This is a genomic window from Pseudaestuariivita atlantica (genome assembly GCF_001205715.1).
Lineage (GTDB): Bacteria > Pseudomonadota > Alphaproteobacteria > Rhodobacterales > Rhodobacteraceae > Pseudaestuariivita > Pseudaestuariivita atlantica.
In genome coordinates, this window is record NZ_AQQZ01000003.1 from 223,840 (window position 1) to 280,688 (window position 56,849).

The 56,849-nt window shown below is 65.7% G+C and carries 53 protein-coding genes, 2 tRNA genes and 1 pseudogene (2 of these 56 only partly in view); 32 read left to right on the forward strand and 24 right to left on the reverse strand.

The window, feature by feature from the left end:
• Positions 1-679, reverse strand: partial view of a D-alanyl-D-alanine carboxypeptidase family protein gene (locus ATO11_RS07685; RefSeq protein ID WP_082176210.1) — the beginning only. Its footprint begins 836 nt before the window's first position; the window shows 679 of its 1,515 coding nt (coding positions 1-679); its start codon is at positions 677-679; the stop codon falls past the left edge of the window.
• A gap of 190 nt (positions 680-869) precedes the next feature.
• The gene (locus tag ATO11_RS07690; protein ID WP_050530261.1) at positions 870-1,571 is read right to left on the reverse strand and encodes an HAD family hydrolase; all 702 of its coding nucleotides are present in this window, start codon (positions 1,569-1,571) and stop codon (positions 870-872) included.
• A gap of 99 nt (positions 1,572-1,670) precedes the next feature.
• On the opposite strand from ATO11_RS07690, the gene clpS reads away from it, so the two are divergent.
• From clpS to hemF, 4 genes are all read left to right on the forward strand, one after another.
• Complete coding sequence (clpS, locus tag ATO11_RS07695; RefSeq protein ID WP_050530262.1) at positions 1,671-2,006, forward strand: ATP-dependent Clp protease adapter ClpS; 336 nt, start codon at positions 1,671-1,673, stop codon at positions 2,004-2,006.
• Positions 2,007-2,015: 9 nt separating this feature from the next.
• Positions 2,016-2,993 carry a class I SAM-dependent methyltransferase gene (locus tag ATO11_RS07700; RefSeq protein WP_050530263.1) on the forward strand — a complete coding sequence of 326 codons (978 nt, stop codon included), beginning with the start codon at positions 2,016-2,018 and terminating at the stop codon, positions 2,991-2,993.
• A 29-nt stretch (positions 2,994-3,022) separates the two neighbouring features.
• Entirely contained in the window at positions 3,023-3,826 is an 804-nt protein-coding gene (locus ATO11_RS07705) for an SDR family NAD(P)-dependent oxidoreductase (protein WP_050530264.1), read from the forward strand.
• Positions 3,827-3,892: 66 nt separating this feature from the next.
• The gene (hemF, locus tag ATO11_RS07710; protein ID WP_050530265.1) at positions 3,893-4,774 is read left to right on the forward strand and encodes an oxygen-dependent coproporphyrinogen oxidase; all 882 of its coding nucleotides are present in this window, start codon (positions 3,893-3,895) and stop codon (positions 4,772-4,774) included.
• 92 nt (positions 4,775-4,866) lie between these two features.
• On the opposite strand, the gene ATO11_RS07715 is transcribed toward hemF, so the two are convergent.
• Positions 4,867-5,325, reverse strand: coding sequence for a nucleoside deaminase (locus ATO11_RS07715; RefSeq protein ID WP_050530266.1), 459 nt, complete (start codon positions 5,323-5,325; stop codon positions 4,867-4,869).
• 23 nt (positions 5,326-5,348) lie between these two features.
• Between ATO11_RS07715 and ATO11_RS07720 the strand changes: the two genes are divergently transcribed.
• From ATO11_RS07720 to dtd, 12 genes are all read left to right on the forward strand, one after another.
• Complete coding sequence (locus ATO11_RS07720) at positions 5,349-6,137, forward strand: pseudouridine synthase (protein WP_050530267.1); 789 nt, start codon at positions 5,349-5,351, stop codon at positions 6,135-6,137.
• Positions 6,138-6,207: 70 nt separating this feature from the next.
• Positions 6,208-7,026, forward strand: coding sequence for a TerC family protein (locus ATO11_RS07725; protein WP_050530268.1), 819 nt, complete (start codon positions 6,208-6,210; stop codon positions 7,024-7,026).
• Positions 7,023-7,661, forward strand: coding sequence for a M23 family metallopeptidase (locus ATO11_RS07730; RefSeq protein WP_134643088.1), 639 nt, complete (start codon positions 7,023-7,025; stop codon positions 7,659-7,661). The genes ATO11_RS07725 and ATO11_RS07730 overlap by 4 nt, the downstream gene beginning before the upstream one ends.
• 154 nt (positions 7,662-7,815) lie before the next feature.
• Positions 7,816-8,706 carry a 5-bromo-4-chloroindolyl phosphate hydrolysis family protein gene (locus ATO11_RS07735; protein ID WP_050530270.1) on the forward strand — a complete coding sequence of 297 codons (891 nt, stop codon included), beginning with the start codon at positions 7,816-7,818 and terminating at the stop codon, positions 8,704-8,706.
• A gap of 23 nt (positions 8,707-8,729) precedes the next feature.
• Positions 8,730-9,929, forward strand: coding sequence for a toxic anion resistance protein (locus ATO11_RS07740; protein WP_050530271.1), 1,200 nt, complete (start codon positions 8,730-8,732; stop codon positions 9,927-9,929).
• Between the two features lie 70 nt (positions 9,930-9,999).
• Positions 10,000-10,923, forward strand: a complete 924-nt coding sequence (locus ATO11_RS07745) for a DUF2927 domain-containing protein (protein WP_050530272.1) — start codon at positions 10,000-10,002, stop codon at positions 10,921-10,923.
• A 102-nt stretch (positions 10,924-11,025) separates the two neighbouring features.
• Positions 11,026-12,132 (forward strand): SPFH domain-containing protein, encoded by a 1,107-nt coding sequence (locus ATO11_RS07750; RefSeq protein ID WP_050530273.1) that lies wholly within the window; start codon positions 11,026-11,028, stop codon positions 12,130-12,132.
• 47 nt (positions 12,133-12,179) lie between these two features.
• A complete protein-coding gene (locus ATO11_RS07755) occupies positions 12,180-13,388 on the forward strand; it encodes a geranylgeranyl reductase family protein (RefSeq protein ID WP_242601382.1) in 1,209 nt (402 codons plus the stop codon).
• Positions 13,389-13,423: 35 nt separating this feature from the next.
• A complete protein-coding gene (locus ATO11_RS07760) occupies positions 13,424-14,026 on the forward strand; it encodes a cytochrome b/b6 domain-containing protein (protein ID WP_082176211.1) in 603 nt (200 codons plus the stop codon).
• Positions 14,027-14,097: 71 nt separating this feature from the next.
• Positions 14,098-15,210 carry a TFIIB-type zinc ribbon-containing protein gene (locus ATO11_RS07765; RefSeq protein ID WP_050530274.1) on the forward strand — a complete coding sequence of 371 codons (1,113 nt, stop codon included), beginning with the start codon at positions 14,098-14,100 and terminating at the stop codon, positions 15,208-15,210.
• Positions 15,207-15,872 carry a nitroreductase gene (locus ATO11_RS07770; RefSeq protein WP_050530275.1) on the forward strand — a complete coding sequence of 222 codons (666 nt, stop codon included), beginning with the start codon at positions 15,207-15,209 and terminating at the stop codon, positions 15,870-15,872. Before ATO11_RS07765 ends, ATO11_RS07770 begins: the two co-directional genes overlap by 4 nt.
• Positions 15,869-16,312 carry a D-aminoacyl-tRNA deacylase gene (gene dtd / locus ATO11_RS07775; RefSeq protein ID WP_050530276.1) on the forward strand — a complete coding sequence of 148 codons (444 nt, stop codon included), beginning with the start codon at positions 15,869-15,871 and terminating at the stop codon, positions 16,310-16,312. Before ATO11_RS07770 ends, dtd begins: the two co-directional genes overlap by 4 nt.
• Positions 16,313-16,525: 213 nt before the next feature.
• Here the strand turns inward: dtd and ATO11_RS07780 are convergent, their stop codons facing one another.
• The 6 genes from ATO11_RS07780 to ATO11_RS07805 all read right to left on the reverse strand — a co-directional run bounded on the left by ATO11_RS07780 (position 16,526) and on the right by ATO11_RS07805 (position 28,047).
• On the reverse strand, positions 16,526-17,713 hold the full coding sequence (locus ATO11_RS07780) for a beta-barrel domain-containing protein (RefSeq protein WP_207382947.1): 1,188 nt from the start codon (positions 17,711-17,713) through the stop codon (positions 16,526-16,528).
• Positions 17,713-20,190 carry an ATP-binding cassette domain-containing protein gene (locus tag ATO11_RS07785; protein ID WP_242601383.1) on the reverse strand — a complete coding sequence of 826 codons (2,478 nt, stop codon included), beginning with the start codon at positions 20,188-20,190 and terminating at the stop codon, positions 17,713-17,715. Before ATO11_RS07785 ends, ATO11_RS07780 begins: the two co-directional genes overlap by 1 nt.
• Positions 20,187-21,509 (reverse strand): TolC family protein, encoded by a 1,323-nt coding sequence (locus ATO11_RS07790; RefSeq protein WP_050530278.1) that lies wholly within the window; start codon positions 21,507-21,509, stop codon positions 20,187-20,189. Before ATO11_RS07790 ends, ATO11_RS07785 begins: the two co-directional genes overlap by 4 nt.
• Positions 21,510-21,641: 132 nt before the next feature.
• Positions 21,642-25,982 (reverse strand): Ig-like domain-containing protein, encoded by a 4,341-nt coding sequence (locus tag ATO11_RS07795; protein WP_110553607.1) that lies wholly within the window; start codon positions 25,980-25,982, stop codon positions 21,642-21,644.
• 261 nt (positions 25,983-26,243) lie between these two features.
• On the reverse strand, positions 26,244-27,338 hold the full coding sequence (locus ATO11_RS07800; protein WP_050530280.1) for a Gfo/Idh/MocA family protein: 1,095 nt from the start codon (positions 27,336-27,338) through the stop codon (positions 26,244-26,246).
• 7 nt (positions 27,339-27,345) lie between these two features.
• The gene (locus ATO11_RS07805) at positions 27,346-28,047 is read right to left on the reverse strand and encodes a GntR family transcriptional regulator (RefSeq protein ID WP_050530598.1); all 702 of its coding nucleotides are present in this window, start codon (positions 28,045-28,047) and stop codon (positions 27,346-27,348) included.
• Between the two features lie 89 nt (positions 28,048-28,136).
• On the opposite strand from ATO11_RS07805, the gene ATO11_RS07810 reads away from it, so the two are divergent.
• The 6 genes from ATO11_RS07810 to ATO11_RS07835 all read left to right on the forward strand — a co-directional run bounded on the left by ATO11_RS07810 (position 28,137) and on the right by ATO11_RS07835 (position 34,039).
• A complete protein-coding gene (locus tag ATO11_RS07810; RefSeq protein ID WP_050530281.1) occupies positions 28,137-29,291 on the forward strand; it encodes an LLM class flavin-dependent oxidoreductase in 1,155 nt (384 codons plus the stop codon).
• Positions 29,291-30,178 carry an aldo/keto reductase gene (locus tag ATO11_RS07815; protein ID WP_050530282.1) on the forward strand — a complete coding sequence of 296 codons (888 nt, stop codon included), beginning with the start codon at positions 29,291-29,293 and terminating at the stop codon, positions 30,176-30,178. The genes ATO11_RS07810 and ATO11_RS07815 overlap by 1 nt, the downstream gene beginning before the upstream one ends.
• On the forward strand, positions 30,178-30,699 hold the full coding sequence (locus ATO11_RS07820) for a flavin reductase family protein (protein ID WP_050530283.1): 522 nt from the start codon (positions 30,178-30,180) through the stop codon (positions 30,697-30,699). Before ATO11_RS07815 ends, ATO11_RS07820 begins: the two co-directional genes overlap by 1 nt.
• 60 nt (positions 30,700-30,759) lie before the next feature.
• Positions 30,760-31,422 (forward strand): TRAP transporter small permease, encoded by a 663-nt coding sequence (locus ATO11_RS07825; protein WP_050530284.1) that lies wholly within the window; start codon positions 30,760-30,762, stop codon positions 31,420-31,422.
• Positions 31,423-31,425: 3 nt separating this feature from the next.
• Positions 31,426-32,901, forward strand: a complete 1,476-nt coding sequence (locus tag ATO11_RS07830; RefSeq protein ID WP_050530285.1) for a TRAP transporter large permease — start codon at positions 31,426-31,428, stop codon at positions 32,899-32,901.
• Positions 32,902-32,968: 67 nt separating this feature from the next.
• Positions 32,969-34,039, forward strand: coding sequence for a TRAP transporter substrate-binding protein (locus ATO11_RS07835; protein ID WP_050530286.1), 1,071 nt, complete (start codon positions 32,969-32,971; stop codon positions 34,037-34,039).
• Positions 34,040-34,103: 64 nt separating this feature from the next.
• Here the strand turns inward: ATO11_RS07835 and ATO11_RS07840 are convergent, their stop codons facing one another.
• Together ATO11_RS07840 and ATO11_RS07845 are read right to left on the reverse strand one after the other, a co-directional pair.
• Positions 34,104-35,057: an HlyD family secretion protein gene (locus tag ATO11_RS07840; RefSeq protein ID WP_110553609.1), complete on the reverse strand. Its 954-nt coding sequence runs from the start codon at positions 35,055-35,057 to the stop codon at positions 34,104-34,106.
• 168 nt (positions 35,058-35,225) lie between these two features.
• Entirely contained in the window at positions 35,226-35,696 is a 471-nt protein-coding gene (locus ATO11_RS07845; protein WP_050530288.1) for a tetratricopeptide repeat protein, read from the reverse strand.
• Positions 35,697-35,708: 12 nt separating this feature from the next.
• On the opposite strand from ATO11_RS07845, the gene ATO11_RS07850 reads away from it, so the two are divergent.
• On the forward strand, positions 35,709-36,989 hold the full coding sequence (locus ATO11_RS07850) for a cytochrome-c peroxidase (protein ID WP_050530289.1): 1,281 nt from the start codon (positions 35,709-35,711) through the stop codon (positions 36,987-36,989).
• Positions 36,990-37,001: 12 nt separating this feature from the next.
• On the opposite strand, the gene ATO11_RS07855 is transcribed toward ATO11_RS07850, so the two are convergent.
• Entirely contained in the window at positions 37,002-37,820 is an 819-nt protein-coding gene (locus tag ATO11_RS07855; RefSeq protein ID WP_423212704.1) for a phytanoyl-CoA dioxygenase family protein, read from the reverse strand.
• A 120-nt stretch (positions 37,821-37,940) separates the two neighbouring features.
• Here ATO11_RS07855 and ATO11_RS07860 point away from each other — a divergent pair.
• Positions 37,941-38,017 (forward strand) — tRNA-Arg (locus ATO11_RS07860).
• A 1-nt stretch (position 38,018) separates the two neighbouring features.
• Here the strand turns inward: ATO11_RS07860 and ATO11_RS07865 are convergent.
• Positions 38,019-39,353, reverse strand: a complete 1,335-nt coding sequence (locus ATO11_RS07865) for an aspartate aminotransferase family protein (protein WP_050530290.1) — start codon at positions 39,351-39,353, stop codon at positions 38,019-38,021.
• A 198-nt stretch (positions 39,354-39,551) separates the two neighbouring features.
• Between ATO11_RS07865 and ATO11_RS07870 the strand changes: the two genes are divergently transcribed.
• The 4 genes and pseudogenes from ATO11_RS07870 (at position 39,552) to ATO11_RS07885 (ending at position 44,611) form a co-directional block, all read left to right on the forward strand.
• On the forward strand, positions 39,552-40,454 hold the full coding sequence (locus ATO11_RS07870; protein ID WP_050530291.1) for a MurR/RpiR family transcriptional regulator: 903 nt from the start codon (positions 39,552-39,554) through the stop codon (positions 40,452-40,454).
• Between the two features lie 24 nt (positions 40,455-40,478).
• Positions 40,479-41,447 (forward strand): annotated as a pseudogene (locus tag ATO11_RS07875) (TAXI family TRAP transporter solute-binding subunit).
• Positions 41,448-41,550: 103 nt separating this feature from the next.
• Positions 41,551-44,175 carry a TRAP transporter permease gene (locus tag ATO11_RS07880; RefSeq protein ID WP_050530292.1) on the forward strand — a complete coding sequence of 875 codons (2,625 nt, stop codon included), beginning with the start codon at positions 41,551-41,553 and terminating at the stop codon, positions 44,173-44,175.
• 10 nt (positions 44,176-44,185) lie between these two features.
• Positions 44,186-44,611 (forward strand): universal stress protein, encoded by a 426-nt coding sequence (locus ATO11_RS07885; protein ID WP_050530293.1) that lies wholly within the window; start codon positions 44,186-44,188, stop codon positions 44,609-44,611.
• 21 nt (positions 44,612-44,632) lie between these two features.
• Here the strand turns inward: ATO11_RS07885 and ATO11_RS07890 are convergent, their stop codons facing one another.
• The 4 genes from ATO11_RS07890 to ATO11_RS07905 form a co-directional block, all read right to left on the reverse strand.
• On the reverse strand, positions 44,633-45,622 hold the full coding sequence (locus tag ATO11_RS07890; protein ID WP_050530600.1) for an aminoglycoside phosphotransferase family protein: 990 nt from the start codon (positions 45,620-45,622) through the stop codon (positions 44,633-44,635).
• A 41-nt stretch (positions 45,623-45,663) separates the two neighbouring features.
• Positions 45,664-45,749 (reverse strand) — tRNA-Leu (locus tag ATO11_RS07895).
• 62 nt (positions 45,750-45,811) lie between these two features.
• Positions 45,812-46,327, reverse strand: a complete 516-nt coding sequence (locus ATO11_RS07900; protein WP_242601384.1) for a tetratricopeptide repeat protein — start codon at positions 46,325-46,327, stop codon at positions 45,812-45,814.
• A gap of 78 nt (positions 46,328-46,405) precedes the next feature.
• On the reverse strand, positions 46,406-46,864 hold the full coding sequence (locus ATO11_RS07905) for an Lrp/AsnC family transcriptional regulator (RefSeq protein WP_050530295.1): 459 nt from the start codon (positions 46,862-46,864) through the stop codon (positions 46,406-46,408).
• A gap of 105 nt (positions 46,865-46,969) precedes the next feature.
• On the opposite strand from ATO11_RS07905, the gene putA reads away from it, so the two are divergent.
• From putA to ATO11_RS07920, 3 genes are read left to right on the forward strand one after another with little or no spacing between them, the layout of a single operon-like run.
• Positions 46,970-50,389 (forward strand): bifunctional proline dehydrogenase/L-glutamate gamma-semialdehyde dehydrogenase PutA, encoded by a 3,420-nt coding sequence (putA, locus tag ATO11_RS07910; protein WP_242601385.1) that lies wholly within the window; start codon positions 46,970-46,972, stop codon positions 50,387-50,389.
• A gap of 31 nt (positions 50,390-50,420) precedes the next feature.
• Complete coding sequence (locus ATO11_RS07915; RefSeq protein WP_050530297.1) at positions 50,421-51,164, forward strand: rhomboid family intramembrane serine protease; 744 nt, start codon at positions 50,421-50,423, stop codon at positions 51,162-51,164.
• Positions 51,161-51,529, forward strand: a complete 369-nt coding sequence (locus ATO11_RS07920; RefSeq protein ID WP_050530298.1) for a GFA family protein — start codon at positions 51,161-51,163, stop codon at positions 51,527-51,529. Before ATO11_RS07915 ends, ATO11_RS07920 begins: the two co-directional genes overlap by 4 nt.
• 34 nt (positions 51,530-51,563) lie before the next feature.
• Here ATO11_RS07920 and ATO11_RS07925 read toward each other — a convergent pair whose 3' ends face one another.
• From ATO11_RS07925 to thyX, 7 genes are all read right to left on the reverse strand, one after another.
• Entirely contained in the window at positions 51,564-52,352 is a 789-nt protein-coding gene (locus ATO11_RS07925; RefSeq protein ID WP_050530299.1) for an inositol monophosphatase family protein, read from the reverse strand.
• A 62-nt stretch (positions 52,353-52,414) separates the two neighbouring features.
• The gene (locus ATO11_RS07930) at positions 52,415-52,714 is read right to left on the reverse strand and encodes a hypothetical protein (RefSeq protein ID WP_050530300.1); all 300 of its coding nucleotides are present in this window, start codon (positions 52,712-52,714) and stop codon (positions 52,415-52,417) included.
• An 81-nt stretch (positions 52,715-52,795) separates the two neighbouring features.
• The gene (locus ATO11_RS22490) at positions 52,796-52,930 is read right to left on the reverse strand and encodes a hypothetical protein (RefSeq protein ID WP_278044287.1); all 135 of its coding nucleotides are present in this window, start codon (positions 52,928-52,930) and stop codon (positions 52,796-52,798) included.
• 52 nt (positions 52,931-52,982) lie between these two features.
• Positions 52,983-53,372 (reverse strand): hypothetical protein, encoded by a 390-nt coding sequence (locus tag ATO11_RS07935; RefSeq protein WP_050530301.1) that lies wholly within the window; start codon positions 53,370-53,372, stop codon positions 52,983-52,985.
• A 36-nt stretch (positions 53,373-53,408) separates the two neighbouring features.
• A complete protein-coding gene (locus ATO11_RS07940; RefSeq protein WP_050530302.1) occupies positions 53,409-53,714 on the reverse strand; it encodes a hypothetical protein in 306 nt (101 codons plus the stop codon).
• 492 nt (positions 53,715-54,206) lie between these two features.
• Positions 54,207-55,055 carry a TIR domain-containing protein gene (locus ATO11_RS21190; RefSeq protein WP_082176215.1) on the reverse strand — a complete coding sequence of 283 codons (849 nt, stop codon included), beginning with the start codon at positions 55,053-55,055 and terminating at the stop codon, positions 54,207-54,209.
• Positions 55,052-55,957 (reverse strand): FAD-dependent thymidylate synthase, encoded by a 906-nt coding sequence (gene thyX, locus ATO11_RS07950; protein WP_050530304.1) that lies wholly within the window; start codon positions 55,955-55,957, stop codon positions 55,052-55,054. Before thyX ends, ATO11_RS21190 begins: the two co-directional genes overlap by 4 nt.
• A 197-nt stretch (positions 55,958-56,154) precedes the next feature.
• Here thyX and ATO11_RS07955 point away from each other — a divergent pair, with 197 nt between their 5' ends.
• Positions 56,155-56,849 carry the 5' portion of a hypothetical protein gene (locus tag ATO11_RS07955; protein ID WP_050530305.1) on the forward strand. Its footprint extends 466 nt past the window's final position, so 695 of the gene's 1,161 nt are visible here — the first part of the coding sequence; the start codon lies at positions 56,155-56,157; its stop codon lies beyond the right edge, outside the window.

Sequence of the window (56,849 nt, forward strand, 5' to 3'; positions counted from 1 at the left end):
CGCCCTTGTAGCTCGACAACAGGCGGTGATTGGTATGGCTGACGGTACGGACGCCGGCATCCGCCGTCTTGCGGCTGAACAGGTTGTAATACTGCGGGTAATCATAGATCACGTGCCGCCCGAGGATCGTCATGTCCCGCGCGGTGGACAGGTGGCCCGCTTCGGTCAACCCGTGGGCGTTCTTGAATGTCGTCTTGGTCATGCCCAGCGCCCTGGCGGTGCGGTTCATGCGGCGGGCAAAGGCGGCTTCGGAGCCGGCGAGCCCCTCGGCAATCGCAGTGGAGGCATCGTTGGCCGATTTCACCGCCGCCGCGCGCACAAGGTAGCGCAGCTTGATCTTCTGACCGGCGCGCAGGCCCAGTTTCGACGGAGGCTCGCTCGCCGCCTTTTTCGACACGCGGATCAGCGTGTCCATCGACACTTCACCGTTCTCGACCGCCTGGAACACGACGTAGAGCGTCATCATCTTGGTGAGCGAGGCCGGGTGCAGGCGGCTGTCGGCGTTGCGGGAGTGCAGCACCTCGCCGGTGCGCGCATCCATCACCATCGCAGCATAAGGCGCTGCCATGACCGACAGCGGCACGACGATGAAAAACCACAATAGTGTAAAGAGGAACAGCCCCGCACGGGCCGACACACGTTGCCGCGTCGTCACGATGTCCTGCCTTATCTGCCTCATGCCCCCGATTTTTCGGTGAGCTTTATGAATTATTGCCGAAAAGGTACCACGGCGTCGGCGCCAAATAAAGTTTTCATTCTAAACAAGTTTGCGGCCAATTCGCCGGAACCGGCCCAACATGTTGGGGGCGTGGGCGGCCCGGCGCCCAATCACGTCGAAAGCGGCAAGAATAAGGCAGCTGCGACCTGTGTCATCCAAGCCGCAGCACGAGGTCCGGCAGCGTCGATAGGTCGTCAAGTTCGGCGTACCGCGCCCGGTCGGCGGGCGGGTCGGCATGTTCGAAATCCCACGCCAGTTCCTGCGGGACAAACACGCCCCAGCCCCCTGCCACGATCATCGGCAGGACGTCGGATTTCATCGAATTGCCGACCATCAGGCCACGGTCGGCCCCGTCGCCCTGCGACGCGAAGATACCGGTATACTGGTCCGGCGTCTTGTCCGACACGATGGCGACCCCGTCGAAAAGATCGCCCAGCCCGGATTGCGCCAGCTTGCGTTCCTGGTCCAGCAGATCACCCTTGGTGATCAACAGGATGCGGTGCGTGTCGGCCATCCTCTCGACCGCCGCCTGCGCCTCGGGCAAAAGCTCGATCGGGTGTTCGAGCATGTCGTGCCCCGCCTCGATCAGCGACCGGATCACGGCGGGCGGCACGCGGTCGCCTGTCACGTCGAGCGCGGTTTCGATCATCGACAGGACAAAGCCCTTGATACCGAATCCATACCGCGCGAGGTTGCGTGTTTCCGCCGCAACGAGCCGGGCTTCAAGGTCGCCGGGTTCGGCGTGATCGGCCAGAAGTTCGGCAAATCGCGCCTGCGTCAGCTGAAAGAATTTCTCGTTGTGCCACAGGGTATCATCGGCATCGAACCCCACGGTGGTGACATTTTTGGTCATTTCGCCTGCATCCCGCGCATGCTCGCCTCTTTCCTGTGGCCGCAAGCGCGTTATATAGAGCGTCCTGAGTTCCGCCAAATGCAGCCCTGCCTCCGACCCATGCTTCACCCGCTTTCCATGATGGCCGACGATCCCGACGGGACCGATACGTCGATCCTGACGGCGACGAAGCCCAAGACCAAGCGCCCGCCGCTCTACAAGGTGCTGCTGCTGAACGACGACTACACGCCGATGGAGTTCGTGGTGCACGTCCTGGAACGATTCTTTGGCCTCAACCACGCGCAGGCGTTCGAGATCATGCTGACCGTGCACAAAAAGGGCGTGGCGGTGGTCGGTGTCTTCAGCCACGAGATCGCCGAAACCAAGGTGGCGCAGGTCATGGATTTCGCGCGGAAGCATCAGCATCCGCTGCAATGCACCATGGAAAAGGAATAGGCGGCGGTCATGTCGCCCCGCCTGACGCTTGCTGTCTCCTCGGGCGAGGTGGAGCCGGACGGGCGCATTTGCGTGGTGGGTGCCGGGCGTGACGCCGACCTGGGCGCTCTGCCGAAGAACCGCACCACGATTGTCCAGCCCCTGCGCCCCGATCACGACGCGCTGGCCGCCGCCGGGTTCGACGTGGCAGTCGACTGGCCCGGCACCGCCGACATGGTGATCGTGGTCCTGCCCCGCGCCAAGGCGCTGGCCTTCGACTGGATCGCGCGTGCCGCGCAGGTTGCGACACGGCAGATCGTGATCGACGGGCAGAAGACCGACGGGGTCGAGTCGGTCCTCAAGGCCGTCAAGGCGCGCGTTGCCATCGACGGCAGCCTGTCGAAGGCGCATGGCAAGCTGGCGTGGTTCGCGCCGGATGCGGCGCTTGCCGATCTTGCACCGCCTCCCCTGCCCCCGGTCGACGGGTTCACCGTCGTCCCCGGTGTCTTTTCCGCCGACGCTATCGACCCCGGCTCCCGCGCGCTGGCCGAAGCCTTGCCGGACAGGCTGGGCCGCGAGGTCGCGGATTTCGGGGCGGGCTGGGGCTACCTGTCGGCGCGGGTGCTGAAGGACGACGGCGTCACGCGCCTGCACCTGGTGGAGGCGGATCACATCGCGCTGGACTGCGCGCGGCGCAACATCGACGATCCGCGCGCGGTCTTTCACTGGGCGGACGCGACAACGTGGCGGTCTGACGCCCCGCTTGACGCGGTGGTGATGAACCCGCCCTTCCACACCGGACGGCGGGCGACGCCGGACCTGGGACACGCGTTCATCCGCAACGCGGCGCGGGGTCTGTCACGTCACGGTCGGCTATGGCTGGTGGCAAACCGTCATTTGCCCTATGAACAGGTGCTGGAAAGCTGCTTTGGCAAGGTGACGGAACATCCGTCGGCGCAAGGCGGTTACAAGATCATCGAGGCCGCGCAGCCGCGCGCCCCCCGCTGAGCATCGCGACGAAAGGCTGACGGACCCGCATGTCGTTTTCCATCGAAGGCAAGACCGCCATCATCACCGGCGCGGCGAACGGCGTCGGCCTCGCCATCGCGCGGCACATGGCGCAGGCGGGCGCCAACGTGATGCTCGCCGACATGGACGAGGCACGTCTGAAGGACGAACTGGGCGCCGCAACGCCCGAAGAGGGCCAGATGCGGTACTTCGCGGGGGACCTGCGCAAGCGGCTGACCATCGCGAACCTGTTGTCGGCCACGATCGAGGCGTTCGACCAGGTCGATATCCTCGTCAATGCCAGCCGGCAGGTGATGCCCACCGATCCGCTCGACCCCGAGGACACGTCGGTCGAGACGATGATCGAGCAGAATTTCCTGACCTCCTTCAAGCTGACGCAGACGGTGGCGCGGCGGATGATCAAGCAGGCCGAGGGGCGCGAGGACGGACAGGCGGGGGCGATCGTCAACATTTCGTCCATCGCGGCGCGGCGGGTGCATCCCGAACTGATGGGATATTCGGTGGCGACGGCGGCGCTGGACCAGATGACACGGTCGATGGCAGTGGCGCTGGCGCCGCACCGGATCCGCGTGAACGCGGTCGCCATCGGCAGCGTGATGAGCGCCAGCCTGCGTGGCACGCTGAAGAACGACGACACCGCGCGCGAGCAGATCGAGGAGCACACACCAATGGGCCGGATCGCCGGGCCGGGCGAGTTGTCGGAAGCGGTGCAGTTCCTTGCCTCGGACGGGGCGGGGTTCGTGACGGGGCAGATCATGACGGTGGATGGCGGGCGCACGCTGCTGGACCCGGTGAGCGCGGCCGCGCATTGATCTGCATCATTGGACAGCGCGGCGCGGCGTGATAGCTGTCAGGGAAAGCTGACAGATGAGTGCGCCATGACCCTTCAGTTCGATGCCGAGAAAATCCGCGCCAGCGGCTGGTTCCGCGAATTGCGCGACCGGATCGTCGATGCCTTCGAGGGACTGGAGGACGGCCATTCCGGCGCGGCAGGCGAACCGGGACGGTTCGAGGTGACGGAAACCCGGCGCACGGCCGAGGACGGAAGCGACGCCGGTGGCGGGCTGATGAGCGTGATGCGCGGCGGCCGGGTGTTCGAGAAGGTGGGCGTGAACGTGTCGACGGTTTACGGCACGCTTGGCGCGCGGGCGCAGAAGGCCATGGCCGCGCGGGGCGTGCCGGGGATGGAGGAGGATCCGCGCTTCTGGGCCTCGGGCATCTCGCTGGTGGCGCACATGCAGAACCCGCATTGCCCGGCGGTGCACATGAACACGCGCATGTTCTGGACGCCGCATGCGTGGTGGTTCGGCGGCGGGTCGGACCTGAACCCGTGTATCGAGTACGACGAGGACACCGCGCATTTCCACGCAACGCAAAAGGCGCATCTCGACCCGCACGGGGAGGAGCTTTACCCGCGCCTCAAGGCCTGGGCGGACGAGTATTTCTTCGTCCCGCACCGGGGCCGCGCGCGCGGCGTGGGCGGGATTTTCATGGATGACCGCAATACCGGCAACTGGGAGGCCGATTTCGCCCTGACACGGGATATCGGCCGCGCCTTCCTGCCGGCCTACCTGCCGCTGGTCGAGAAGCGGCTGGGCACGTCGTGGGGCGAGGAAGAGCGCGACATCCAGTTGCGGCACCGGGGTCTGTATGCCGAATACAACCTCGTCTACGACCGCGGCACCAAGTTCGGGCTGGAAACAGGGCATGACGCGAACGCGGTCCTGATGTCCTTGCCGCCCTTGGCGAAGTGGCATTGACCCGGCGGAGCGCCTTGCGGCGCGCTTGAGATCGTGGGGGTTCAACCCCCACACCCCCGTGCCGGGGCGCTGCCCCGGACCCCGACATATTTTCAAAGAGAAGAAGACCTGAGCGCGGCGAAGAAGCGTTTGAGTTGCGCTTCTGCCGCTTGGGTCTGGATGCCGTCGATCACGTCTGGGACGTGGTGGCATTGCGGGTGGGTGAAGATGCGGGGGCCGTGGGCGACGCCGCCGGATTTCGGATCGGAGGCGGCGTAGATCAGGCGGGCGAGGCGGGCGTTGGAGATCGCGGCGGCGCACATCGGGCAGGGTTCGAGCGTGACCGTGAGCGTGAGGCCGGTGAGGCGTTCGGTTTTCAGCGTCGCGCAGGCGGCGCGGATGGCGGCGATTTCGGCATGGGCGGTCGGGTCGTGGTGCTCACGCATCCGGTTGCGGGCGGTGGCGACGACCCGAGGGCCGTCGGAGATGACGGCGCCCACGGGCACCTCTCCGGCGGCGGCGGCCTCTGCCGCGAGTGACAGGGCGAGGTCCATATGGCTGGCGAAGCTCATGGGGCGGTTGTATAGGCCAGCCCATGGCAAAGTCACAACATGCAGGCGACCGGATCGCCAAGGTGCTGGCGCGGGCGGGCGTGGCCTCGCGCCGGGAGGCGGAGCGGATGATCGCGGCGGGGCGCGTGGCGGTGAACGGCAAGGTGATCGAAAGCCCGGCGCTGAACGTGACCGGATCCGACCGGATCGCGGTGGACGGCAAGCCCTTGGGCGCGGCGGAGCCGGAGCGTTTGTGGCTTTATCACAAGCCTGCCGGGCTGGTGACGACCCACAGGGACCCCGAGGGGCGGGCAACGATTTTCGACGATCTGCCGCCAGACCTGCCGCGGGTGATGAGCGTGGGGCGGCTGGACCTCAACTCCGAGGGGCTTTTGCTGCTGACCAATGATGGCGGGGTGAAGCGGAAGCTGGAATTGCCGTCGACCGGGTGGCTGCGGAAGTACCGCGTGCGGGTGCATGGCGCGCCCAAGGACGAGACATTCGAGTCGTTGCGCAAGGGTGTGACCACGGATGGCGAGCGGTTCCAGCCGATGCAGGTGACGCTGGATCGCCAGCAGGGCGCTAATGCCTGGGTGACCGTGGGGCTGCGCGAGGGCAAGAACCGCGAGATTCGCCGCGCGATGGAAGCGGTGGGGCTGAAGGTGAACCGGCTGATCCGGGTGTCCTATGGGCCGTTCCAGCTGGGACAGTTGAAACCGGGCGCGGTCGAGGAGGTGCGCCGCCGGGTCGTGCGCGACCAGCTGGGGCTGGATGACGGGGCGGAAAAGCGCCCAAAGGTGCAACGGAGACCTCGGCGCAGAAACTCCCCCTAAATGCCACTCCCCTTTTGGGAATTTCGCAAGTATTGAGGGATGGACCAAAGACCAGCCACCGGGGGTTAGCATGGCCGATCTTTTGACACTGGAAAACCTGGGCAACCTGCTGATGCTGTGCTTTCTGCAGGCGGTGCTGGGGTTTGACAACCTTCTCTACATCTCGATCGAGAGCCAACGCGCGCCGGTGCCGCAACAGCGGGCGGTGCGGTACTGGGGCATCATCATCGCGGTGGTGCTGCGGGTGGTGCTGTTGTTCACCATGATCCAGCTGATCGATGCGCTGGCCGAGCCGTTCTACATCTTCCCGGAGGATTTCTGGATCACAGGCGGGGTGAACTTTGCCACCGTGATCTTCATCTTCGGCGGCATCTTCATCATGTACACGGCGGTCAAGGAAATCGGGCATATGCTGACGATCCATGACCTGGATACGGATGTGGAGGCGAAATCCGGCAAATCGGCCATTCAGGTCGTGATGCTGATCGTGCTGATGAACCTCATCTTCTCGTTCGATTCGGTCCTGTCGGCGCTGGCCATCACCGATGTCTTCCCGATCCTCGCCACGGCGATCATCCTGTCGGGGCTGGCGATGCTGGTGCTGGCGGATGGCGTGACGCGGTTCCTCGAAAAGAACCGGATGTACGAGGTGCTGGGCCTGTTCATCCTGTTGATCGTGGGTGTCGTCCTGCTGGGCGAGGCCGGTGTCGCGGCGAGCCATGCGATGCACGATGACAGCCTTGCGCTGCACATCTTCGGCTACCCGATTGTGCCGATGTCCAAAACGACGTTCTATTTCAGCGTTGTCGTGCTGGTGGCGGTGGAGGTCATCCAGTCCGGCTATACGCGCAAGTTGAACCACGAACGCCGGACAGGGGCACGGCATTGAAGACGCTGACGTATCTCTTCGGAGCTATTGCTGGCCTTGCCACGATCATCGCGGTCTCCGCCGCGAGCGCGCAGAGCATACGGGTGGACTATCCGGACGGCGCGCCGCGGATCGCGTCGGAATTCAACTCGAAACAGGGCGTGAACGGCGGGAAACGGCGTGCGCGCCACCAGGGCATCGACATCAAGGGCAAGAACAGGATGCCGATCCTTGCCGCAGCCGATGGCAAGGTTCTGGAAGTGGATACCGGCACCTGCTGGGGCCCGACCGTCGTGATCGACCATGGCAAGGGGTATGACGGCAAGAAACTGGTCATCGCCTACGGCCATGTGGGCGACGTCAGCGTCAAGGCGGGCCAGCGCGTCAAGCGGGGCCAGCAGATCGCGCAGCTTGGGAACAACCACAAGAAATACAAGTGCATCGTGGGTGTGCGGCACCTTCACATGCAGATCGGTCGGCAGTGGCGGGGGCCGAAAAAGGGCTCTTACTGGGGGCACGTGCGGTACCTCAAGGATGGCAAACGCGGCGTGAACCCCCATCTTTACTGGGCCGGCGGCAAGGGCAAGGTGACGTGTTTCCGCAAGGGCGAGACCTATCCCGCCGGAACGCTGACGTATCCGGTGGCCTGCCGGTAGTGATTGAACCGTTGTCGGGGGCGTGTAATCTGACAACTTGCAAGTGTGGGAAAACGTGCTGATGTCAGGTTCGACGATCCAAAAGCTGGCCTATGTGGCGCTGCTTGTCGTGCTGTTCGGCGTGACGAGCGGCTGGCTGGGAGGGCTTTGAGGCATGGCACAACGCTATGGCGGCAAGTACAGCCCCGATGACAGCCCCGACAATGCGCCGGACGCGCCGCGTCTGAAGACCACGGCGCGGGTCGATCCCGCGGGCGCGCGGGCGTCGGTGATGTTCGTCCCGGCGGTTGTTCTGCTTTTCACCACGCTGACCGGCGGGGCGTTCTCGCTTGCCACCGGCCTGATCGGGGCGGCTTTGCTGACGCTGGCGGCGTGGCTCTTGCGTGACGGCTTGCGGGCCGAGGCAGAGTATCACGGCCGCAAGGTGGCCCGCCGCCCGGCCATCCCGCGCAAGATATTCTCGTCGATCCTGACGGGGTTGGGTGCCGCCACGGCGGTCGTGGCCCATGCCGGCGGGGTCGAGATCGTGGCCCCCGTCATCTTTGGCGTGGCCGCAGGCGTACTGCATGTTGCGGCCTTTGGCATCGATCCCATGACGTCGAAAGGCATGGAAGGCGTCGACACGTTCCAGCAGGACCGCGTGGCGCGCGCGGTCAAGGAAGCGGAAACGCACCTGAAAGGCATGGCGGATGCAGTCAAGCGCGCGGGCGACCGGCAGGTCGAGGCGCGTGTGGACCGGTTCATCGAACAGGCGCGCGAATTGCTGCGCACGGTCGAAGATGATCCGCGCGACCTGACGGCGGCCAAGAAATACATGGGCGTCTACCTGATGGGCGCGCGGGATGCGGCGGTGAAATTCTCGGACATCTACGCGCGCGGGCGCGATCCGCAGGCGCGCGCCGACTTCATGATGCTGCTCACCGACCTGGAAGAGAGCTTCAACGACAAGACCCAGAAGCTGCTTCTGGACGACAACACCGACCTCAATATCGAGATCGAGGTCCTGCGTGACCGGCTGGCCCGCGAGGGCGTCCGGTCGCGCTGAATTTTCCAGACAAAGAGGAAGCCATGTCTGAAAACGTACGCCAGAAGGCACAGGAAACGCTCGCATTGGTCGAGGAAGTCAACGCCGTCGTGCTGCCCGAACCGGCGGATGCGAATGCGATCGTGACGCTGGACGCCGCCGATGAACCGGTGGGCGCGGAAATTCGCCAGCGCATGGGTGAACTGGACATGGGCGATACCCAGTCCATCGTGTCCTTCGGATCGGCCGCACAGGCCGAGTTGCAGGAAATCAGCCAGGCGATGCTGCAGGACGTTCGCAACAAGGACGTCGGCCCCGCGGGCGACAGCCTGCGCAACATCGTGACCACCATTCGCGGATTCTCGGTCAGCGAACTGGACGTGCGGCGTGAACGGTCGTGGTGGGAAAAGCTGCTGGGTCGCGCCGCGCCCTTCGCCAAGTTCACCGCGCAGTTCGAAGACGTGCAGGGCCAGATCGACCGCATCACCGACGACCTGCTGGCGCATGAACACACGCTGTTGAAGGACATCAAGTCGCTCGACGTACTGTATGAAAAGACGCTCAACTTCTACGACGAACTGGCGCTTTACATCGCGGCGGGCGAGGAGAAGCTGAAAGAGCTCGACACCACCGACATCCCGGCGATGGAGGCGGCGGTGAACGCCGCGCCCGAGGATCAGCAGGTGATGAAGGCGCAGGAATTGCGCGACCTGCGCGCGGCGCGCGACGACCTCGAACGCCGGGTGCATGACCTGAAACTGACGCGGCAGGTGACGATGCAGTCCCTGCCCTCGATCCGGCTGGTGCAGGAAAACGACAAGTCGCTGGTGACCAAGATCAACTCGACCCTCGTGAACACCGTGCCCCTGTGGGAGACGCAGCTGGCGCAGGCGGTCACGATCCAGCGGTCGGCAGAGGCGGCAGCGGCGGTGCGTGACGCCAACGACCTGACGAACGAGTTGCTGACGGCGAACGCCAAGAACCTGCGCGACAGCAACAAGATGATCCGCGAAGAGATGGAGCGCGGCGTGTTCGACATCGAGGCCGTCAAGCAGGCCAATGCCGACCTCATCGGCACGATCGAGGAATCGCTGCAGATCGCGGACGAGGGCAAGGCACGCCGCGCGGCGGCGGAGGCCGAGTTGAAGAAGATGGAAGCCGAGTTGCGCGACACGCTGGCCTCGGCCAAGGCGCGCAAGACCGGGCTGGGCGATACGGCCGGCACCTCGGTCCCCGCCAACTGAGGTGGCTGGCGGGCGTTTCATTCGGGCCGCGGCGGCGGTGCTGGGGGTCGTGAGCCTTGCGGCTTGCGAAATGGTGGCCGATTGGCCGACCAAGCAGGCGCCCAGAACCTCGGCCCGGCCCGAGAACCGCCCGCCGCAACCCGCGCCCAAGGCGCCCGAAACCGAACCGTCCACGCCGGGCCCGTCGGCGGCAAGCAAGGCGCTGCGCGCGTATTATGCCCGCCTTCAAAACGACCTGCTGGTGCGCGGGCTGCTGCGCACCGATGGCGGTGGGCCCGATACGCCCTATTCCGACATCGACGTGATCCGCAATTTCGAACGGATCGCGTTTTACGACGAATACGCGCGCGGCGGCGGCCTGCGCCGGTCGGACGGGACGCCCGGACGGCTGAAACGCTGGGTCCAGCCGGTGCGCATCGGCGTGGAGTTCGGCGCCTCCGTCCCCGCCGAGCAGCGCCGCGAGGACAGTGCCGAAGTGGCGCGCTATGCCGCGCGTCTGGGCCGGATCACCGGGCACCCGATCAGCGCGGGCGCAAGCGACCCGAATTTCCACGTCTTCATCGTGTCCGAAGACGACCGCAAGACGCTGAAACCGCGGATCGAACAGATCGTGCCGGGCGTGAACCCCGCCGCGCTTGCCCTGTTCGACAACCTTCCGCGCGCGATCCACTGTTTTGTCATCGCGTTTTCCCGCACTCAAGGCGGGTATGAATACGCGCAGGCCATCGCCCTGATCCGGGCCGAGCACCCGTCGCTCCTGCGCCGGTCCTGCATCCATGAAGAGATCGCGCAGGGGCTGGGCCTTGCCAATGACAGCCCGCGCGCGCGGCCATCGATCTTCAACGACGACGACGAATTCGCGCTTCTGACCACGCATGACGAGGAATTGCTGCGCCTGCTGTACGACCCGCGCCTGCGGCCCGGCATGACGCTGGAAGAGGCGCGGCCCATATTCTCGGGTCTTGCGACCCGCCAGATCGGGCAGGCGCTGTGAGCCACCCGTCACCCGCCACGTCCCTGCCCGCCGCACCGGCGCCCCTTGCGGCGCGCGCGCGAACCGGGCAGCTTCCTACCACCGATTGAAAGGACCGATCCGATGGGCATTTTCGATTTCCTCTCAGGCGAATTCATCGACGTCATCCACTGGACGGACGACACCCGCGACACGATGGTCTGGCGGTTCGAACGCCACGGGCACGAAATCAAGTACGGCGCCAAGCTGACCGTGCGCGAAGGGCAAGCGGCGGTGTTCGTGCATGAAGGCCAGCTGGCGGACGTGTTCACGCCGGGCCTTTACATGCTCGAAACCAACAACATGCCGATCATGACGACGCTGCAGCACTGGGATCACGGGTTCAAATCGCCCTTCAAGTCCGAGATCTACTTCGTCTCGACCAACCGGTTCACCGACCTGAAATGGGGCACCAAGAACCCGATCATGCTGCGTGACCCGGAATTCGGCCCCGTGCGCATCCGCGCCTTCGGCACCTACACGATCAAGGTCGTGGACCCGGCGCGCTTCATGACCGAGATCGTCGGCACCGATGGCGAGTTCACCACCGACGAGATCAGCTTCCAGATCCGCAACATCCTTGTGCAGGAATTCTCCCGCACGCTGGCGGCGTCGGGCATCCCGGTGCTCGACATGGCGGCGAATACGCAGGAGGTCGGCCAACTGGTGGCCAAGGCGATAAGCGGCACGATGGAGCAATACGGCGTCAGCCTGCCCGAGCTTTATATCGAGAACATCTCGCTTCCGCCCGCGGTGGAAAAGGCGCTGGACGAACGCACCTCGCGCGGGATCGCGGGCAACCTCGACGAGCACATGAAGTGGAAAGCCGCCGAGGCGATGACCCAGCCGGGCAGCGCCGCCGGCCAGGCGATGGGCATGGGCATGGGTGCGGGCCTTGGCATGCAGATGATGCACCAGCAGGGCCCGTGGGGCGCCGCCCCGCAACCCGCTGCCGCTGCCCCCGCGCCGCCACCTCCGCCGGTCGAACATGTCTGGCACATCGCCGAGGGCGGCCAGACCAAGGGCCCGTATTCCAAGGCGCGACTGGCCGAGATGGCGGGCAATGGCGGCCTGACGCGGGAAACCTATGTCTGGACGCAGGGACAGGACGGCTGGAAGAAGGCCGAGGACGTGACCGAGCTGGCCCAGCTGTTCACCATCATGCCCCCGCCCCCGCCGCCCGGCGTGTAACCGCCGGTCGCGCTGGTGGCGCAGGCACGTTGCGCTAGGATGGCGGCATGTCCGGACCGGTGCAGACCTTCGACGTGATCGTGATCGGCGCGGGCCCGGCGGGCAGCGCCGCCGCCGCAACCGCGGCCCGCGCGGGTCTGCGCGTGGGTCTTGTCGACAAGCGCACGTTTCCGCGTGACAAGCTCTGCGGCGGGCTTCTGACCGGGCGCAGCACGCGCGCGGTCGAGGCGATCTTCGACATGGCCCTGCCACCGGACCAAGTTCTGGAAAAGCGCGACATCGACTTCCGGTTCAGGGGACGGCCCGCCGGAACGCTGGAAGACGCGCCGGCCATGTACCTCACGCAGCGCTGGGATTTCGACGCGGCGCTGGCGGCGCGCGCCGTTGAGCTGGGCGCGGCCGACCTGACCGGGCGGAAGGTGCAGGGGATCGAGCCCGAGGCGGGCATCTTGACGCTTGACGACGGGACGCGGCTGGCATGCGGCGTGCTGATCGGGGCGGATGGCGTGAACAGCCAGGTCGCGGCGCAGCTTTTCGGGCAGGCCTTTGACCGAGCCACCATCGGGTTCGGGCTGGAGATCGAGACGGGTGAGCCCCCTGACCCGCGAGCGCCCGTGCGCATCGATTTCGCGGCCTGCAACCGGGGCTATGGCTGGTCCTTTCCCAAACGGGACAGCACCACCATCGGCGTCGGCGGCACGTTGTCGCGGAACGACGCGATGAAGGACGACATGGCGGCCTACCTGCGCGCGCTGGACGTGGACGAAGGCTCCGTGAAGGTCAAAGGCCAGTTCCTGCCGTTCGGCGATTTCCGGCGGAACCCGGGCCGGGGCCGTGTCCTGCTGGCGGGGGACGCGGCCGGGCTGGTCGACCCGATCACCGGCGAAGGGATCGCGCATGCACTGCATTCGGGCCGGCTTGCGGCAGAGGCGGCGGGCAAGGCGCTGGCACAGGGCGCACCGGGTCGCGCCTTCGCACTCTACCGCGCGGGCCTGCGCCCGATCCATGCCGAGTTGCGCATGGCCAACCTCATCAAACCCCTGTTCTACAGCCCCTTTTTCGAACCCGCTTTTGAACGGGCGTTCCGCACGTCGCGCAGCCTGAAGCGCGATTACATGCGGCTTCTCGACGGGCAGGTCAGCTTTGGCCAGATCGCCCGACGGCTGGTGACGCGGTTTCCGCGCATGCTGTGGCTGGCCCTGACCGCGCGCAAAGGCGCGGCGCGCAGAAGGACCGGCCGCGCGACGGATACGTGAAACTTCCGCGCGGCGTGATACGTATGTGAAACAGGATGCCTTCGGACCTGACCCATATCCCGCCCCCCGCCTGGCGCCGCCTGACCGGCGCCGGGACGCTGCCGCGCCTGCCGCACAAGCGGACGGTGCTCAAGGTCATGCACTGGGCGATGCTGCCGTTTTTCGTGTGGTTCCTGTTCGCCGACCCGGACGCGTTGCGCCGGATGGGTCCGCGCGTCTTCCAGTTCCATTCGATGATGGGCCTCGGCTTCGTCGTGCTGGCGCTTGGCTGGACCGGGTTCTACCTGCGGCACGGGCTTCTCAGCCGTCCGGGGCCGAAACTGCCGGGATGGGCGCGGCCCGTGCATCGCGTGATGCATCACGCGCTGGTCTGGGGCGTGTTCCTCGTGGCGTTCGGGGGCTTCCTGCTGGGCCTGACCTCGTCCTTCCTGATGAAGGCCGGGGGCATCCTGCCCATCGCGCCGCCGCTGAACATGCCGCAGGCGAACCACCTGATCGGCCTCGTGCACACCTACCAGTTCTACGCGCTGGCGGCTCTGGTCGCGGGCCATGCGGGTTTCCATATCTGGCGGCATACCCGCCTGAAGGATCGCGCGCTGCGGATCATGGCGCCCAGGGCCCTGCATCGCTGGCTCTGACCGGCGCTGCCCTCTGGCCCCTGCCGCCATCCCTGCTATCTTGCGCGCAGCCCTAAGCCGGAGCGCCCTTGATGGACGAAACCTCTCCTACCGCCACGCTCGAGAACCACCGGTTTCCCTGCGACAATTGCGGGGCCGATCTGCGGTTCGATCCCGGTGCGGACCAGCTTGTCTGCGATTTCTGCGGCAACACGCAGCCGCTTGACGGGGCGGGGCCGTGGGGGCAGCAGGCGATCCGCGAGATGGATTTCCGCCGCGCACTGGCCGACGCGCTGCCGCTGGAGGACATCGAGGAAACCCGCGTCACCACCTGCCCCAACTGCGCCGCGCAGGTCGAGTTCGACCCCAACGTGCACGCCGCCGAATGCCCGTTCTGCGCGACGCCGGTGGTGGCCGATACAGGGGCGCACCGGCATATCAAGCCCAAGGGCCTTCTACCCTTTGCCTTCGACGAGGCGGTCGCGCGCAAGGCGATGACCGACTGGCTGGGCGCGCTGTGGTTCGCGCCGTCGGGCCTGCAGGAATACGCGCGCAAGGGACGCCGGATGCAGGGCATCTACGTGCCCTACTGGACCTTCGATGCCGACACCAAGTCCGCCTATTCCGGCGAGCGCGGCACCGTCTATTACGAGACCCGCACCGTCATGCGCGACGGCAAGCGCGTGCAGCAGCGCGTGGCCAAGGTGCGCTGGACGCCCAAGCGCGGCCGCGTCGCGCGGTTCTTCGACGACGTGCTGGTGCTGGCGTCGAAATCGCTGCCCAAGCGATTCACCGACGGGCTGGAGCCGTGGGACCTGTCCGCGCTGGAACCCTACCGGCCGGAATTCCTCGCCGGGTTCCGGGCCGAGGGGTATTCCATCGACATCGACGCGGGCTTTCACGAGGCGCGCGCGTACATGGACCAGATCATCGCGCGGGACGTGAAGTTCGACATCGGCGGCGACCGGCAGCGCATCCACTCCATCGAGACCGACGTGAAGGATGTCACGTTCAAGCATATCCTGCTGCCCGTCTGGCTCGCGGCCTACAAGTATCGCGGCAAATCCTACCGTTTCGTGGTGAACGGGCGCACGGGCCGGGTGCAGGGGGAGCGGCCATGGTCGGCGATCAAGATCACGATTGCCGTCGTGCTGGGCCTGATCGTGGCCGCCGGGATCGGCTATGTCATCGCGGTGAACCAGTGACCGGGGCAGAGGCGTTCTCGGCGCTGCTGCGCCGCCGCTGGTCCTGCCGCGCCTTCCGGCCCGACCCGGTCCCGCGCGAGGTGATCGCCGCGATGGTCGACGACGCGGCGCGGGTGCCGACATGGAACAACGTGCAGCCCTGGGGCGTGATCGTCACCCAGCCGGAAGAGACCGAGAGGTTTCGTCAGCACCTGCTGGCCGAGGTGCCGAAGGCGAGCCCTGCCCCGGACCTCGAATTCCCCAAACGGTACGAGGGCATCTACAAGCAGCGCCGCTTCGACTGCGCGATGCAGCTTTACGAGGCGGTGGGCTGTGTCGGGGACCGCGAGGCGTCGGCCCGGCAAAGCATGCGCAACTTCGCGCTTTTCGACGCGCCGCACGTGATGATCCTGCACAGCCCCGTGGCGCTTGGCCCCTATGGCGCGCTCGATTGCGGCGCCTTTGCCACGGCCTTCGCGCTGGCGGCAGAGGCGCGCGGGCTGGGGTCCATCGTGCAGGCGGCGCTGTCGACCTTCAGCCCGCTGGTGCGTGGCTTCTTCGACATTCCCGAGGATCGGATGATGGTCTGCGCGGTGTCCTTCGGGCACCCCGACCCCGACGATCCCGTCAACGCGTACCGCACCCCGCGGGCCCCGGCATCAGAGGTAATAGACTGGCGATGAGAGCGCTTTTGCAACGTGTGACCGAGGCGTCCGTGACCGTCGCCGGAGAGGTGATCGGGCGGACGGGTCCGGGCCTTTTGATCCTCGTCTGCGCCATGCCCGGCGATGACGAGGCGGTGGCCGACAAGCTGGCCGCCAAGATCGCCAAGCTGCGCATCTTCGCGGACGAGGCGGGCAAGATGAACCTGTCGCTGAAGGATGCGGGCGGCGGCGCTCTGGTCGTGTCGCAGTTCACGCTGGCCGCCGACACGTCACGCGGGACACGGCCCGGATTTTCCTATGCCGCGAAACCCGACGATGCGCGGCGGCTATACGAGCATTTCGCGGGGTCGCTGGCGGGGCTGGGTATTCCTGTCGAGACGGGCGAGTTCGGCGCGGACATGGCGGTCGCGCTGGTCAATGACGGGCCGGTGACGATCTGGATGGACAGCGACGGGTAGGCTACCCGGCGCTCTGAACAAACCTGGCAGACGGGCCGCGGCGCGTCGATCTTTGGCCGCCGCTGCGCGATTTATGTCTGCCAAGTCCGCACTCCGCCCCACTGATGCACCAAGACCAGCCGGATCGACGTGCCGTGGGGGCGGCCCGTCGATGCGCGGCGGGCTGACGCCCTTGATTCCGCGCGGTCGGTCAGTGGCCAGACCGGTCGCCCCTCAAGGCTCCCGTAAAGCCTCCCTCGACTTGTAGAGCGGTTTCATCAGGTACTGCATCACGGTCTTCGCGCCCGTGTGCAACTCGACCGAGGCCTGCATGCCCGGTCGCAGATCGATCCGCTGCTGGCGTTCGGTCAAAGCCGTCAGATCGACCTTCACCGTCACCTTGTAATGCGGATCGCCGTCCGGGTCGCGCGCGCGATCATCCTTGAACGTATCGGACGAGATGAAATCGACCCGGCCCTTCAGCGACCCGTAGATCGTGTAATCATAGGCCGACAGCTTGACCGTGGCCTCCTGCCCGCGCCGGATGTTTGCGATGTCCTCGGGGCGCACCCGCGCCTCGACCCGCAATTCGTCGCCAAGGGGCGTGATCTGCAGGATCTCTTCACCGGGCTTCACCACCCCGCCGATCGTCGTGACATGCAGCTTGTTCACCACGCCGTGCAACGGGGACGTCAGAACCGTGCGGTTCAACTGGTCCTCGCTGGCCTTGAGGTTCTGCTTGAGCGTCGCAAGCTCCTTGAGCACGTCGGAATAGTCCTGCGCGCGGTCAAGCTCGGTCTGGGTCAGCACCTCGTCGAACTTGATCTGCGCGTCGGCATGGGCCTTGCGGGCGCGGGTGACCTCGATCAGCGCCACGACCTTCTTCTCCAGAAGGTCCTCCATCAGCGCCCGTTCGGACGCCGCCTGATCCAGCACCCGTTGCGCGCCTTCGCGGCGGGAGACGAAATCGGATTGCCGCGCATTCAGCAGCGCACGTTCGGAGGCCACGATCTCGGGCGCGTGGGCCGCCCAGCCGGTGGGCACGGGGAAATCGAACATGCCGCCCAGTTCAGCCTCGAGCCGCAGGCGTTTGACTTCCAGCGCGACGATCTGGTCCTTCAGGTCGTCGACCGAAGACTGGAACGCGACGCCCTTCAGGCGCGCCAGCGTGTCACCGGCCAGCACCTCGTCGCCTTCCTTGACCAGCAATTCCGACAGGATGCCGCCTTCGAGGTTCTGGATGATCTGCGGGCGGGAGGCGGAGATGATCTCTCCATCGGCGCGGACGATCTCGTCCAGCCACGCCATCGACGCCCAGATCACGAACCCGAACACCGCCGCCGCGATCAGCCAGACCACCGCCGACGCGCCCGCGTCGCGCGCTTCAAGCTGTGCCGCGAGGTTCGTCTGTGCCACGGCCATCAGCCCGCCCTCCCCGTCTTGACGCCTGCCAGATGCGCCAGCACCTCTTCGCGCGGGCCATCGACCGCCATCCGCCCGTTCTGCAATACAAGCGTGCGGGAGGTCAGTTCGACAATCGGCATCCGGTGGGTCGCCACGATCGCCGTGCGCCCCTGCAACCAGCCCTCAAGCCGCGAGATGAGCGTTTTCTCAAGCGTCTGGTCGAGCGCCGCGGTGGGTTCGTCAAGAAGGCAGACCTTGGGGTCCTGCAACCACAACCGCGCCCAGCCGATCGACTGCCGCTGCCCGACGCTAAGGCCCTGCCCGCCATCGCCGATTTCAAGGTCGAGCCCCTTGGGATGCGCCTTCACGAAGGGTCCGAGACCCGCGAAATCGAGCGCCTGCAAAAGCCGCGCATCGTCGCGTTCCAGGAGCGTGAGGTTGAGGTTGTCGCGCAGCGTGCCGGCGAAAAGGCGCACGTCCTGCCCGAGGTATCCCACCAGCCGCCGCACATCGCGCGGCTCGATCTGGCCAAGGTCGGTCCCGTCCAGAAGGATGCGGCCCGAGGTTGGCGCGTAAAGGCCCGACAGCATCTTCAGCAGCGTGGACTTGCCCGACCCGTTGGTGCCCAGCACCGCCACCTTCTGACCTGCGGTGATCTGCACGCCCGGCACGTCGACGACCGTCGCGCCATCCTCGCCATAGGCAAAACGCACCTCGCGCAAATCGAACGCGCCCTGGATGGCGTCGCGGCGCAGGTAGGTCCGGCCCTCGTCCGCGTCCTGCGGCGCGTCCACAATCTGGTCGAGCGCAGTGAGCGCCGATTTGACATTGCCCCAGCGCGCCATGACGCCCGCCAGTTGGGTGAGCGGCGCCAGCGTGCGGGAGGTCAGGATACCAACCGCGATGATCGAGCCCACGGTGAATTCACCCGCGAAGACAAGGAAGGTGCCCGCGATCACCGCGCAGACATAGGTCGCCTGCTGCACGCCCTGGCTCCAGAACGACAGGGTGGAGGCGAGCTTGCGCTGGTCCGACGACTTGAGCGCCGACAGGGCCGTCAACTCGGTCCAGACGCGGCGGATGCGATCCTCGGCCCGCTGCGTCTTGACGGTGTCGAGGTCATAGATCGATTCCTGCAAGAGCCGCCCGGACTTGATCGACGCGCCCTGCATTTCTTCGGTCAGGCGGATCATGCGGCGCTGCATCAGGAAGGACGGCAGCACCATCAGAAGGCCGCCCGCGATCAGCACCCAGACCACCGGCCCGGCGATCGACGCGACAAGCAGCAGGAAGATGAAGATGAACGGGATGTCGGCGATGGTGCCGATGGTCGCGGCGGTGAAGAATTCGCGGATCGACGAGAATTCGCGCATCGTGCCGAACACCTGAGACGGCGCGCGGCCTGCCACGTCGGACCGCATGCCAAGGATACGCTCCATCAGCATCTGTTGCAGCGACAGGTCGATCTGGCGGCCCACGTTGTCCATCAGGCGCGCGCGCGCGATCTTGAGCCCCGCTTCGAGCAACAGCGCCAGCCCGGCCCCCGCCGCCAGCACCCAGAGCGTCGCCTGGCTTTGATGCGGGATCACGCGGTCATAGACCTGAAGGGAGAAAAGCGCGACGGCGACGGCCAGAAGGTTCGCCACGAAAGAGCCGATGGCGACCTCGCCGAAGTACCGCTTGAAGCGCGGGAACTCGGCCCAGAACCAGTGTGCCTTGCGCGGTGCGGGCGCGTGGGCGCGGGCGATGTCGTCAAGCGTCGCCTCGGCCCGGACGAGACGCCCGGCAAAGAAGGGTGCGAATTCGCTGACCGGAACGTCCACGCGGCTGTCGGGTGCACCGGCTTCGTAGATGGTGACGGACGTGTCGGTCTGGCCCAGAACCAGCACCACCTGTCCGCCCGTCATCTCGGCCAGTGCGGGCCACGCGGTTGCGTCGAGCGTCGGCGTCTCACGGATCTCGGCCACCAGCCCGGCGGCCCGCAATCCGGTGACCAGCGTCTCGACGCTGCCTTCGTCGGTCGCGGCGCGGGTCATGCCGTCGACCAGGTCGCGCGCGACGGCGTCGGTGCCCAGAAGACCCGCATAGACGCGCAACAGGTCGGCGCGGGCGGTCAGGCGCTTGGAATATTTCTGTTCGGCCCGTGGCGGGGTGGAGGAGTTGACCGGCGCGGGTGTCGGCGCGGCGCTGACCTTGACGGGTTTGGCCGCCGTCAGTTTCAGGTTCGCAGGCTTCGGTTGCGGCGCGGGTGTGGCCGCCTCGGGCGCCGGGATGCGGCGCGGCGGGATCGGTTCGGGCTTGCGCGCTTTCGGTTGCGCATCCGCCACCGGCGCGGCCTTGCGCACGGGTGCCGCCGTCAGCTTGGGCCCCTGCCCCGCCGGTTTGACCTTTTTCGTGGTCAGCTTGGCCGCGGCCGGTTTGCGCACGGCCTGAAGCGCCCCCGCCATCGCCTGCGCGACTGGAGACAGGCCCAGCGGCTTGCCCGTCCCGCTCATATGGCGCTGCCGTCGGCCAGACGGCCCAGTTCGCGCGCGATGTCGATTTCGACGCGGGCCGCTTCGAATTTGAGGGTGATGCGTTTTTGTTCGGCCTGCGCATAGGTCTCGTAGACGCCGACCACGTCCATGACCTTGCGCGTTCCCGCCTCGAACTGCGTCTGGAAGAGGTCGAGCGTAACCTTGGCCTGCCGCGCAAGTTCGTCTGCCTCCGCCGCCTGCCGTCGCTTGGCCGCAAGCGTGGCGTCGAGGTTGCGCATGGTGCGTTCGGCATCCTCGCGCGCTTCGGCCACCTGCCGCTTGGCGGCATCTTCGGCCAGCGCGATGGCCTTGAGCGTCGCGCCCGTGCCCGCCCCGATCAGGCTGTCACCGGCGATGCGCAGGGCCCCCGACGACCCGTCGCTGCCCACCTGCCCCGAGGCGGTGAGACCCGGAAGCTGGCCGGCGCGGTCGATGCGGGCCTGCGCGATCTTGCGCGCGGCCTCGGCCTCTGCCTGCAAAAGCGCGAGCGACTGGTTGCCGTCTGCCGGGACGCGCACGCGCGTGAGGCCCCGCACGCCTGACAGGGGCTTGGCGGACATCGCGTTCAACTCGGCCAGCGCGGCGGTTTTCATTTCCTGGCCGCGCGCGCCGTCGGCGCGGATCTGTGCAAGCTTGTGGCGCAGCACATTGAGGTCGGACAGGTCCGACACGCCGCCCGCGACGCGCTGTTCCATGACCCATTCGAAATGCGCCATTTCCTTCAGCGTCTGCGCCGACAAGGCTGCCGTTTCGCGCCCTTCCTCGGCGGTCACGTACAGGTCCAGCGCCTCCGCCACCCGGCCATTGGTGTCGTCGGACAGGACAACGGCCGCGACCTCGACATCGGCCTTGGCGAATTCGCGTTCCGCCTTCTTGCGCCCGTTGTCGAACAACACCTGCTCGACAATCAGCGAGGCGACGAAATCTCCAAGCGATGTCAAGGAGATGTTGGGACCGATCCGGGGAAGCCAGTTCTTGGACGCCGCCGTCGCGCGCAGTCGCGCCGCGCGCAATTCGGCCTCTGCCGCGCGAGAGCTTGCCGCCAGTACCGCGTCCGCCACCTGCCCGTAAGAGGATTTCGACGACAGCGCCGAAGAGCGCGCCTGAAGCGAGCGGATGATGACCGATGCCTCGGCCTCTTTCTGCCGGGCGACGGCTTCCCTGGCCGCCTGCCGTTCCGCCGCTTCGGGGGATTGGGTGCGGAACCGCGATACCTGATCGCCGTCCCCGCCCTGCATGCAGCCCGCCAGCCCGATCCCGGCCACAAGGCACACTGCTCCTGTCGTCCACCTGCCCATGTTCACACACCGCCTCAAGCCTGACCGATTGTTTGGTGCCCGGAGCGGGAGATCTTCTGCCTCCCTGACCCGGCGGTCAGTAAAATTCTTCTGGTGGCGCGGCCCGGATCGTTGGCCGGACCGCGCCGGGTATCAGATCACCACGTTGGTGATATCTTCCTCGATCCGGACGGTACCGTCGCCCAGGTCGTAGACATTGAAGGTCGTGCCGTTCTCGGTCACCTGTCCCACATGGGTGGCGCCGCTGATCGTGACCTGGTCGTCGGCCCCGCCATAGACGGTCAGCGAGTCGCTGTTCGACGACAGCGCCTGCAACTGTGCATCGGTGATCGTCAGTTCGGATTCGTCGGCGAACTGGAGGTCGATCGCCTCGACATTGTAGGCGCCGAGGTTGGGGTTCGTGACGTTGACCTGCTGGTTGCCCGTCTCGTCGAGGACAAGGTAGGTGCCCGAACTGTTGCCCGCGTCATCCTCTGTCGTGACGACGAGGTGAGAGCCGTCCGGCACCGCCGTGTCGAAGAACATCGAGGTGCGGCCAAGTGCGGCGATATCGACCTGCGTGTGATCCACGTCGGTGATGCTGCCGTCCGACTGGACGTGATGCACGTCCTGCGCGTCATCCGATGCCTCGACCGAGATGCCCAGCACGTTCCCGGCAAAGTCCTCGGTATAGGTGGTGATGCGGGACGCTTCGGGTGCCACCGTGTCGACCGCCACGGATTGCGTGATCTGCGCGGTGTTGCCCGCGGCATCGGTCGCCGCGATCAGGACGTCGGCGGTGTATGTGCCCGCGGGGATCGCGGTGGGCGGCACGGTGACCGACCAGTTGCCCGCGGCATCCACGGTCGCGACCAGCGTCGTGCCCTCGAACGTCACGTTGACGGAGGATCCGGCCTCCACCGTGCCCGACAGGACCACGCCCGCGGCGGCTTCGGCGGCGTTGATGACATCGTCCGATGCCACCGGTCCGTCCGCGTCCAGTTCATTGACGAAGGTGTCGACGTCGAGCGCTCGGGTGCGCGTGTCGACGTTGCCCGCCCGGTCCGTCGCGGTGACGGTGGCCATGGTGGCATATTCACCGGCCGCGATGTCGGTTGCCGCGAAATTCACGGTCCAGTTGCCTGCCGCGTCCACGGCCGCCGCGCGGGTCACGCCACCCAGTGCGACCGAAACGCTCGACCCGATTTCCACGGTACCGGTCAGGGTGACGCCATCGGCGGCCTCGACCGCGTTGATCACGTCGTCGCCTTCCACCGGCGCGGGCGCGATCACGAAGTTGTCCACCACGGTGTCGACCTGCACGCTGTCGGTGCGGGTGATGACGTTGCCCGCCGGGTCGGTGCGTATCGCCACGATCTCGGCCAGGTAGGTGCCTTGCGCGACCTCTCCGGCGGCGAAGTCCGCGCGCCAGTTGCCGCCGCCATCGGTCATGACCGTGCGGGTCACGCCCGCAAGGGTCACCTGCACCGACGCGCCCGCATCCGAGGTGCCGACGATGGTCACCCCGTCCGAGGCTTCTACGAAGTTCACCACGTCGTCGCCTTCGACCGGGGCCGGGCTGATTTCAAGCATCCCGGCAACCGTGTCGACCGAGACCTGCGAGGTCGCGGTGTCGACATTGCCTGCCGGGTCGGTTGCCGTGGCCGTAACCTCGGCGGTGTATTCGCCCGCCGGGATCGCGTTCGGCGGGAAGGTCGCCGTCCACCCTCCCGAGGCGTCGACGGTCGCGTTCATCACCGCGCCCGCGAAGCTGACCACAACGGTCGAGCCCGGTTCGGTCGTGCCCGACAGGGTCATGCCCGTCGCGGCCTCTTCGGCGTTAATCACGCCGTCGGCGCCGCCGGTGGTGGAAGTGATGGCGTGGTTGCGCACGTAGGTGTCGACGTCGATCTGGCCCGTCGCGGTGGAGCTGTTGCCCGCCGCGTCGGTGGCGACGGCGGTGACGTTCGCCACCGTCTCGCCCACGGGGAATTCACTGGCCGAGAAGTTCGCCGTCCAGTTGCCCGCCGCGTCCACGACAGCGGTATGCGTCGTCAGCCCCACGGTGACCTGAACGGTCGAACCCGGCTCGGTCGTGCCGGTGAGGACGACGCCATCGGCCTGTTCGACCTGGTTGACCACGCCGTCGCCTTCCACGTTGGCCGTGGCCACCGTGACAGAGGCCTCGGTATCGACGTCCAGCGTGCCCGACGCGGTGGCGCTGTTGCCTGCCGCATCGGTGGAGGTCACGCTGATCGGCGCGGTGTAGGTGCCTTGCGCGATGTTCGAGGACGGGACAACGATCATCCACGTGCCGTCCGCACCGGTCACGCCGGTATAGGTGGAGCCGCCGAACGTCATCTCGATCGTGTTGCCGGGCTGCGAGGTGCCGGTGACCGGCACGCCCATATGCGCCTCTGCGGCGTTCACGAGGTTGTCGCCCGCCAGCGTCACGTCGATGGCAACCGCCGTTTCGGTGTCGATGTGGAAGGTATGCGTGGCCGAGGCGCTGTTGCCTGCCGCATCGGTCGAGGTGACGGTGACCGGCGCGTCATATTCGCCCGGCGTCACGTCGGAGGATGCGTAGGTCACGCTCCACGTCCCGTCGGCGCCGACGGTCGTGGTTTGCGTCACGCCGCCCAGCACCACCTCGATCGAGGCGCCGGGATCGCCGGTGCCGGTCAGGACCAGCCCGTCCGCGACCTCTGCCGCGTTCGCGATGTTGTCGCCTTCGACATCGGTGTCGATGGAGACCGCGTTGACCGTGTCCACCCGGACCGAGCGCATGGCGGTCGCCGTGTTGCCCGCCGCGTCGGTCGAGATGACGGTGATCTGCGCGTCGTATTCGCCCGCGGGCACGTCCACGGCGCTGAAATCAACGCTCCACGTGCCATCATCCGCCACGGTGGCGGGCAGCGTGACGTCGCCCATCGTGACCATCACGGTGGAGCCGATGCTGGTGGTGCCGGTCACGGTGAAGCCCGCCGTCGCCTCGGCCGCGTTCACGACATCGTCGCCGGTGATCGCGTCGGCGCTGATCGTCACCGCGTTCACGGTGTCGATGCGGAAGGTTTCGGTGTGGGAGGACGAGTTGCCCGCCGCGTCGGTGGTCGTGGCGGTCACCGTCACGTCGTATTCGCCGCCGGGCAGTTCGTTCGCCGGGATATCGAGCGTCCAGACCCCGTCATCGCCGACCACCGCCGTGCCCGAATAGCCGCCCACCGTGATCGTCAGGGTCGCGCCGGGTGTCGAAGTGCCGCTGACCTGGAAGCCGGCCGAGTTTTCGTCCGCGTTTACAACGCCTTCGCCGCCGACATTCTGCCAGTCGATGGTGATGGGATGCGGGATCGTGTCGATCTCGATCTCGTCTTCGACGGTGGTCGAGTTGCCGAAGGCATCCGTGGTCACGATGGTCACCGGCAGGGTCAGTTCGCCTTCGGGCAGTTCACCCACGGCAAAGACGACGGCCCAGTTGCCGTCGGCATCGACGACCGTGGTGTGGGTGACGCCATTGGCGGTGACGGTGACGGTTGCGCCCGCCTCGCCCGTGCCGCCGACTTCGATGCCGTCGCTGTAATCCTCGGCATTGGTGATGTCGCCCACCGACACGACGCCGTCGTTCAGCGTGATGTCCGGCGGGGTGGTGTCGATGGTAACCGTCGGACCGGTCAGCGTATGGGTCGTGCCGCCGGGATCGGTGATGACCACCCGGATGTCGTGGTCGCCATCATCGGGGAAGGTGCCGTCGACGAAGGTCGCGGTCCACGTGCCGTCGTCCCCCACCACGGTGTCGACCGTCTGGTTGCCGATGGTGATGGTGACGGTGCTGCCGGTTTGCCCGGTGCCGCCAACCGTGATCGTCTGGTCGTCGTCGGAATCGTCACCGCCGATCACGACGGTGGTCGTGGGCGTGTCGAGCGTCGGCGTCACGGTGCCGCCGCCATTGCCGCCGCCCCCGCCATTGCCGCCGTCGCCCGCAAGCCCCGCCACGGCAAGACCCGCCGCCGCGCCGCCCGCCAGAAGGCGGCCGATCCCGCCGCCACCGAGCAGACCCGCAGCCAGCATCGACACGCTGTCACCCTCTGCCGCCAGTTCGGCGGACAGGATCTCGGGCCGGTCGAGGAAGATCAGGTCGTCGTCGGGGCTCCACTTGCCCCAGGCCTCGGTCGGGCCGTAATTGGCGAACAACACGCCGTCCGAGGACGCGTCGAACGTGACCTCGTTCAGGGCACCATCCGCCGACAGGAACAGCCGCGATTGCGGCGCGCCGTCATCGCCGAAATAGTCATCGATCACGAGGATACGGCCATCGGCCAGCGTGATGACCAGCTTGTCGCCGTCCCGGAAATACCCGCGCAGATCGCTTTGGGCGAGGTTCAGCGAGACTTCGCGACCTGCTCCGCCTTCGATCCGCGTCTGTTCGGCATCGACTGCCACAATGCCACGTTCAATGCTGCCCGCACCACTACGGACCACGAAATCAATCGCGCTCATGAAACCACCGCTCTTACCTCAGGGCCGCCTCTTTTCGGGCGTGCCGCGTTTTTGCTCTGCCATTTCGTTACCGCAATTCCGCCACATTCGCTAGCGTTTTATGAGGATTCCCGAATTGGCCGGATGGCACGAATGCAATTGCGGCAAAAATGGCACCATTCGCCCCAGTGGATTGCGTTTCCTCAACATGATGTGGCTGCCGCTAGGGCAATCCGCTGGCGTCGCGGGCAGATTTGGAACGGTGGAGGGGAAATTCGGCGGCTATTTCACCTCCACGGCGGCGCCCGTGCGGGCGGAAAGCTGCGCCGCCTGCCCCATTTCGACGGCGCGCGCGCCGTCGATCAACCCGACCTCGGGCGTTCCGCCCGAGCGCACCAGTTCAAGGAAACGCGCGTGCTGGTAGAAGGTCGACCCGTTGTGGTCGCCGGCGTCGAGGATGGTGGGATCAACCGGGATCTCGACCATCTGTGGGCCTTTCGGGTGGCGCGGCGAGACGATCACCTGCGGCACCGGCGGCACACCGAGGTGCGTGGGCCAGAACCGGCCCGGTCCGGGCACCAGCGCCTCGATCTTGCCCTTGGGGCCGACGGCGCTGATCTCTTCCTGGTAGCGCGCACCTTCGGCGTACATGCACAATTCCAGCATGGCGCGCGCGCCGCTGTCGAAATCGACGATGACATAGGCCGTGTCCCAGATGTCGGGCACTTCGCCGTCATAGGCTTCGGACAGGTGGTTCACCTCCTGCCCCGCGCTGGCCATGATCCGCACCGGTTCGGCCTTCAGGATCAGGCGCATCAGGTCGAAGAAGTGGCAGCATTTTTCCACCAGCGTCCCGCCCGTGTAGCGGTTGAACCTGTTCCAGTCGCCGACCTTGGGCAAAAAGGGAAACCGGTGTTCGCGGATCGTCAGCATCTTGACCCCGCCGGTCGCCGCCTCGACCTGTTCGATCAGCGCCTGCACGGGCGGCATGTAGCGGTATTCCATCGCCACCCAGATCGGCGCGGGATAGGACGCGCCCAGATCGCGGACGCGCCTGGCATCGTCGGGATCGGTAAAAAGCGGCTTTTCGATCAGCAGCGGCAACGGGTTGCGCGCGGCGATCTCTTCCAGCTGCGGCACGTGCAGGTAGTTGGGCGAGGCGACCAGCAGGCAATCCAAGTCGTCGCGGGACAGAAGCGCCCAGACGCTTTCCATCATCTCGGCGCTCGGCGCGATGGCCTTGGCCGCCGCGCCCATAATCTCGTCCGGCTCATAGATGGCCGCGACCCGCGCGCCGTTCAGAAGCGCGATGTTGCGCAGGTGCTCCTGCCCCATCATGCCACAGCCGATGATCCCGTAATTGATGACCTGCGTCATGCGTCCCTCACCTGATGCGCGCGACATATGTCGCCACGCGTGTGTCGATCCAGTTTCTCGAAGCCTCGACGGCCTGCCCCCGGTGATCCCAAGAGACCCGCGTGATGCAGACGCACGGCGCCCCGGTCGCAACCCCGAATGTCGGCGGCGCCCAGTCGGGCACCGGCGCCAGCCCCACGCGGTCCTCGGCCTGCGACACCCAGAAGCCCAGCTTTGTCCGGTAATGCAGGTACAGCGATTCCGACAGGTCCGCCGCGCTTAGCGTCCCGGTGCGGTCGCCGTCGAGCCAAATCTCTTCCAGCACCGCCACCTGCCCCGACAGCGAGCGAAGCCGCCGGATGCGGTGCCCTTCGGCGGACGGCCCGAAATGCGGCAGGTCGCGGGGTTTCGAACGGCGGTCGACGGACAGGACCTCTGCCGTGGGAAGGCCCCCGCCTTCGAGCAGTTCGACGCGGAACAGCGCATAGACGTTGTCGGGGTGATCGGGGATGCGCACGTAATTGCCCGACCCCTGCCGCCGTTCGAGGAACCCGCGCGCGGTCAATTCGGCCAGCGCCTTGCGCAGGGTGCCGACCGATGTGCCAAGCGACGCCGCCAAGTCCCGTTCGGGCGGCAACTTGTCACCCTCGATATACCGGCCCGCCGCGATCTCGCGGATCAGTAGCTCGCTCAGCTGAACGTAGATCGGCAGGGTGGCGTGGTCGGGCATCTTCGTGCGGTGCAACAATTGATACACTATTGATCTACATGAACGCCAATGCTACGCAAGGTAAAAGTGCTGCCAAACCAGAGTCGTGCATGACAATCGTACCCATTACCTCGCCCGATCTGGACGCTGTCGAAGTGTCGTGGTTTTCAGCGCTGTGTTCCGACGATTACCAGTTCCTCGGCGTGCCGGATGGCGCGTTGCGGTCGTCATGGGCGCATTGCCGCGACATTGTGCTTGAGGCCGAGGCGCAGGGGTTTCGCAACATCCTGTGCCCCTCGTCCTACCAGGTGGGGCAGGACACGCTGTCTTTCGTCGCGGGCTGCGCGCCGCTGACGTCGAAAATCAACATGCTGGCCGCCGTCCGGTGTGGCGAGATGCAGCCCATCATGCTGGCACGCACCATCGCGACGCTGGATCACATGATGGAAGGCCGCCTGACGGTGAACATCATCTCGTCCGACTTTCCGGGTGAGAAGGCCGACAGCGCCTATCGCTACCAGCGCTCGCGCGAGGTGGTCGAGATCCTCAAGCAGGCGTGGACGCAGGACGAGATCAACTACCAGGGCGAGGTCTACCAGTTCGAGGGCCTCACCACCGATCCCGCGCGCCCCTATCAAACCGGCGGACCGCTTCTTTATTTCGGGGGGTATTCGCCTCCGGCGCTCGACCTGTGCGGGCAGCATTGCGATGTCTACCTGATGTGGCCGGAAACCAAGGACATGCTGGAAGGCCGCATGAAGGCCGTGAACGCGGTGGCGGAAAAGTATGACCGCACGCTCGACTATGGCCTGCGCGTGCACATGATCGTGCGCGATACCGAGGCAGAGGCACGCGAATACGCCGAATACATCGTGTCCAAGCTTGATGACGAATACGGACAGCTGATCCGCAACCGCGCGCTCGACAGCACGTCGCTGGGCGTTTCGCACCAGGCGCGGGCGCGGGAGCTGGCGGACCAGTTCGGATATACCGAACCGAACCTCTGGACCGGCGTGGGCCGGGCGCGGTCGGGCTGCGGCGCGGCGCTGGTAGGGTCGACCGACCAGGTCCTGTCCAAGCTGGAAGAGTACCAGAAGATGGGCATCCGCGCCTTCATCCTGTCGGGCTATCCGCATATCGACGAGGCCCGCCATTTCGGCAGCCGCGTCCTGCCGCAGATGAAGACCTGTTCGCTGCCGCAGGCCTATGGCCGCGTGCCCGAAAGCGCCCCCGACACACCCCTAGCCGCCGGAGAGCGCCGCTGATGGACCGAGTTTCCCTGACAGATGATCTGAGCTTTTCGCGCCTTGTCTACGGCATGTGGCGGCTGGGTGACGATGCCGACACCTCGCCCGCCCATGTGCGCGCCAAGATCGACGCCTGCCTCGACCAGGGGATCACCACCTTCGACCAGGCCGACATCTATGGCGGCTACGAGGCCGAGGAAATCCTCGGCACCGCGATGACGCCCGACTTGCGCGGCAAGATGGAAATCGTGACCAAGTGCGACATCGTCGCGCCCGCGGGGCGGTATTCGGATGCGCGCGTCAAGTATTACGACACCTCGCGGGCGCATATCCTTGCCTCGGTCGATCACTCGCTGCGGTTGATGAAGATCGACCATATCGACACGCTGCTGATCCACCGCCCCGACCCGATGATGGACCATTTCGAGACCGGCGCCGCGCTGGACGAGGTCGTGGCCTCGGGCAAGGTGCGCACCGTGGGCGTGTCGAACTTCAAGCGCCACGACTGGACGCTGCTGCAATCGGCGATGAAGACGCCGCTGGTGACCAACCAGATCGAGATCAGCGTGCTGCACCACGTGCCCTTCACCAACGGTGACGTCGCCTACCTGCAAGAGGCCGGCGTGCCGATCATGGCGTGGTCGCCGCTGGCGGGCGGCGCGCTGTTCGAAGCGTCGAACGCCGGATTGCGCGATCTTCTGTCCAAAATCGGGGCGGATCACGGCGTGGATGACACGGCGGTTGCCGTGGCGTGGCTTCTCGCCCACCCTGCGCGGATCATTCCGGTGATGGGCACCAACAACCTCGACCGGATCGGGCGGATCGGCGATGCTGCGAAAGTCGGCCTCGACCGGCAGACGTGGTTTGAAATCTATACCGCGGCGCTAGGTCACGAGGTTCCCTGATGTCGATCGAGCTGCGCCACCCCATGACCCAGACGTTCCAGCCCTCTCCCGACACAGCGCGCGACCTGCGCGATGCCCTCGGGCGGTTCGGCACCGGTGTCACGGTGGTGACCTGCACCGATGACGAGGGGCCGCTGGGGATCACCGCCAACAGCTTTGCCAGCGTGTCGCTTGACCCGGCGCTGGTGCTCTGGTCGCCGGCGAAGGCATCGAAACGCTATGCGAGCTTTGCCGCGGCGAAATCGTTTGCCATCCACATCGTCGGCGCCGACCAGCACCACCTGTGCCACCGCTTCGCCCGTGACGGGCGCGCGTTTGACGGTGCCGAGTGGCGCACTGGCCGGGACGGCGCCCCCATTCTGGACGGCGCGCTGTCGGTGTTCGAATGCACGACGCACGCAATGCACGACGCGGGCGATCACACGATCATCGTCGGACGGGTGGACCACGTGACCACCGGTTCCGGCGCGCCGCTGCTGTTCTACGGCGGCAAATACGGAGGGTTCACCGAGCCCGACTAAATCGCGCGACCCGGTCAGACCAACCAGAAACCGGGCGCCACGAAGGGAGGAGAAACGGCCATGCCTGCGCTGCTTGCGCTTCTGGCGCCGTTCCAGTTTTTCAACGACCACGTGCTGCGCGTGGGGCGCTGGATCGCGGTTGTCTGCATCGCGCTGATGGTTGTCTTCATCCTGATCCAGGTGTTCTTCCGCTACGTGCTGAACAACGCCCTTCCCTGGCCGGACGAGGCCGCGCGGTTCATGATGCTGTGGATGACCGGGCTGATCGCGCCCTCGGCCTATCGCCGGGGCGGGTTCGTGGCGATCGACATGATCGAACGCGCGCTGCCGGTGTCGATCAACCGCCTGCTGACGCTTGCGCTGCTGGCCCTGTCGCTGATGGTGCTGCTGGTCGCGGTGCAGCACGGCAACAAGCACATCACCTCGGGGTGCCTCTTCAAGACGTCGACGCTGTGGCTGCCGTTCAAGTTCGAATTCAACGTGCCGCTCTGGCCCACGAACCTCGACCTGACGCTGTGCACCCGCCAGAACTGGACCTTCGGGTTCGAATGGGGCTGGCAGAAGATGCCGCGCGCGGTTGTCTTCGCCTCGCTCTACGTGGGTGTGATCCTGCTGATCGTGGTGAATATCGAGCTGATCCTGCGGCAGGTGATCGCCCTTCTGGGCGGGTCCGGGCGGCTGCGCTCCTTCGACGATCCAAACCTGCAGAATTCGGGGGGCTGACGCATGCTGATCTGGTTCCTGCCGCTTTTCCTCGTCTTCCTGATGATCGGCCTGCCGGTGTTCTTCGGGATGCTGGCAGCCCCCGGCATCCTATTGATCCTCAACGGGCAGGAGCGCGACGTCGCGCTGCTTTATCGCAATGTCTACAACGGGATGGACAGCTTTCCGCTGATGGCGATCCCGTTCTTCATGCTGGCGGGTGAGTTGATGAACCGCGGCGGCATCACCGAACGGCTTGTCGAGTTCAGCCAGGCGTTGATGGGCCACCTGCGCGGCGGGCTGGCGCAGGTGAACATCCTGTCCTCGATCCTCTTTGCCGGTCTGTCCGGCTCCGCCGTCGCCGATACCTCGGCGCTCGGGTCCATGCTGATCCCCGCGATGGAGAAAGAGGGCTATTCCCGCCGCTTCGCCGCCGCCGTGACCGCCGCGTCCTCGGTCATCGGGCCGATCATCCCGCCTTCGGGCATCATGATCATCTACGCCTACGTGATGGGTGAATCGGTCGCCGCGCTGTTCCTCGCGGGCATCGTGCCGGGCATCCTTGTGGGCGTGGGCCTGATGATCATGGTCCGCGTCACCGCCGACCGCTACAACCTGCCCGCCGCCAAGCGCGTGGTCCTGTCTGACGCCCCGCTCAAGAAACGGGAATCGGTGTTTTCATGGGTGCTGATCCGGCTGAACCTTGGCGGGCTTCTGTATCTTTTCGTCCCGCTGTCGTCCGAGGCGGACACGTTCCTGAAACTCGGCGCCTTCGCGATCTGCCTCGCCGCCGTCCACGCCTTCCTGATCTACCTGCGCCGCTCGGTCAGCCCCGCGTTCCGCCTGACCTGCAAACGCGCCGTGGTGCCGCTGCAGACGCCTATCCTGATCCTCGGCGGTATCCTCATCGGCATCTTCACCCCGACCGAGGCCGCCACCGTCGCCGTCGCCTATGCGCTGGTCGTTGGGTTCGTGATCCTTGGCACGATGCGCGCGAAGGACCTGCCGCAGATCCTGATGAACGCGGCCTCGACCTCGGCCGTGGTGCTCTTGCTGGTGGGATCGGCGATGGCGTTCAAGACCGTCGTGTCGCTGTCCTACGCGCCGCAGATCATGGCGGAGTTCATGCTGTCGCTGTCGGAAAACCCGCTGATCCTGCTGTTCCTCATCAACCTGCTCTTGTTCGTCGTCGGCATGTTCCTCGACGCCGGTCCGGCGATCATCATCCTCGGGCCGATCCTCGGGCCGATCTTCGTCGACCTCGGCGTGCATCCCGTCCACTTCGCCATCATCATGAGCGTGAACCTGACCGTGGGGCTGGCGACGCCACCCATGGGACTTGTGCTGTTCGTCGCCTCGTCGGTATCTGGCGAAAAGGTCGACAGCATCGCCCGCGCCATCCTGCCCTTCCTCGCCATCGAGGTCGTGGTGATCTTCCTGATCACCTACATCCCCGCCATTTCCATGACGATCCCGCGTCTCACCGGGTTCGTCCAATAACCTTGTGGGGTGCGCGTTTTTTGCGCACCCTGCCCTTACCAGAGCATCTGACAACAGGGAGACCCACATGCTCAAATATCTTACCAGCGCGGCGCTTGCCGCGACCATGGCCTTCGGGGCCGCGGCGACGGCATGGGCCGACGCGCACGCGATCACCCTTCGCGCCACGGCGAACTCGAACGAGAACGACGAGGATTACGACGGTCTCGTGGTCTTCAAGAACTACGTCGAGGCGGCCTCGAACGGGTCGATCAACGTGGAACTGTTCATCGGCACGCAGCTGTGCGGCAACGGCACCGAGTGTCTGCAGGGCATCGCCGACGGCACGATCGACATCTACATCTCCACCTCGGGCGGCGCGTCGGGCATCTTCCCGTTCGTGCAGGTCCTCGACCTGCCCTACCTGATGGCCGATGACCGCGTGGCCGAAGCCGTGCTGCAATCGGGCACCGGCTTCATGGACACCATGAAGAAGATGACGATGGAAAACTCCGGCGGCGCGATCCGCCTGATGACCGTCGGCAACACCGGCGGCTGGCGCAACTTCGCCAACACCAAGCGCCCGATCCAGAACCCCGAGGACATGGCCGGCCTCAAGATCCGGACCGTCGTCGCGGACCTGCCGCAGGAACTGGTCAAGGCCCTTGGCGCTTCGCCCACCCCGATCCCGTGGCCGGAGCTCTTCACCTCGTTCCAGACCGGCGTTGTGGAAGGCTCGAAGAACGGCATCACCGACATCATGAACATGAAGTTCCCCGAAGCGGGCCTGCAATACGTCACGCTTGACGGCCACGCCTACATGGGCGCGCTGTGGTTCATGAACAACGACCGCTTCATGTCGATGGACGAAGCCCAGCGCCGCGTGATCGTGGACGGCTTCTACCAGCTGCAGCAGGCAACCTTCGCCTCGCCCAAGCGCAAGTCGATCCAGGCGTATGAAGACTTCGTCGCCGGTGGCGGCAACCTCTATGTCCCGACGCCCGAGCAGAAAGCGGCGTTCAAGGCAGCGGCGGCCCCGGTTTACGACTGGTTCAAGGCGAACATCGACGGTGGCTCCGCCATCTTCGACGCGCTGACCGCCAGCGTGGCCGAGGTTGAAGCAGACCTGGAAGCGGTGCGCGCAGCCGACACCCAGTAAGCGCAAAGCCTGTACAATCGAAGGGCGGCCCCGGCGGGCCGCCCTTTTTCGTGCGCGGTTCCGATTACTGCGACACGGGCACCGTCGACACTTCGACCGCCTCGTTCAGGAACAGCGCGGGCGCGCAGGCGGGATCGACGTCGATCGTCGCCTCCACATACTGGGTTTCAAGATCGGCCTCGGTATCGAGATGGCTGATCGCGCCCTTGCAGACATCGCCATTGACCCGCGTGAACGTCACCTCTCGCCCGACGGCCACGCCGCCCGGCGCGGTCGCGGACAGGGTACCGATCAGGAAGTAGATCTCGATGCTTTTCTGGTCGGGCGCATAGATCTGGGCCGCGCGGGCGCCGTCCTGCACGCAATCGCCAACCGTCGCCTCGAACCCCACCAGCACACCGTCGAACGGTGCGGTCAGGGTCAGTTCGTCGAGGTTGATCTCGGCCGTCTGGACATCAAGCTGCCCGATCTCCAGCGCGATATCCGCCCGCACCTTGGCGGCCTGCGCGTTGGCGATGGCCTCTTCCGCGCGGTCCGCGGCAAAGCGCGCGTCGAGGTAGCGCCGCTCGACCGTTTCCATCGTGGTCTCGTTGATCAGGCCCCGCCCGAACATCACGCTGTTGCGCTGGAATTCCTCCTGCACCAGCGTCAGTTCCTGCGCGCGGCGGTCATTGTCCGCCCGCGCCGATGCGACGGCAAGCTGGCGCTCGCTCACCGCGGCGGCCAGTTCGTCCACCCGCGCCCGCGCGGTGCGCAGGGCCAGCTGCGACAGCCGGTCATCCAGCCGCACCAGCACCTCGCCCGCCTGCGCCACCCGCGCACGTTTCGCGGTTTCCGACACCTCCACGATGCAACCCCGCGCGCCATAGCTGAGACCCGCCATGTCGGAAGCGCGCACCGTGCCGAAATAGGTCTGGGCCGGGATCGCGGACAGCGTTTGCCCGGTCGTCTGGGCCGAGGCGCCAAGCGGCCCCACCGTCATCGCGATGGCCGCCAGTATCCTAGTCGTCGCGCGCATCTGTCATCCCTCGCCGCTGCCTTGCGAGGAAACCTTAGCACGGAAGTCCGGACCCGCCACATGCGCGCTGATCACGAGGCCTCGATCCCACCGGAAAACGCGCCATTTCAGCGCAGGAAGAGGCCCCTTGCGGGTTTTGCTTGCGACCCCGCGCCGGCGGGGCGACACTCAACGAAACGGGTACATCCAGACACGGTAATCGTCGATCAACTCATGCGACTTCTCGATCTCCTCCCGCGTCATCTTCTTGACCACTTCCTCCTGGCTGATCGCCGCGTCCGGATCGCCCCCGATCGCGCTGAGGACGTACCACATGTAGGCGCGGATCAGGTCCGGCGCGGGCATGCCGATGCCGACCTCGTAATACCAGCCGACACCGGATTGCGCGCCGGGATGGCCCTTCATGGCGCTGCGCAGGTACCAGTCGAAGGCGCGGATCGGGTCCTTCTCGACCCCGAGGCCAAGTGCGTACATCACGCCGATCAGCTCCTCGGCATCGGCATTGCCGGACCGGGCCGCGGGCCAGAGCGCGGTATAGGCTTCCTCGAACTTCCCGGCCTCCATCAGGTCGCGCGCTTCCTCGATCTCGGAAAGTGCCGGAGAGGCGAGAAACGCCAGCGTTATCAGAAACTTCTTCATGCCCTGCCCTTCGTGCTGGCGACTGCCGCGGCGGCCGAGTTGCCGCGCCCGCTGACAGAGGCCGATTTCCATCCCGTGGACCCGGCCAAGGCGCGGCTGGGTCAGCTTCTGTTCTACGATAAGATCCTGTCGGGCAACCGCAACATCTCTTGTGGAACCTGCCATCACCATTCACTCGGGGGCACCGACGGGCTATCCTTGGGCATCGGTGAGGGCGGCGCAGGCGTTGGCCCCAAACGCACCGCAGGTGAGGGCGACGACCGCATCCGCAAGCGCATCCCCCGCAACGCCCCCGCGCTCTGGAACCTTGGCGCGAAAGACATCCGCGTCCTGTTCCACGACGGGCGGCTCGAGGTGTCGGACATCTACCAGAACGGCTTCAATTCGCCGGCCGAGGAATGGCTGCCCCAGGGCCTCGACACCATCGTTGCCGCGCAGGCCGTCCTGCCGCTGGTGGCGCAGTTCGAAATGGCCGGGAACCCGCGTGAAAACGAGATCGCAGGCGCCGTGCATGACCGCATCGACGCGGCCTGGCCCATCCTTGCCAAACGGGTGCGGATCATCCCGGAATACGGGCGGATGTTCGTGGACGCGTTCGATGATATCGACGCGCCAGAGGAGGTGACGATCGTGCAGGTCGCCAACGCTCTGGCAGCCTTCATCCAGACCGAGTGGCGCAATTTCGACAGCCCCTTCGACGCGCATCTGGCGGGTATTACACCGCTCACCGGAGAGGCCCGCGCGGGCATGGACCTGTTCTATGGCGAGGCCGGGTGCAGCACCTGCCACAGCGGCCCCCTGATGACCGATCAGTCCTTCCACGCGCTTGGCCTTCCCGCCTTCGGCCCCGGTCGCACGCGGCGCTTCGATCCGATGCCCCGCGACGTGGGCCGGATGGGAGAGACCGACGCGCTCGAAGACGCCTACCGCTTCCGCACGCCGATGCTGCGAAACGTCGCGCTGACAGCCCCTTACGGACATAACGGCGCCTATCCCGACCTCGCTTCGATCATCCGCCACCACGCCGATCCGGCGGCGGCCAAGGCCGCGTGGACCCGCGACATGGCCCGCCTGCCCGCCGCCCCGTGGATTGCCGCGATCGACTTCGTGATCCAGACCGACAGCCGCGAGATGGCCCGGCAGAACGCCGTGCTCGACATCACGCCCGTGGGCCTGTCGGACGCCGACGTCGCGGCGCTCGAAGCCTTCCTGCACAGCCTGACCGGAAAGACCGCCCTGACCCGCCCGCTGGGTCGACCGGAAACGGTGCCGTCGGGCCTGCCCGTCGACTAGCGAGGCAGGCCATCAGGCCTGATGAGCATCCCCGCGCAGCATCGGGAACCAGTCCTCGCGCAGCCGCTGACCCGGCTCCATTCCGTGCCCCGGATAGGGCGGCGAGGTCCGTCCGGGCCGCTCCACGTACCGCGCATCGTCCCCCAGCAGCCGCAGCGAAAAGGCCCGCCGCCGCGTATCCGACGTGTTCCCGCGCGCGCCGTGCAGCACGCCATAGGCAAAGGCCACCGCGTCACCCGGCTCCATCTCCCATTCAAGCACTTCCATCCCCTCAGCATCGGGGTCGGGCACCGGGATATAGGCCCCGTCATCGGGATAAAACGCGTCCTCGTTCAGCCAACGCGTTGGCAAGACGGGCTTTTCCCAGCGGTGCGATCCCGCCACGCAGCGCAGCGTCGCCTCGCGCACCGGGTCGAGCGGGGACCAGAAACTCACCGTTTGCCGCCCGTCCACGAAGTAATAGGGCGCGTCCTGGTGCCAGGGCGTGGGCTTGGACGTGCCCGGCTCCTTCACCAGCACGTGGTCGTGGAACATCTGCACGCTGTCCGATCCCATCAGTGCGGCAGCGACCTCGGCCACGGCGCTGTTGCGGATCACGTCCGCGAATTCGGGGATACGCTCCCAGTTGCAGTAATCGTCGAAAAACCGCCCGCCCTCACCGGGTTTGAGATTCTCGGCGGCATAGGGCCCCGGTTCGGCCATGTTGCGGGCCACGCCCGCGCGCAACGCATCGACATGATCGGCCCAAAGCCCCCGGATCACCACCGCGCCGTCGCGCTGAAACGCGGCCACGTCGGCCCGTGACACCAGCCCGTTCGCCAAGTCCGTCATCGATTGCTCCCTCGTCGCGCCGCGCCGCACCCTAAGCGACGCCACCAAGCCCGCGCAATCCGCATTTGCTTGCCATTTCCGGTGGCGAGACGTCCGGCGGGGCGGTAGAACACGACCAGCGGTCCCTTAGCTCAACTGGATAGAGCAGCTGACTTCTAATCAGCAGGTTGAGGGTTCGAGTCCTTCAGGGATCGCCACCTATCCGGTCGCTTGCGCGATGCTCCGGTCGATCGCGCCCGCAAGGATGTCGGCGGCTTCGTCAAGCTGCGTGTGGTCAGCGATGAAGGGCGGGGCGAGCAGGACGTGGTCGCCATTCTTCCCGTCGATCGTGCCGCCCATGGGATAACAGATCAGACCGTCCGAAAACGCCGCCGCCTTGATCCGGGCGTGCAGTCTGGCCTCCGGGCTCCATGGCGCTTTCGTCTCCCGGTCCGCGACCAGCTCGACGCCGCAGAAGAGGCCAGACCCGCGGATGTCGCCCACGTGCGGATGCTGGCCCAGCCGGTCGCGCAGGGCCTGCCTGAAATGGGTGCCGGAGGGGGTCACGCGGGCCAGCACCTCGTCGTCGACGAGGCGTTCCAGAACCGCCAGCCCCGCGGCGCAGGCGACCGGGTGGCCAAGATAGGTGTGGCCGTGCTGGAAAAAGCCCGACCCGTTCAGAATCGCATCGTGGATGGCCTTGGTGCACAGGGTTGCCCCGATGGGCTGGTACCCGCCCCCGAGGCCCTTGGCGATGGCGCAGATGTCGGGGGAGACGCCGAATTGCTCGCAGGCGAACAGGGTGCCGGTGCGCCCCATGCCGCACATTACCTCGTCGAGGATCAGCAGGATGCCGTGGCGGTCGCACACCTCCCGCACACGCGCGAAATAGTCGCCCACCGGCCCAACCGCGCCCAGTGTCGCGCCCACGACCGGTTCGGCGACGAAAGCCATGACCGTTTCGGGGCCCAGCGACTGGAATTCGGCCTCCAGCTCGTCGATCAGGCGGTCGACATAGGCCTCGTCGGTCTCGCCCTCGGACAGTCCGCGATAGGCGTAGCAGGGCGAGACATGGCTGACATCGATCAGGATGGGGGCGAACTGCGCGCGGCGCCATGCATTGCCGCCGGTTGCCAGCGCGCCAAGCGTGTTGCCGTGATAGCTTTGCCGCCGCGCGACGATCTTGTGGCGCTGGGGCTCACCCGTTTCGAGGTAGTATTGCCGCGCCAGCTTGATCGCCGCTTCCATCGCCTCGGACCCGCCCGACACGAAATAGACGCGATCGAGGTCGCCGGGCGCGAGCGAGACCAGCTTGTCCGCCAGCCGCTCTGCCGGGTCCGACGTGAAAAAGCCGGTATGCGCGAAGGCCACTTCGTCCATCTGCGCCTTGACCGCCGCCGTCACCCGCGCGTCGCCGTGACCCAGGCAGGACACCGCCGCATCCCCGAAATTGAGGTAGGATTTTCCATCTTTATCAAACAGGTATACGCCTTCACCACGGATCACCTGCGGCGGCGGCGCCTTCGAGTTGCGGGGAAAGACATGGGAGGTCACGACGCGAATCCTCCACGGAGGGACGCCTGAAATATCAGGGTCCGGAAACCGGAGAAGCGGTCGCCGCTTGCGGCCAGATCACCCCCGGCTTTCCCGAACCCGTTTTCAGATAGCTTGCGCAAAACACTCCCCTCAAGGCGTCGTCCAGACAGGCTGCTCCGGCAAATTTGAAACACATATTTCACAGATTGACAACGCATGAAACGCTTGCAAACCTCACTCGCGGGAGGGCTGCCGATTCCTACTTCGACACTCGAAGACCGTGTTGCCGAGCGTTATGCCGGACTTTCCGAGCAACTTCGGAAAGCCGCCGACTACGTTCTGGCCAACCCGCTGGACATCGCCAGCCGCCCGCTGCGGTCGATCTCGAACGACAGCAAGGTGTCGCCCGCCACGTTCTCGCGGCTGTCACGGGCGCTTGGATACGACACGTTCGAGGACATGAAGGAGATCTCGCGCCGGTCGGTCGACCAACAGGTGATCTCTTTGTCGGCCAAGGCCGAATTGCTGCGCAACGGGTCCGCGTCGGGCCAGTCGATGCTGTCGCGGCAGGGAGAGGCCTGTATCGAGAACATCCAGACCTTCCTGACCCGCGCCGACGAGCGCAAGCTGGAAGAGACGGCGACGCTGTTGCGGGACGCAAACCGCGTGATCCTTCTTGGCGCGCTCGCCTCGACCGGGATCACCGAATATTTCGCCTATCTCGCGCAATTCTTCGCGCCGAACTGGTCACTGGCGGGGCGCATGGGCGCGTCGCTGGGATCACAGGCCGCGCAGTTGCGGCAGGGCGACGTGGTGTTCATCGTCACGATGCGGCCCTATGCCCAGCGCGCGGTCGCCGCCGCAAGGCTGGCCCGCGAGGCCGGGGCCGACGTGGTGCTTGTCACCGATGCGCTGGAATGTCCGGCACTTGCCCATGCCTCGCACAGTTTCGTGGTTCCCACGGACAGCCCGCAATTCTTCTCCTCATACGTTGTCACGCTCGTGCTGATCGAAACGCTGATCGCCATGATCGTCGCCGCGTCCGAGGCAGATGCAACCGCTGCGATCAAGAAGGTCGAAGCGAAAAACCAGGAACTCGGCGAATACTGGGCCGGGTGATCTTTCAAAAGGGAGACTTATCACATGTTGAAACAACTGAAACTTGGCGGGGCCGTGATGCTTGGCGCCATGATGGCGGCCTCGATGACCGTCGCGCAGGAATTCATTTCCATCGGCACCGGCGGCGTGACCGGCGTCTATTACCCCACGGGCGGCGCGATCTGCCGTCTCGTGAACAAGGGACGCAAGGAACACGGCATCCGCTGAGCCGTGGAATCGACCGGCGGCTCGGTCTACAACATCAACACGATCAAGGCCGGAGAGCTTGAATTCGGCGTGGCCCAGTCGGACTGGCAGTACCACGCCTATAACGGCACCTCGAAATTCGAAGGCGATGCTGCGTTCCCGAAACTGCGGGCGGTGATGTCCGTGCACCCCGAACCGTTCACGCTGATCGTGCGCGGTGACAGCGACATCGACAGCTTCGAGGACCTCAAGGGCAAGCGCGTGAACGTCGGCAACCCCGGTTCCGGCCAGCGCGCCACGATGGAAGTCGTGATGGACGCCTTTGGCATCACGATGGACGACCTTGCACTGGCGACCGAATACAAGGGTTCGGAAATGGCCAAGCAGCTGTGCGACGGCAATATCGACGCCATGATCTACACGATCGGCCACCCGGCCGCGGCGATCAAGGAAGCGACCACCACCTGTGATGCGCGACTGGTCAGCGTGACCGGCGCTCCGATCGACAAGCTGGTGGCCGACAACCCGTTCTACCGCGTCGCGACCATTCCGGGCGGCATGTACAAGGGCACCGACGGCGACACCACGACCTTCGGCGTGGGCGCGACCTTCGTGACCTCGGCGGATGTGCCCGAAAACGTTGTCTATATCGTCGCCAAGGCCGTCATGGAGAACATCGACGACTTCCGTGGCCTGCACCCGGCATTTGCCAACCTTGACCCCGCGCAGATGGTCAAGGACGGGCTGAGCGCGCCGCTGCATCCCGGCGCTGCCAAGGCCTACAAGGAACTGGGGCTGATCGACTGATCCGCGCCTGACAGACAGCGGGCCGTCCGGCAATCCGGGCGGCCCATTGACCACAACGGATTAGACCAAAAGCGATCTCGAAAAACAGAGACGGGGGGACGGAATGGCACAGGATACAGATGCACGCTCGGCCGACGATCTGGTCGCCGAAGCGGATACCGGCGCGCGGAACCCGTCCTCTGCCTGGCAGGCCAACCTGATCATCGGGACCTGCATCGTCTGGTCGCTGTTCCAGCTTTACATCGCGTCGAAGGTGCCCGGCCTGCTGGCACAGGCCACGGGCATGAACATCTTTGCCAACATCGTCGCGCAGGCACGGTTCGTGCACCTTGCCTTCGCCATCATGCTGGCAACGCTCGCCTTCCCCCTGTTCAAGTCTTCGCCACGGGATCGCATCCCGGCCTATGACTGGGTTCTGGTCGTGCTTGGCGTGGCGTCGTGTCTCTACCTCGTCGTCTTCCGGTTCGAGATCGCGGACCGCCCCGGATTGTGGAGCACCACCGACATCACCGTGTCCTTCATCGGGATGACGGTCCTGTTCACCGCGGTCTACCGATCCCTCGGCCTGCCGCTGGTGATCATCGCGGGCGCCTTCGTCGCGTTCGCGTTCTTCGGTGGCTATTCGGAATGGGCGCGCAACATCACCAATTACGGCGGCGCGTCCCTGTCGAAGGCGCTGGGACATTATTGGATGCAGACCGAGGGCGTCTTCGGCGTGGCGCTTGGCGTGTCCACGACGATGATCTTCCTCTTCGTGCTGTTCGGCGCGCTGCTTGACCGCGCGGGCGGCGGATCTTGGTTCATCAATGTCGCCGTGGCGCTGCTGGGCGCGTTGCGCGGCGGGCCGGCCAAGGCCGCGGTCCTGTCGTCGATGCTGACCGGCATGATTTCCGGCAGCTCCATTTCGAACACCGTGACCACCGGCACCTTCACGATCCCGCTGATGAAGCGCATCGGGTTCCCCGCCGAGAAGGCGGGCGCGGTCGAGGTCGCATCCTCGACCAACGGACAGTTGACCCCGCCGGTGATGGGGGCGGCGGCCTTCCTGATGGTCGAATACGTCAACATTCCCTACATCGACGTGGTCAAGCACGCCTTCCTGCCCGCCGTGATCTCTTACATCGCGCTGCTCTACATCGTGCATCTCGAGGCGCTGAAGATGCAGATGCAGGGCCTCAAGAAGGCGGGGCGGCATATCGGCCCGATCCTGATCCTGATCCTGTTCCTGTCGGGTTTCATTTTCCTCGGTGCCGCGACCTACGCGATGATCGCGCTGCGCGGCCTGCTTGACGGGGTGATGACCGAAAGCGTCTATGGCGGGCTTGCCGTCGTCGCGGTGCTGTACCTCGTCCTCGTCTATTACGCGTCGCGCTACCCGGACGTGGCCATGAACGATCCCGACAAGGAGCTGGAGGCGCCGCGGCTGACGCCGACGCTGCTGGGCGGAGCGTATTTCTCTTTGCCGATCTTCATCCTCGTGTGGAACCTGATGGTGCGCACCGACAGCCTTGACCGGCTGTCGCCGTCGCTGTCGGCCTTCTGGGCGACCATATTCATGATCGTGGTCGCGCTGACGCACCGCCCGCTCAAGGCGTTCTTCCGGGGGGAAGGACTTGGCGGTGAGACCCTGCAGGGGTGGCGCGATTTCATCGGCGGGCTGATCCTTGGCGCGCGCAACATGATCGGGATCGGCGTTGCCACCGGTGCCGCCGGGATCATCGTGGGCACGATCAGCCTGACGGGCGCGCACCAGGTCATCGGGCAAGTGGTGGAGGTGATCGCGGGCGGCAATATCTGGGTCCTGCTGATCCTCGTCGCGGTCATGTCGCTGATCCTTGGCATGGGCCTGCCGACCACGGCCAACTACATCGTCGTGTCGTCCCTGATGGCGCCGGTCATCCTGTCGGTGGGCGCGCAGGCGGGGTACATCTTCCCTCTGATCGCCGTGCACCTTTTCGTGTTCTATTTCGGCATTCTTGCCGACGACACGCCACCGGTGGGCCTCGCGGCCTATGCCGCCGCCGCGATTTCGCGCGGCGATCCGATCAAGACGGGTGTGCAGGGCTTTGCCTATGACATCCGGACCGCGCTGCTGCCGTTCCTGTTCATCTTCAACACCGACCTCTTGCTGATCGATGTCGGGCTGGGCAAGGCTGTGCTGGTGTTCTTCATATCCCTAATCGCGATGCTGTTATTCGCGGCGGCGACGCAGGGGTATTTCATCGCCAAGAGCAGGCTTTGGGAAACCGTTGCCCTGCTGTTCATCGCCTTCATGCTGTTCCGGCCAGGTTTCTTCCTCGACCAGGTCAGCGACAGGTACATGTCGGCCACGGGGCCTGCCGCGCTTGAACTGATGGCAGGGGCAGAGACCGGGCAGGAGGTGAGGGTCCTCATTTCGGGTCCCGATTTCGACACCGGCAAAGATCGCCCCACCACCATCGTCGTTCCTGCCGTGGCGGGCGATGCCGAGGCGGCGCTGGATGCGCAAGGGCTGGCGATCCTGCCCGATGGCGACGTGCTGGCGATGGACGAACCCTTCCCCGGCACGCCGTTCTTCGAAAGCCTCGGCAACGAGTACGATTTCTACGGGGACGTCCCCGTCCAGATCACCGAGGTCCAGATCGAGAATGAACGCGCCCCGAAAGAGCTGTTCTTCATCCCCGCGCTTCTTCTGTTGCTGGGCGTCGTCCTGATCCAGCGCCGCCGCGCGACCCAACCCGCATTCTGAGGACCGGGACATGTTTGATACTCTTCTGCTGGCCGTCGACATCAACGATCCCGAGGGCACTTTGCGCGGCGCGCAGGTCGCGGTGGACATGGCCAAACGGGACGGTTCGGTCCTGCACGTTCTGAACGTCGTGCCCGAGCAGGGCATGCCCATCGTCGGTGCCTCCCTTGCCCCGGACCACGACGAAACCGTCCGGAACGCCGCGCATAAGGGTCTTGAAGACTGGGCGGCGGCGCATGTTCCGCAGGACGTAAGCGCGAAGCTGCATGTCGCGCGGGGCACGGTGTACGACCAGATCCTGAAGGCGGCGGATCGCCTTGGCGTCGGGTGCATCATCGTCGGCGCCCACAGCCCCATGCTGAAGGATTACCTGATCGGCACGAACGCCGCGCGGGTCGTGCGCCACGCGTCGCAATCCGTGTTCGTCGTCCGCTAGGATCAAGCACCGCGCCCGGCGTCAGAGACCCCGTTCCGCAAGCCTTTCAGCCCCCGCGCGCCACGACGGCAAGTGCCGGTCGAGACAGTCGCGTATTCCGGTGAGGCCCGCTGCCTCCAGCGCGGTTTCGAACTGGCGCGCGACGCGGGGCAGGAAGGACAGGTAGCGCGGTTTGCTGTCGCGCTGCGCCAGCCGGACGAACACGCCCATGATCCGCGCATGCCTTTGCGCGCCCAGCAGGTGGTACCGTTGCCGGGTGCCCGTCCCTGCCCCGGACCGCGCGATGTATCGCTCCAGCATCTCCTCTTCGAGGCCCAGAGACAGGTCCCGCCGCGCGTCCTGCAACAGCGACACCAGGTCGTATTCCCGAGGGCCCAGCAGGGCATCCTGGAAATCGAGGAGACCGCACCGCGCAACGCCGGTCCGGTCGCGCAGGAGCATCAGGTTGTCGACGTGGAAATCCTTGAGAACCAGCGCGTCCCGGCGCGCGGCGACATCGCGCAGGGCCTCGCGCCAGAGGCCCCGCCACTCGACTTTAAATGCCGCCGCCTCCGCCATGCCAGCCGCCGGGGCGAACCAGTCGGCGAAAAGGTCAAGCTCGTCGAGATAGGTGTCGAGAGCGTAGGGCGGCTGTGCGGTCCCGGTCGCTCCGGGTGCGGCGTGCAGGTGAGCGAGGGCGTCGATGGCGAGTTCATAGAGGTCACGCTCATCGGTCCCGGCGGTCAGTTCGGCGGCATAGGTCGCATCCCCGAAATCCTCGATCAGTGCCAGGCCGTGGGCGGGATCGGTCGCGAGGATGCCCGGTGCGGAAAGCCCCAGCCCCGCCAGATGCGGTGACAGGCGCAGGTAGGCGGCATAGCCCACCGGATCGGTCGCGTCCTGCATCAGCAAGATCGCCTTGCCGGAGACGCGATAATACCGCCGGGGCGAGGCATCCGAGGTCAACTGCGCAAGGTCCGCCGGGCCGATCCCGTTTCGGCCAAGGAATTCCGTGAGGGCTGCGTCGCTCATGCCGGTCCGTCTTTCGGCGGCGCGGGCCGCGTAGATCTTGATGGTACCCGCGGCCGGACTCGAACCGGCACGGCACAAAGGCCTAGGGATTTTAAGTCCCCTATGTCTACCATTCCATCACGCGGGCCCGGCGCGACCATAGGCCGGGCCGGGTGGAGATGAAAGCCGGATCGGGGGATGCGCGCGGGCCTACAGACGGACGCCCGGTTCCTTCGGGCCGTCCTTCAGGAACCGACGCTCGCTAAGCCACGGATTGAGCTTCAGCGCCTCGCGCAGGACCTCCTGCGCCTCCTCGTCGCGTTCCAGCCCCATCAGCGTCAGCGCCTTGCCCGACAGCGCCCCGATATGGCGCGGGCTGAGCGACAGCGTCTTGTCGAGATCGACCAGCGCCTTGTCGAATTTAGCCTGCAGGAAATAGGCAAAGGCACGCTGGTTGTAGCCCTCGGCATAATCGGGGCAGTAGTTGATCAGCGCGTCGAAATTGGCCAGCGCGCCGACGAAGTTGGAATAGCTGCGTTGCGCCATGCCGCGATCAAGAAAGGTCTGCGACAACGCGTCCGGCGCGTCGAGCCAGATTTCCCACAGCTTGGCGTTCCACGCTGCCGCCGCGCCCTCGTTCGGGGCAAGCGTCAGCTGGCGCACGATGTTGGTGATTTCGCCCGACCGGTCCGCCGGTTCCGGGCAGGTGCCGGCATATGCGGGCATCGCGAGGAATAGGAAGGGAATGGCTAGCTGTTTCATACCTCAAAGGATGGCGCGAAATGGCTGCAAATCAAGCGTCGATCATTCGAAACCGCTTTCCTTCACGGCCTCCATCACCACGAAGGTCGAGGTTGCCGCGACATGCGGCAGTTGCGAAATCCGCTCGGCCAGCACCTTGCGGTAGCGTGCCATGTCGGACGTGCGCACCTTCAACAGGTAGTCGAAATTGCCCGCGATCATGTGCGCCTGTTCGACCTCGGGGATGGCGGCGACGGCGGTGTTGAAGGCCGAAAGCGCCGCCTCCCGCGTGTCGTCGAGCCGCACCTCGACAAACGCGATGTGGCTGAGACCCAGCCGCACAGGATCAAGCATCGCGCGATAGCCGCGAATGATCCCCTGCCCTTCCAGCCGCTTCAGCCGCGCCTGAGTCGGCGATTTCGACAGGTTGATGCGCCCGGCCAGCTCGGTCACGCTGATGCGTCCCTCGCTGGCAAGGATGTCGAGTATGCGGCGGTCGAACTCGTCAAGGTCGGAAATCATGTAAATCCATCCCAATGCAGTCTGATTGCCCCTCGTATATCTTGATCAAAGTGAAAATGCATACCGGTTTCGATGTATGATGGTGAAAGAGACTGGAGAAATTCCGTGCCCGATTCGCTGTCAGACCTGCGCCGCGCCATCGACGCCGCAACCTATGCCGACCCCGAAGAGACCCTGGCCGCCCTCACATCCTCCGCCGGGCTGAGCCGCGACGACCGGGCGCGCATCGCCGGTGCGGGCGCAAGCCTTGTGACGCGGATCCGCGAGGACGCCGATCCCGGCCTGATGGAAGTGTTCCTCGCCGAATACGGGTTGTCGACCGACGAAGGCGTCGCCCTGATGTGCCTGGCCGAGGCGCTTTTGCGTGTGCCAGACGCCGACACGATCGACGCGCTGATCGAGGACAAGATCGCGCCAAGCGACTGGGGCCGCCACCTTGGCCATTCCACGTCGTCGCTGGTCAATGCCTCGACCTGGGCGCTGATGCTGACGGGGCGGGTGCTGGACGACGATCAGCCGGGGCCCATCGGCCACCTGCGCGGCGCGATCAAGCGGCTTGGGGAGCCGGTGATCCGCACCGCCGTGAGCCGCGCGATGCGCGAGATGGGCCGCCAGTTCGTTCTGGGCGAGGATATCGCCGCCGCCATGCAGCGCGCGAAGGGGATGGAGGCCAAGGGCTTCACCTACAGCTATGACATGCTGGGAGAGGCCGCGCGGACCGAGGCCGACGCCAAACGCTATCATCTGTCCTATTCCCGCGCCATCGCGGCCATCGCCGCCGCCGCGACCCACGGCGACATCCGCCGCAACCCCGGCATCTCGGTCAAGCTGTCGGCGCTGTATCCGCGGTATGAACCGGCGCAGCATGGCGCGGTGATGACCCTCGTGGTGCCGCGCCTGCGCTCGCTTGCGCTGCTGGCGAAATCGGCGGGGATCGGGCTGAACGTCGACGCGGAAGAGGCGAACCGCCTGTCGCTGTCGCTCGACGTGATCGAGGCGGTGTTGCGCGATCCGTCGCTGGCGGGGTGGGACGGGTTCGGCGTCGTCGTGCAGGCCTATGGCCCCCGCGCAGGCGCGGTGATCGACTGGCTGCATGCGCTGGCGACCGAGCTTGACCGCAAGTTGATGGTGCGGCTCGTCAAGGGCGCCTACTGGGATACCGAGATCAAGGCGGCGCAGGTCGAGGGCCTGCCGCGCTTCCCGGTCTTCACGGCGAAACCCGCGACCGACGTGTCGTATATCTCGAACGCCCGGAAACTGCTGGGCCTGACGGACCGGCTCTATCCGCAATTCGCGACCCACAACGCCCACACCGTCGCAGCCATCCTCGATGCCGGGGCCGATCCGCAAACCTACGAATTCCAGCGCCTGCACGGCATGGGCGAGGCGCTGCACCGGCTGGTCATGGCCGATGCCGGGACGCGCTGCCGCATCTACGCGCCGGTCGGCGCGCATCGTGACCTACTGGCCTACCTCGTACGGCGCCTGTTGGAGAACGGGGCAAACTCGTCCTTCGTCAACCAGATCGTCGATGCCAGCGTCCCGCCCGAAGACGTGGCCCGCGATCCGTGGGACGCGCTGGACGATGCACAGCCGCGCATCACGCCGGGCACCGACCTGTACCTGCCGGAACGTCCCAATTCCCGTGGCTGGGACCTTGACCATCCGCCAACCCTCGACGCGCTGGACACCGCGCGCGACGCCTTCCGGCAGACCGAGTGGCATGCCCGCCCCTCGACGCGCGAGGATGCGCTGTCAGGGGAGCAAAGGCTCACCGTCGCCGACCCGACGGGCGGATCACCTGTCGGCACCGTGGTCGAGGCAACGGCGGCGGACGTCGACGCGGCCTTCGCCGCCGCGCGCCCGTGGGATGCGCCGGACCGGGCCGCGATCCTGAACCGCGCCGCCGATCTCTACGAGGCGCATCATGCCGAACTGTTCGCGCTTCTCGCGCGGGAAGCGGGCAAAACGCTGCCCGATTGCGTCGCCGAACTGCGCGAGGCGGTGGATTTCCTGCGCTATTACGCCGCCCGCGTGCCCGAGGCGCCTCCGCTGGGGCGGGTGGCCTGCATTTCGCCGTGGAACTTCCCTCTGGCGATCTTCACCGGCCAGATCGCGGCCGCACTTGCCGCCGGGAACGCGGTGCTTGCCAAACCGGCCCCGCAGACGCCGCTTGTGGCCCACCGCGCTGTCGAGTTGCTGCACGAGGCCGGCATCCCGCGAGACGCGCTGCACCTTCTGCCGGGCGGGACCGACCCCGGCGTCGCGCTGACAAGGGATGCCCGCCTCGACGGGGTCGCGTTCACCGGGTCGACCGGTACGGCGCAGGCGATCCGGCGCAGCCTTGCGGCGGCCAACCCCAACGCGATGATGATCGCCGAAACCGGCGGCCTGAACGCGATGATCGTGGACAGCACGGCGCTGCCGGAACAGGCGGTGCAGGCGATCATCGAAAGCGCCTTTCAATCCGCGGGCCAGCGCTGCTCGGCACTGCGGTGCCTCTACGTGCAGTCCGACATCGCGCCCGACCTGATCGCGATGCTGACAGGTGCGATGGACGCATTGCGGCTGGGGGACCCGTGGGACCGCGCCACCGATGTGGGCCCCGTGATCGACCCCGACGCGCAGGCCCGCATCGCCGCCCATATCGACCGCGCGCGGGCGGAAGGCCGGGTGCGCCACAGCGTTCCCACCCCGCAAGAGGGCACCTTCATCGCGCCCACCCTGATCGAGGTGTCGGGCATCGACGCGCTGGAAGAGGAGGTCTTCGGCCCGGTCCTGCATGTCGCCACGTTCGAAGCGGACGAGATCGACGCCGTGATCGACGCGATCAACGCCAGCGGCTATGGCCTGACCTTTGGCCTGCACACGCGGATCGACGACCGGGTGCAGCACGTGACCGACCGGGTGGCGGCGGGCAACATCTATGTCAACCGCAACCAGATCGGTGCGATCGTGGGCAGCCAGCCCTTCGGCGGCGAGGGCCTTTCCGGCACCGGGCCGAAGGCAGGCGGGCCGCATTACGTGCCGCGTTTCACACGCAGCGACCCTCCCGTGCCGGGCACCCCGTGGGACGGCAGGATGGAGACGGAGGCCCTGCGCGCCGCCTTGGCCGGCGCAACCGGCGGCACCGCCGCGCCACCGGCATCCCTGCCGGGCCCGACGGGCGAGTCGAACCGCCTCTCCACTCTCCCGCGCCAGCCGCTTCTGTGCCTCGGTCCCGGAGCGGAGGCCGCGCAGGCGCAGGCTGATGCCATACACCGCCTTGGCGGTGTCGCGGTGGCTGCCACGGGTGCCGTCGACCCCGCGGTTCTGGAATCCCTGGAACCCTTGGGTGGTGTTCTGTGGTGGGGCGATGCGCAGGACGGCCGCGAGATGGCGGCGGCGCTGGCAAGACGACCGGGCCCCATCGTGCCCCTGATCACCGGGGCACCGGACGCCGCGCATGCGCTGCTGGAACGGCATGTCTGCATCGACACGACCGCCGCGGGCGGGAATGCCGCGCTTTTGGCGCAAGCGTCTTGACCCACGCCGCGCGATCCCTACCGTCAGGCGCATGTTCCCGATCCGAGATCACAACCCGTCCGGCCGCACGCCTTTCGTCACCTACGCGCTGATCGCGATCAACGTCGTGGTCTTCCTCAGCTACTGGCACCTGATGGGCGATCCCCGCGCCATTGGGCAGGTCTATTTCGACTGGGCCCTGATCCCCGCGCGCCTGTCGTCGGGCGACGGGTGGAGCGGGCTTTTCACCTCGATGTTCCTGCATGGCGGGTTCCTGCACATCGCGGGCAACATGCTGTTCCTGTTCATTTTCGGCGACAACATGGAAGACGAGATGGGCCACCTGCCCTTCCTTCTGTTCTATGTGATCGCGGGCCTTGGTGCGGGGTATCTCCAGTACCTGTCGGAACCGTTTTCGCGGATCCCGACCGTTGGCGCATCGGGGGCCATCGCGGGCGTCATGGGGGGTTACCTTCTGCTCTTTCCGAAGGCGAAGGTGGACATCCTGTTCATCTTCATCGTGTTCTTCCGCATCTTCCCGATCCCCGCATGGATCATGCTGGGATTGTGGTTCGCGCTTCAGTTGTTCAGCGGCGTGGCGGTCGATACCTCCGCCGGCGGGGTGGCCTACTGGGCGCATGCGGGCGGTTTCATCGTCGGGCTTGCCCTGACCGTGCCGCTATGGCTGCGCCGTGGCGGGCCGCGGTTCTGGGACCGGACCGAGGGGCACCCGCCACACCCCGAAGCCACCTATAAGCTCACGCCAAGCTCGATCCCCAAGGTGCCGCGCCGGTGACGTGGCGGCTGATATGCCACTGTGGTGCCGTCGAGGCCGATGTCACGCTGTTACCCGAAGGGCTGGCCTCCGCCCGGCGCTGCGACTGCTCGTTCTGCCGCCGCCGGGGCGCGGTGACCGTCTCTGCCCCGCTTGACGGGGTGCAAATCCTGCGGGGCGAGGACAACCTGACGCTTTACACGTGGGGCACGCACACGGCCCGGCACTTTTTCTGCAAGACCTGCGGGATCTACGTCTACCACCAGCGCCGGTCCAATCCCGACGAGTTGGGCGTGAACGCGCTGGCGCTCCACGGGGTGGAGCCTGCGGATCTGGGCGAGGTTGCATGGCTGGACGGGGTCAATCACCCCGCCGACCGGTCCTGACCGGGCCGAGGCCGCCCATCAGGGCGGACGAGGATCAGCCGCGCACCATCTTCGCCAGCCCGTCGAACAGCTGACCGTTGGCGCACAGGACCGTGCCGTCCTCCACCGGGTTGCCGGACGGATCATCCAGCGCCTCGACCAACCCGCCAGCCTCGCGGACCAGCAGCACGCCCGCCGCGACATCCCACGCGTTCAGGCGGCGTTCCCAGAACCCGTCATACCGGCCGGCCGCGACATAGGCGAGGTCGAGCGCCGCCGCGCCCCAGCGGCGCACGCCCGAACAGGCGGGCAGGACGCGCGCCAGTTCGTGCATCGTCTCCGGCAGATCGGGCCGCCCGCCGAACGGCAGGCCGGTGGCGAACAGCGCCTCGATCATGCGGGAGCGGCCACTGACGCGGATGCGGCTGTCGTTCAGCCATGCGCCCGCGCCTTTCTCGGCCCAGAACAACTCGTCCTTGGCCGGGTCGAAGATCACCGCCGACACGATCTGTCCCTTGTGTTCCAACGCGATCGACACGCCCCAGTGCGGCAGGCCGTGCAGGAAGTTGGTGGTGCCGTCCAGCGGGTCCACGATCCAGCGGCGGGTCGGGTCGTCGCCGTCCTCGCCCCCGCCTTCCTCGGCCAGCCAGCCATAGGTCGGACGTGCGCCCAGCAGTTCCTCCTTCAGGATCTCCTCGGCGGCGAGATCGGCGCGGCTGACGAAATCGCCCGCCCCCTTCATCGAGACCTGCAGGTTCTCGACCTCGCGGAAGTCCTTCACGAGCGAACGCCCCGCCTTGCGGACCGCTTTCATCATGATGTTGAGGTTTGCCGTGGCGACCATGACCGTTCCTTTGACTGAGGCCGCGGCTATAGCGGCCCGAGGCGGCGGTCACAAGGGGCCGATCACCACTGCATGGTGGTGACCGTGCGGGTCGTCGTGGTGACCTGCGTCCGGGTTACGACCTTGGTTTTCTTGCGCTTTGCACCGGACCGGTCGACATACGGGCCCGCGTTCGGCACGCCGCACATGATCTGGCCCAGCATCTCGACCGGTTGCAGGCCTTCGGGGCAGAAATTGTGCGAGGACGGGTACTTGTGGGTCAGCATCTGGCCGCCGGCCTGGGCGGGCTTGGCATAGTCACCGGCCACCGCGCTGGTCGCGGTCAGGGTCAGGGCGGACAGGATTGGCAGGATCAGACGCATGGGAGCCTCGCGCTAGGAATTGAGCAACCGTGCGTCCACGCTACCAGACCTTGTATTCAAGTCAAAGCGTTCCGCGCGGCGTCAGGCCACTTTGCGCACCGGCTGCGGCGCAATTGGCGCATCGCGCATCAGCGTGGCGCGCACCTGCGCGGGGGACAGCGGAAAGATCGGCCGTGCCGGCGTGTCGTTGGTCTGTGCGTTGCGGATCAGGCCCATGGCGGGTCCTCCCTAAGTGATCCGCGCTATCTATGCCGCGCACGCAGCGTGGTTAAGGGGAGGTTTCACGCCGTCTTCCCCCAACGGCAAGCGCGATCAGGCCCCAGCCGAGGAACCCCTGCGCGTGATGGCTGATCGTGGGCGTGTCGAGGAACACCAGCCGCCGCAGCGCCGCCTCGATATCCGGGTACGGGTCCAGCACGATCTGGCTGGGCAGTCCTTCGATGAGGATGCGGAAATACTGGTAATAGACCTGCGGCGACAGCCACACGAAGGCCACGTAGACCACCAAGGCCACGCCGACCCGCACCCATAGCGACCCGCCCCGCATGAGCTTGAGCGCGAGGGAGAAGGTCACGCCCGCAAGGACGAGCGACACGAAGACGAGGCCAAGCTGGCCCAGCCCGGTGAGGTGGAAGAAGGTATCCTGTTCGTAAATCACGCCGCGCCCCCGCGCGCCCGCCGGTCCGCGCGCCCTCTACTTGGAGACGCCATGGTACCCGTAATGCTGCCCGTGGCCGTAGGGCGAAACCATGACCACCTGCCCGACATGATGATGCGGGCCGGAGGGCATGTAGTAATGCACGTGACTGCCCGCCGCGGGCACGTGGCAATACAGCGTGTGGCCTACATAAACCGCCGTCACACCGGGCGGACACCCCGCTCCCCTTGTGGCGATGACAGCCCCCGGCGGCACGACCTTGGGGTCGGCATACCCGGTCGAATACCCATCCGCCGCTGTCTGGGTGGCGATGAGGGTCAGGGCGAGAACAAGAGCGCGCATGAGTGAGCCTCCGTACGTTTGGTTTCTTGGGAGGATAGCGCGGAGGTGTGGGGTTGGGTAGCGTTTGTGGGTCATTGGACGAGGGCTTGGCTCGGAGGCGGGACAGTGACGGACCGCGGGTCGGCGCTTCCCCGGTTCGTGCAGCAGCGGTTTATGGTGGCCGTGATACTGATCTTGCCGGAGCGGGGCGCGGAGGGCGACGTAGCGCCGGCCCGTGCGGGCGGTCCGGCGGAGGCACGGCGGTCTGCGGCCTTGATTCCGTTCTTAACTCCACATAGCATTTTTTTGCCAATGCGGCCCTGTTGTCAGAAACGAGTGTAATGAAAATATCATGACTATCCTAGCACAATTCCATTGCCTAAATTGCGGGTTCGAGTTCGAAAAAGAGGTATTGGAAAGATCAGAACGGCAAGAATATGAGCGCCAAGATAGACCAACAAGTAGAGTACACTGCCCCCGCTGCAATAGAACAGACGTCAGAACGGGCTGGGGTTAATTCTGAATTAGACGATTCAGGTCAATACTGTAACCAGCTCCGGACAATTCTCTTGCCAGCTCCATTCTCCAGGCTTCGTTTTCGTCGATGGGAGTATAAACCACTCCCATAATATCCGATGGCACTTCGACGCCTTGTCCTTTCAACACACATACCTTGTCACGTGTGAGCTTTGCGATAAAATATCCAAGCTCCATAACAACATTTTGCCTCGCTCTTGCAGAAGTCTTGCCGGCCTCAATTTCTTTTAGCGAGCCCCCCATATCGTCGGCCGTCATTAAAACGACAGCAAAGTTAACATCGGAAAACCTTTCAAACTTTTCAATGATTGTTCTTCCATTGTTCGATTGCTCCCTTAGAACTATCGGTGTCAGTCCGAGCACAGTTAAAGTCTCTTTCACGCGAAATAACACCGCGTTGTCGTGTCCATGTACGACAAAGACTTTCTTCAGAGCTTCTTCATTGCGGGAAGCAGTCGATTCCCTTTGATTTTCATCCTCGATTGCCTCTACGACCGGGGTCAACTCCCTCTCAAGGTGCTCTCGGCCAAATGTCTCAAGAACTCTTATAATCCTATAAACTCTTGCGATCACTTCGGTTGCGGATCGCTTTCGGATGAAACCATAATCATCATCAGTATTATTTTGCAAACTTCTGAGCTTTGCCGTAAGAGATGTATTCCCGTTCGCACTAGAAAAGTCGGTGAGATCCTCTAGCAACTGATCAAGCACAGTTTCATCAACCTCAACTCCTGTTTGGAAATACATGTCTTGGCTTTTTAATTTTTCCTTTTCATATTTATCCTTTAAGCTCAGTAATTCAGACAGGTAAACTTTAAAGCTCACTCTAAAACCCCCATAAACTCCCGCCACTCGCCCTTGCTCATGCCGGAATTCTCCTGTGTCACTTCTTCACCTTTCAACATCCGCTGGATACACGCAAGGGCTGTAGCGGATAACGTCGCACCCCCCAGCCGGTAGTCCTCGAACGCGGAGTAGGCGAAGGGGACCCAGTCCCGGACGATCGAGCATATCGCATCGGCGTAGACGCGGATTTCGTACTGGGCGTGGGCGTCGGCGCGCAGGCGGAGGAAGTGCAGCAGGTTGTGCAGGTCCACCTTCCAGTACCATTGCGTATAGATGTTCGCGGGCAGGTTCATGCGGGCGAGTTCGCGGGCGAGGCCTTGTTGGCCGTCCTGCGAAATCATCTCTTCATAATGGTCGTAGCACCGCATCGCGTCGTCGGTGAGGTAGCGCAGGACGCGTTGGGCCTCGTCGCCTGACAGCGCCTCGCCCCTGCCCTGGTTGTTGACGACCGACTGGGCAGCCAAGGCATCCGGCGCGGGGATGTAGAATTCGCGGTCGAGGATCGAGTAGCGGGCGGAGTATTCGTTCACGTTCGCGGTGCGGTGGCGGATCCACTGGCGGGCGACGAAGACGGGCAGTTTGACGTGCAGCTTGATCTCGCACATCTCGAACGGGGTCGAGTGCCAGTGGCGCATGAGGTAGCGGATCAGCCCCTCGTCGTTCTGGACCGACTTGGTGCCCTTGCCGTAGCTCACCCGCGCGGCCTGGCAGATCGCGGCGTCGTCACCCATGTAGTCGACCATGCGGACGAAGCCGTGATCGAGCACGGGGTGCGCGGTATAAAGGTGCTTTTCCGCCCCCGGAGCGACGGCGCGCAGGGTGGGCTGCGTGGTGGAGCGGAGGTCGTCGATTTCGGCCTGTTGTTCGGATGTCAGGGGCATTGGCGACTCGGGGCTCCTCTTCATGCGGGTCGGGGACACTTTATCTTGTGGCAGGCGCGGCACAACCACGCGATATGCTGTGGCGGCAAATCCGCCGCACTTTCTGGGGAAAACCTTGTGGACGAATTGACTTTTAAGCTGGCGGCCCGGATTCTGCGGCCAACGATATAAAAACACACTCGGGCAGGAATTCGGATATGAACCGCACAGTGATGCTGTTGCTGATCTTGGGGGCGTTGGGGGCCTGCGATGGCTCGACCGGCAAAGACAACCCGTTCCAGGCAAGCGACGACTCGACCACCGGCACGGACACCACGGGCACGGGCAACGACACGGTAACCGGCGTGACGGGCGACCGGACGCTGCCACCCGGCACCGCCAACCCCTCTCCCAACCGCGCGATCGTGCGGACCGAGGAGGTGAACGAAAGCGGCGGCGGTTATGCCGAGAACATCACCTACAACAATGCCAACGGGCAGGACGAGTTCAGCGTCGACAACCTCGCCTTCGACGGGGACAACACGTACAACCGGTCGGGCGTGATCTTTCCGGGCCAGACGAATGGCGGGCAACTCGGCCCCTTCGCGGTCTACGAAAGCGACGTGGTCGCAACCGATCCGCAGACCGGCAACACGTTCAACACCTTCCGCTACCGCGCCATCTATGGCCGGTCGACCAGCGGCCAGACCGAGTTCGCCATCGTGCGGACGGGCAGCTATATCGATTACGGGTTCGGCGGGTTCATCTACCAGCGCAACGCGACCGACGCGGCGGGCAACCAGAACCGGCTGGTCCTGCCAACCACGGGTGACGCGGAATACCTTGGCGATTACGCGGGCGTGCGCGTGTTCCAGGGGACGACGGGCCTTGAATACGTGCGCGGCACGGCGCA

Excerpts from the sequence above, each read along its gene's own strand:
- ATO11_RS07690 (WP_050530261.1), bottom strand. The coding sequence starts at position 1,571 with ATGACCAAAAATGTCACCACCGTGGGGTTCGATGCCGATGATACCCTG.
- clpS (WP_050530262.1), top strand. The coding sequence starts at position 1,671 with ATGCTTCACCCGCTTTCCATGATGGCCGACGATCCCGACGGGACCGAT.
- ATO11_RS07700 (WP_050530263.1), top strand. The coding sequence starts at position 2,016 with ATGTCGCCCCGCCTGACGCTTGCTGTCTCCTCGGGCGAGGTGGAGCCG.
- ATO11_RS07705 (WP_050530264.1), top strand. The coding sequence starts at position 3,023 with ATGTCGTTTTCCATCGAAGGCAAGACCGCCATCATCACCGGCGCGGCG.
- hemF (WP_050530265.1), top strand. The coding sequence starts at position 3,893 with ATGACCCTTCAGTTCGATGCCGAGAAAATCCGCGCCAGCGGCTGGTTC.
- ATO11_RS07715 (WP_050530266.1), bottom strand. The coding sequence starts at position 5,325 with ATGAGCTTCGCCAGCCATATGGACCTCGCCCTGTCACTCGCGGCAGAG.
- ATO11_RS07720 (WP_050530267.1), top strand. The coding sequence starts at position 5,349 with ATGGCAAAGTCACAACATGCAGGCGACCGGATCGCCAAGGTGCTGGCG.
- ATO11_RS07725 (WP_050530268.1), top strand. The coding sequence starts at position 6,208 with ATGGCCGATCTTTTGACACTGGAAAACCTGGGCAACCTGCTGATGCTG.
- ATO11_RS07735 (WP_050530270.1), top strand. The coding sequence starts at position 7,816 with ATGGCACAACGCTATGGCGGCAAGTACAGCCCCGATGACAGCCCCGAC.
- ATO11_RS07740 (WP_050530271.1), top strand. The coding sequence starts at position 8,730 with ATGTCTGAAAACGTACGCCAGAAGGCACAGGAAACGCTCGCATTGGTC.
- ATO11_RS07745 (WP_050530272.1), top strand. The coding sequence starts at position 10,000 with ATGGTGGCCGATTGGCCGACCAAGCAGGCGCCCAGAACCTCGGCCCGG.
- ATO11_RS07750 (WP_050530273.1), top strand. The coding sequence starts at position 11,026 with ATGGGCATTTTCGATTTCCTCTCAGGCGAATTCATCGACGTCATCCAC.
- ATO11_RS07755 (WP_242601382.1), top strand. The coding sequence starts at position 12,180 with ATGTCCGGACCGGTGCAGACCTTCGACGTGATCGTGATCGGCGCGGGC.
- ATO11_RS07760 (WP_082176211.1), top strand. The coding sequence starts at position 13,424 with ATGCCTTCGGACCTGACCCATATCCCGCCCCCCGCCTGGCGCCGCCTG.
- ATO11_RS07765 (WP_050530274.1), top strand. The coding sequence starts at position 14,098 with ATGGACGAAACCTCTCCTACCGCCACGCTCGAGAACCACCGGTTTCCC.
- dtd (WP_050530276.1), top strand. The coding sequence starts at position 15,869 with ATGAGAGCGCTTTTGCAACGTGTGACCGAGGCGTCCGTGACCGTCGCC.
- ATO11_RS07780 (WP_207382947.1), bottom strand. The coding sequence starts at position 17,713 with ATGGCCGTGGCACAGACGAACCTCGCGGCACAGCTTGAAGCGCGCGAC.
- ATO11_RS07785 (WP_242601383.1), bottom strand. The coding sequence starts at position 20,190 with ATGAGCGGGACGGGCAAGCCGCTGGGCCTGTCTCCAGTCGCGCAGGCG.
- ATO11_RS07790 (WP_050530278.1), bottom strand. The coding sequence starts at position 21,509 with ATGGGCAGGTGGACGACAGGAGCAGTGTGCCTTGTGGCCGGGATCGGG.
- ATO11_RS07795 (WP_110553607.1), bottom strand. The coding sequence starts at position 25,982 with ATGAGCGCGATTGATTTCGTGGTCCGTAGTGGTGCGGGCAGCATTGAA.
- ATO11_RS07800 (WP_050530280.1), bottom strand. The coding sequence starts at position 27,338 with ATGACGCAGGTCATCAATTACGGGATCATCGGCTGTGGCATGATGGGG.
- ATO11_RS07805 (WP_050530598.1), bottom strand. The coding sequence starts at position 28,047 with ATGCCCGACCACGCCACCCTGCCGATCTACGTTCAGCTGAGCGAGCTA.
- ATO11_RS07810 (WP_050530281.1), top strand. The coding sequence starts at position 28,137 with ATGACAATCGTACCCATTACCTCGCCCGATCTGGACGCTGTCGAAGTG.
- ATO11_RS07815 (WP_050530282.1), top strand. The coding sequence starts at position 29,291 with ATGGACCGAGTTTCCCTGACAGATGATCTGAGCTTTTCGCGCCTTGTC.
- ATO11_RS07820 (WP_050530283.1), top strand. The coding sequence starts at position 30,178 with ATGTCGATCGAGCTGCGCCACCCCATGACCCAGACGTTCCAGCCCTCT.
- ATO11_RS07825 (WP_050530284.1), top strand. The coding sequence starts at position 30,760 with ATGCCTGCGCTGCTTGCGCTTCTGGCGCCGTTCCAGTTTTTCAACGAC.
- ATO11_RS07830 (WP_050530285.1), top strand. The coding sequence starts at position 31,426 with ATGCTGATCTGGTTCCTGCCGCTTTTCCTCGTCTTCCTGATGATCGGC.
- ATO11_RS07835 (WP_050530286.1), top strand. The coding sequence starts at position 32,969 with ATGCTCAAATATCTTACCAGCGCGGCGCTTGCCGCGACCATGGCCTTC.
- ATO11_RS07840 (WP_110553609.1), bottom strand. The coding sequence starts at position 35,057 with ATGCGCGCGACGACTAGGATACTGGCGGCCATCGCGATGACGGTGGGG.
- ATO11_RS07845 (WP_050530288.1), bottom strand. The coding sequence starts at position 35,696 with ATGAAGAAGTTTCTGATAACGCTGGCGTTTCTCGCCTCTCCGGCACTT.
- ATO11_RS07855 (WP_423212704.1), bottom strand. The coding sequence starts at position 37,820 with ATGACGGACTTGGCGAACGGGCTGGTGTCACGGGCCGACGTGGCCGCG.
- ATO11_RS07870 (WP_050530291.1), top strand. The coding sequence starts at position 39,552 with ATGAAACGCTTGCAAACCTCACTCGCGGGAGGGCTGCCGATTCCTACT.
- ATO11_RS07880 (WP_050530292.1), top strand. The coding sequence starts at position 41,551 with ATGGCACAGGATACAGATGCACGCTCGGCCGACGATCTGGTCGCCGAA.
- ATO11_RS07885 (WP_050530293.1), top strand. The coding sequence starts at position 44,186 with ATGTTTGATACTCTTCTGCTGGCCGTCGACATCAACGATCCCGAGGGC.
- ATO11_RS07890 (WP_050530600.1), bottom strand. The coding sequence starts at position 45,622 with ATGAGCGACGCAGCCCTCACGGAATTCCTTGGCCGAAACGGGATCGGC.
- ATO11_RS07900 (WP_242601384.1), bottom strand. The coding sequence starts at position 46,327 with ATGCCCGCATATGCCGGCACCTGCCCGGAACCGGCGGACCGGTCGGGC.
- ATO11_RS07905 (WP_050530295.1), bottom strand. The coding sequence starts at position 46,864 with ATGATTTCCGACCTTGACGAGTTCGACCGCCGCATACTCGACATCCTT.
- ATO11_RS07915 (WP_050530297.1), top strand. The coding sequence starts at position 50,421 with ATGTTCCCGATCCGAGATCACAACCCGTCCGGCCGCACGCCTTTCGTC.
- ATO11_RS07925 (WP_050530299.1), bottom strand. The coding sequence starts at position 52,352 with ATGGTCGCCACGGCAAACCTCAACATCATGATGAAAGCGGTCCGCAAG.
- ATO11_RS07930 (WP_050530300.1), bottom strand. The coding sequence starts at position 52,714 with ATGCGTCTGATCCTGCCAATCCTGTCCGCCCTGACCCTGACCGCGACC.
- ATO11_RS22490 (WP_278044287.1), bottom strand. The coding sequence starts at position 52,930 with ATGGGCCTGATCCGCAACGCACAGACCAACGACACGCCGGCACGGCCG.
- ATO11_RS07940 (WP_050530302.1), bottom strand. The coding sequence starts at position 53,714 with ATGCGCGCTCTTGTTCTCGCCCTGACCCTCATCGCCACCCAGACAGCG.
- thyX (WP_050530304.1), bottom strand. The coding sequence starts at position 55,957 with ATGCCCCTGACATCCGAACAACAGGCCGAAATCGACGACCTCCGCTCC.